The 56,839-nt window shown below is 72.8% G+C and carries 55 protein-coding genes (2 of these 55 cut by a window edge); 19 read left to right on the top strand and 36 right to left on the bottom strand.

The window, feature by feature from the left end:
• On the top strand, positions 1-437 hold the final stretch of the coding sequence (locus tag ACTWO6_RS05235) for a GNAT family N-acetyltransferase (protein WP_446218511.1). Its footprint begins 679 nt before the window's first position; 437 of the gene's 1,116 nt are visible here — the last part of the coding sequence; its start codon lies off the left edge, out of view; it ends in the stop codon at positions 435-437.
• A gap of 73 nt (positions 438-510) precedes the next feature.
• On the opposite strand, the gene hpf is transcribed toward ACTWO6_RS05235, so the two are convergent.
• The 5 genes from hpf to mtrA all read right to left on the bottom strand — a co-directional run bounded on the left by hpf (position 511) and on the right by mtrA (position 6,381).
• Positions 511-1,158 (bottom strand): ribosome hibernation-promoting factor, HPF/YfiA family, encoded by a 648-nt coding sequence (gene hpf / locus ACTWO6_RS05230; protein ID WP_446218510.1) that lies wholly within the window; start codon positions 1,156-1,158, stop codon positions 511-513.
• A 249-nt stretch (positions 1,159-1,407) separates the two neighbouring features.
• Complete coding sequence (locus ACTWO6_RS05225) at positions 1,408-2,118, bottom strand: ComF family protein (RefSeq protein ID WP_446218509.1); 711 nt, start codon at positions 2,116-2,118, stop codon at positions 1,408-1,410.
• 7 nt (positions 2,119-2,125) lie between these two features.
• Positions 2,126-3,928, bottom strand: a complete 1,803-nt coding sequence (locus tag ACTWO6_RS05220) for an LpqB family beta-propeller domain-containing protein (RefSeq protein ID WP_446218508.1) — start codon at positions 3,926-3,928, stop codon at positions 2,126-2,128.
• Positions 3,925-5,679 (bottom strand): MtrAB system histidine kinase MtrB, encoded by a 1,755-nt coding sequence (gene mtrB, locus ACTWO6_RS05215; RefSeq protein ID WP_446218507.1) that lies wholly within the window; start codon positions 5,677-5,679, stop codon positions 3,925-3,927. The genes ACTWO6_RS05220 and mtrB overlap by 4 nt, the downstream gene beginning before the upstream one ends.
• Before the next feature lie 12 nt (positions 5,680-5,691).
• Positions 5,692-6,381 carry an MtrAB system response regulator MtrA gene (gene mtrA / locus ACTWO6_RS05210; protein WP_109800655.1) on the bottom strand — a complete coding sequence of 230 codons (690 nt, stop codon included), beginning with the start codon at positions 6,379-6,381 and terminating at the stop codon, positions 5,692-5,694.
• Positions 6,382-6,596: 215 nt separating this feature from the next.
• Here mtrA and ACTWO6_RS05205 point away from each other — a divergent pair, with 215 nt between their 5' ends.
• From ACTWO6_RS05205 to ACTWO6_RS05185, 5 genes are read left to right on the top strand one after another with little or no spacing between them, the layout of a single operon-like run.
• Entirely contained in the window at positions 6,597-7,448 is an 852-nt protein-coding gene (locus ACTWO6_RS05205; RefSeq protein WP_446218506.1) for a hypothetical protein, read from the top strand.
• A complete protein-coding gene (locus ACTWO6_RS05200) occupies positions 7,445-8,092 on the top strand; it encodes a DUF4129 domain-containing protein (protein WP_446218505.1) in 648 nt (215 codons plus the stop codon). Before ACTWO6_RS05205 ends, ACTWO6_RS05200 begins: the two co-directional genes overlap by 4 nt.
• Entirely contained in the window at positions 8,089-9,468 is a 1,380-nt protein-coding gene (locus tag ACTWO6_RS05195) for a DUF4350 domain-containing protein (protein ID WP_446218504.1), read from the top strand. Before ACTWO6_RS05200 ends, ACTWO6_RS05195 begins: the two co-directional genes overlap by 4 nt.
• Positions 9,465-10,454, top strand: a complete 990-nt coding sequence (locus tag ACTWO6_RS05190) for an AAA family ATPase (RefSeq protein WP_446218503.1) — start codon at positions 9,465-9,467, stop codon at positions 10,452-10,454. The genes ACTWO6_RS05195 and ACTWO6_RS05190 overlap by 4 nt, the downstream gene beginning before the upstream one ends.
• Positions 10,451-11,761, top strand: a complete 1,311-nt coding sequence (locus ACTWO6_RS05185) for a DUF58 domain-containing protein (protein WP_446218501.1) — start codon at positions 10,451-10,453, stop codon at positions 11,759-11,761. The genes ACTWO6_RS05190 and ACTWO6_RS05185 overlap by 4 nt, the downstream gene beginning before the upstream one ends.
• Here the strand turns inward: ACTWO6_RS05185 and ACTWO6_RS05180 are convergent.
• Positions 11,728-12,729 carry a stage II sporulation protein M gene (locus ACTWO6_RS05180; RefSeq protein WP_446218500.1) on the bottom strand — a complete coding sequence of 334 codons (1,002 nt, stop codon included), beginning with the start codon at positions 12,727-12,729 and terminating at the stop codon, positions 11,728-11,730. The two genes, ACTWO6_RS05185 and ACTWO6_RS05180, sit on opposite strands and share 34 nt — an antisense overlap.
• A 41-nt stretch (positions 12,730-12,770) precedes the next feature.
• Between ACTWO6_RS05180 and ACTWO6_RS05175 the strand changes: the two genes are divergently transcribed.
• Positions 12,771-13,793, top strand: a complete 1,023-nt coding sequence (locus ACTWO6_RS05175; protein WP_446218499.1) for an RDD family protein — start codon at positions 12,771-12,773, stop codon at positions 13,791-13,793.
• A gap of 18 nt (positions 13,794-13,811) precedes the next feature.
• Here ACTWO6_RS05175 and efeB read toward each other — a convergent pair whose 3' ends face one another.
• From efeB to efeU, 3 genes are read right to left on the bottom strand one after another with little or no spacing between them, the layout of a single operon-like run.
• Positions 13,812-15,134 carry an iron uptake transporter deferrochelatase/peroxidase subunit gene (gene efeB, locus ACTWO6_RS05170; RefSeq protein WP_446218498.1) on the bottom strand — a complete coding sequence of 441 codons (1,323 nt, stop codon included), beginning with the start codon at positions 15,132-15,134 and terminating at the stop codon, positions 13,812-13,814.
• A 23-nt stretch (positions 15,135-15,157) separates the two neighbouring features.
• Entirely contained in the window at positions 15,158-16,294 is a 1,137-nt protein-coding gene (gene efeO, locus ACTWO6_RS05165; RefSeq protein ID WP_446218497.1) for an iron uptake system protein EfeO, read from the bottom strand.
• Between the two features lie 28 nt (positions 16,295-16,322).
• Complete coding sequence (gene efeU / locus ACTWO6_RS05160; RefSeq protein ID WP_446218496.1) at positions 16,323-17,285, bottom strand: iron uptake transporter permease EfeU; 963 nt, start codon at positions 17,283-17,285, stop codon at positions 16,323-16,325.
• A 170-nt stretch (positions 17,286-17,455) separates the two neighbouring features.
• Here efeU and ACTWO6_RS05155 point away from each other — a divergent pair, with 170 nt between their 5' ends.
• From ACTWO6_RS05155 to ACTWO6_RS05145, 3 genes are read left to right on the top strand one after another with little or no spacing between them, the layout of a single operon-like run.
• Entirely contained in the window at positions 17,456-17,905 is a 450-nt protein-coding gene (locus ACTWO6_RS05155) for a hypothetical protein (RefSeq protein ID WP_446218495.1), read from the top strand.
• Complete coding sequence (locus ACTWO6_RS05150) at positions 17,902-18,771, top strand: tetratricopeptide repeat protein (protein WP_446218494.1); 870 nt, start codon at positions 17,902-17,904, stop codon at positions 18,769-18,771. The genes ACTWO6_RS05155 and ACTWO6_RS05150 overlap by 4 nt, the downstream gene beginning before the upstream one ends.
• A 46-nt stretch (positions 18,772-18,817) precedes the next feature.
• Positions 18,818-18,970 (top strand): hypothetical protein, encoded by a 153-nt coding sequence (locus tag ACTWO6_RS05145; RefSeq protein ID WP_165439892.1) that lies wholly within the window; start codon positions 18,818-18,820, stop codon positions 18,968-18,970.
• A 246-nt stretch (positions 18,971-19,216) separates the two neighbouring features.
• Here the strand turns inward: ACTWO6_RS05145 and ahcY are convergent, their stop codons facing one another.
• From ahcY to ACTWO6_RS05080, 13 genes are all read right to left on the bottom strand, one after another.
• Positions 19,217-20,716, bottom strand: a complete 1,500-nt coding sequence (ahcY, locus tag ACTWO6_RS05140; RefSeq protein ID WP_446218493.1) for an adenosylhomocysteinase — start codon at positions 20,714-20,716, stop codon at positions 19,217-19,219.
• 280 nt (positions 20,717-20,996) lie between these two features.
• Complete coding sequence (manA, locus tag ACTWO6_RS05135; RefSeq protein WP_446218492.1) at positions 20,997-22,148, bottom strand: mannose-6-phosphate isomerase, class I; 1,152 nt, start codon at positions 22,146-22,148, stop codon at positions 20,997-20,999.
• A 2-nt stretch (positions 22,149-22,150) separates the two neighbouring features.
• Positions 22,151-23,152, bottom strand: coding sequence for a cation diffusion facilitator family transporter (locus ACTWO6_RS05130; protein ID WP_446218491.1), 1,002 nt, complete (start codon positions 23,150-23,152; stop codon positions 22,151-22,153).
• Entirely contained in the window at positions 23,149-24,345 is a 1,197-nt protein-coding gene (locus ACTWO6_RS05125) for an SIS domain-containing protein (RefSeq protein ID WP_446218490.1), read from the bottom strand. Before ACTWO6_RS05125 ends, ACTWO6_RS05130 begins: the two co-directional genes overlap by 4 nt.
• Complete coding sequence (locus tag ACTWO6_RS05120; protein ID WP_446218489.1) at positions 24,342-24,554, bottom strand: Trm112 family protein; 213 nt, start codon at positions 24,552-24,554, stop codon at positions 24,342-24,344. Before ACTWO6_RS05120 ends, ACTWO6_RS05125 begins: the two co-directional genes overlap by 4 nt.
• A gap of 186 nt (positions 24,555-24,740) precedes the next feature.
• Positions 24,741-25,733: a hypothetical protein gene (locus ACTWO6_RS05115; protein ID WP_446220563.1), complete on the bottom strand. Its 993-nt coding sequence runs from the start codon at positions 25,731-25,733 to the stop codon at positions 24,741-24,743.
• A gap of 126 nt (positions 25,734-25,859) precedes the next feature.
• Positions 25,860-26,546, bottom strand: a complete 687-nt coding sequence (nfi, locus tag ACTWO6_RS05110; protein WP_446218488.1) for a deoxyribonuclease V — start codon at positions 26,544-26,546, stop codon at positions 25,860-25,862.
• Between the two features lie 48 nt (positions 26,547-26,594).
• Positions 26,595-27,245, bottom strand: a complete 651-nt coding sequence (locus tag ACTWO6_RS05105; RefSeq protein WP_446218487.1) for a tetratricopeptide repeat protein — start codon at positions 27,243-27,245, stop codon at positions 26,595-26,597.
• A gap of 22 nt (positions 27,246-27,267) precedes the next feature.
• Positions 27,268-27,855: a DinB family protein gene (locus ACTWO6_RS05100; protein ID WP_446218486.1), complete on the bottom strand. Its 588-nt coding sequence runs from the start codon at positions 27,853-27,855 to the stop codon at positions 27,268-27,270.
• A gap of 48 nt (positions 27,856-27,903) precedes the next feature.
• Positions 27,904-28,347 carry a hypothetical protein gene (locus ACTWO6_RS05095; protein WP_446218485.1) on the bottom strand — a complete coding sequence of 148 codons (444 nt, stop codon included), beginning with the start codon at positions 28,345-28,347 and terminating at the stop codon, positions 27,904-27,906.
• Entirely contained in the window at positions 28,344-32,726 is a 4,383-nt protein-coding gene (locus tag ACTWO6_RS05090) for a toxin glutamine deamidase domain-containing protein (protein ID WP_446218484.1), read from the bottom strand. Before ACTWO6_RS05090 ends, ACTWO6_RS05095 begins: the two co-directional genes overlap by 4 nt.
• Positions 32,727-32,744: 18 nt before the next feature.
• Positions 32,745-33,101, bottom strand: a complete 357-nt coding sequence (locus ACTWO6_RS05085) for a hypothetical protein (protein WP_446218483.1) — start codon at positions 33,099-33,101, stop codon at positions 32,745-32,747.
• A 5-nt stretch (positions 33,102-33,106) separates the two neighbouring features.
• Positions 33,107-33,508, bottom strand: a complete 402-nt coding sequence (locus ACTWO6_RS05080) for a YbaB/EbfC family nucleoid-associated protein (protein ID WP_446218482.1) — start codon at positions 33,506-33,508, stop codon at positions 33,107-33,109.
• Positions 33,509-33,600: 92 nt separating this feature from the next.
• Between ACTWO6_RS05080 and ACTWO6_RS05075 the strand changes: the two genes are divergently transcribed.
• Positions 33,601-34,833: an SUKH-3 domain-containing protein gene (locus tag ACTWO6_RS05075; protein ID WP_446218481.1), complete on the top strand. Its 1,233-nt coding sequence runs from the start codon at positions 33,601-33,603 to the stop codon at positions 34,831-34,833.
• A gap of 167 nt (positions 34,834-35,000) precedes the next feature.
• Here ACTWO6_RS05075 and ACTWO6_RS05070 read toward each other — a convergent pair whose 3' ends face one another.
• From ACTWO6_RS05070 to ACTWO6_RS05060, 3 genes are all read right to left on the bottom strand, one after another.
• Entirely contained in the window at positions 35,001-35,273 is a 273-nt protein-coding gene (locus tag ACTWO6_RS05070; protein ID WP_446218480.1) for a helix-turn-helix domain-containing protein, read from the bottom strand.
• Positions 35,274-35,305: 32 nt separating this feature from the next.
• Positions 35,306-35,452: a hypothetical protein gene (locus tag ACTWO6_RS05065; protein WP_446218479.1), complete on the bottom strand. Its 147-nt coding sequence runs from the start codon at positions 35,450-35,452 to the stop codon at positions 35,306-35,308.
• Between the two features lie 301 nt (positions 35,453-35,753).
• Positions 35,754-37,196 (bottom strand): aldehyde dehydrogenase family protein, encoded by a 1,443-nt coding sequence (locus ACTWO6_RS05060; RefSeq protein ID WP_446218478.1) that lies wholly within the window; start codon positions 37,194-37,196, stop codon positions 35,754-35,756.
• Positions 37,197-37,338: 142 nt separating this feature from the next.
• Here ACTWO6_RS05060 and ACTWO6_RS05055 point away from each other — a divergent pair, with 142 nt between their 5' ends.
• The 5 genes from ACTWO6_RS05055 to ACTWO6_RS05035 all read left to right on the top strand — a co-directional run bounded on the left by ACTWO6_RS05055 (position 37,339) and on the right by ACTWO6_RS05035 (position 42,601).
• On the top strand, positions 37,339-38,775 hold the full coding sequence (locus ACTWO6_RS05055) for a gamma-aminobutyraldehyde dehydrogenase (protein ID WP_446218477.1): 1,437 nt from the start codon (positions 37,339-37,341) through the stop codon (positions 38,773-38,775).
• 69 nt (positions 38,776-38,844) lie between these two features.
• The gene (gene gabT, locus ACTWO6_RS05050; RefSeq protein ID WP_446218476.1) at positions 38,845-40,116 is read left to right on the top strand and encodes a 4-aminobutyrate--2-oxoglutarate transaminase; all 1,272 of its coding nucleotides are present in this window, start codon (positions 38,845-38,847) and stop codon (positions 40,114-40,116) included.
• Positions 40,117-40,296: 180 nt separating this feature from the next.
• Entirely contained in the window at positions 40,297-40,704 is a 408-nt protein-coding gene (locus tag ACTWO6_RS05045) for a GntR family transcriptional regulator (RefSeq protein ID WP_446218475.1), read from the top strand.
• A gap of 20 nt (positions 40,705-40,724) precedes the next feature.
• Positions 40,725-41,615, top strand: a complete 891-nt coding sequence (locus ACTWO6_RS05040) for an ABC transporter ATP-binding protein (protein WP_446218474.1) — start codon at positions 40,725-40,727, stop codon at positions 41,613-41,615.
• Positions 41,612-42,601, top strand: a complete 990-nt coding sequence (locus ACTWO6_RS05035) for a transporter (RefSeq protein WP_446218473.1) — start codon at positions 41,612-41,614, stop codon at positions 42,599-42,601. Before ACTWO6_RS05040 ends, ACTWO6_RS05035 begins: the two co-directional genes overlap by 4 nt.
• A 143-nt stretch (positions 42,602-42,744) precedes the next feature.
• Here ACTWO6_RS05035 and ACTWO6_RS05030 read toward each other — a convergent pair whose 3' ends face one another.
• The 3 genes from ACTWO6_RS05030 to ACTWO6_RS05020 all read right to left on the bottom strand — a co-directional run bounded on the left by ACTWO6_RS05030 (position 42,745) and on the right by ACTWO6_RS05020 (position 44,815).
• A complete protein-coding gene (locus ACTWO6_RS05030) occupies positions 42,745-43,467 on the bottom strand; it encodes a hypothetical protein (RefSeq protein ID WP_446218472.1) in 723 nt (240 codons plus the stop codon).
• 148 nt (positions 43,468-43,615) lie between these two features.
• Positions 43,616-44,476, bottom strand: a complete 861-nt coding sequence (locus ACTWO6_RS05025) for an SCO6745 family protein (RefSeq protein ID WP_446218471.1) — start codon at positions 44,474-44,476, stop codon at positions 43,616-43,618.
• A gap of 123 nt (positions 44,477-44,599) precedes the next feature.
• Positions 44,600-44,815, bottom strand: coding sequence for a hypothetical protein (locus ACTWO6_RS05020; RefSeq protein WP_446218470.1), 216 nt, complete (start codon positions 44,813-44,815; stop codon positions 44,600-44,602).
• Positions 44,816-44,952: 137 nt separating this feature from the next.
• Between ACTWO6_RS05020 and ACTWO6_RS05015 the strand changes: the two genes are divergently transcribed.
• From ACTWO6_RS05015 to ACTWO6_RS05005, 3 genes are read left to right on the top strand one after another with little or no spacing between them, the layout of a single operon-like run.
• Entirely contained in the window at positions 44,953-46,236 is a 1,284-nt protein-coding gene (locus tag ACTWO6_RS05015) for a GAF domain-containing protein (protein ID WP_446218469.1), read from the top strand.
• Positions 46,237-46,275: 39 nt separating this feature from the next.
• Positions 46,276-47,781 carry an aldehyde dehydrogenase gene (gene adh / locus ACTWO6_RS05010; protein ID WP_446218468.1) on the top strand — a complete coding sequence of 502 codons (1,506 nt, stop codon included), beginning with the start codon at positions 46,276-46,278 and terminating at the stop codon, positions 47,779-47,781.
• Positions 47,781-48,176 (top strand): DUF779 domain-containing protein, encoded by a 396-nt coding sequence (locus tag ACTWO6_RS05005; protein WP_446218467.1) that lies wholly within the window; start codon positions 47,781-47,783, stop codon positions 48,174-48,176. Before adh ends, ACTWO6_RS05005 begins: the two co-directional genes overlap by 1 nt.
• 127 nt (positions 48,177-48,303) lie before the next feature.
• On the opposite strand, the gene ACTWO6_RS05000 is transcribed toward ACTWO6_RS05005, so the two are convergent.
• The 8 genes from ACTWO6_RS05000 to ACTWO6_RS04965 form a co-directional block, all read right to left on the bottom strand.
• Positions 48,304-49,149: an endonuclease domain-containing protein gene (locus ACTWO6_RS05000; RefSeq protein WP_446218466.1), complete on the bottom strand. Its 846-nt coding sequence runs from the start codon at positions 49,147-49,149 to the stop codon at positions 48,304-48,306.
• Between the two features lie 215 nt (positions 49,150-49,364).
• Positions 49,365-50,378 carry an agmatinase gene (gene speB, locus ACTWO6_RS04995; RefSeq protein ID WP_446218465.1) on the bottom strand — a complete coding sequence of 338 codons (1,014 nt, stop codon included), beginning with the start codon at positions 50,376-50,378 and terminating at the stop codon, positions 49,365-49,367.
• Positions 50,375-51,577, bottom strand: a complete 1,203-nt coding sequence (locus ACTWO6_RS04990) for a saccharopine dehydrogenase family protein (protein ID WP_446218464.1) — start codon at positions 51,575-51,577, stop codon at positions 50,375-50,377. The genes speB and ACTWO6_RS04990 overlap by 4 nt, the downstream gene beginning before the upstream one ends.
• Entirely contained in the window at positions 51,577-52,995 is a 1,419-nt protein-coding gene (locus tag ACTWO6_RS04985) for an NAD(P)/FAD-dependent oxidoreductase (RefSeq protein WP_446218463.1), read from the bottom strand. Before ACTWO6_RS04985 ends, ACTWO6_RS04990 begins: the two co-directional genes overlap by 1 nt.
• On the bottom strand, positions 52,992-53,819 hold the full coding sequence (locus tag ACTWO6_RS04980; protein ID WP_165439891.1) for an ABC transporter permease: 828 nt from the start codon (positions 53,817-53,819) through the stop codon (positions 52,992-52,994). Before ACTWO6_RS04980 ends, ACTWO6_RS04985 begins: the two co-directional genes overlap by 4 nt.
• Positions 53,819-54,730 (bottom strand): ABC transporter permease, encoded by a 912-nt coding sequence (locus ACTWO6_RS04975; protein WP_446218462.1) that lies wholly within the window; start codon positions 54,728-54,730, stop codon positions 53,819-53,821. Before ACTWO6_RS04975 ends, ACTWO6_RS04980 begins: the two co-directional genes overlap by 1 nt.
• On the bottom strand, positions 54,727-55,878 hold the full coding sequence (locus ACTWO6_RS04970) for an ABC transporter ATP-binding protein (RefSeq protein ID WP_446218461.1): 1,152 nt from the start codon (positions 55,876-55,878) through the stop codon (positions 54,727-54,729). Before ACTWO6_RS04970 ends, ACTWO6_RS04975 begins: the two co-directional genes overlap by 4 nt.
• A 5-nt stretch (positions 55,879-55,883) precedes the next feature.
• A protein-coding gene (locus tag ACTWO6_RS04965) for a polyamine ABC transporter substrate-binding protein (RefSeq protein ID WP_446218460.1) crosses the window boundary here: on the bottom strand, positions 55,884-56,839 show its 3' portion. It continues 229 nt past the right edge of the window; the window shows 956 of its 1,185 coding nt (coding positions 230-1,185); the start codon falls outside the window, past its right edge; its stop codon occupies positions 55,884-55,886.

The following is a 56,839-nucleotide window of genomic DNA, read 5'->3' as shown; positions in this document are numbered from 1 at the left end:
TACCGCCGGCGCCGCCCACCCGGGCGGCGATCGAGCGGCGCTGTCTAAAGGCGGAGAGCCACTGGCTGGCCGGCGGCTCGGCCGACTTCGCCGTACTGGACGCGGCGACCGGGGCGGTGGCCGGCGGCTGCGCGTTGGTCTACGACGAACCGTCGACCGGCCAGGCCATGCTCGGCTACAGCCTGCTGCCGGAGGCCCGCGGGCGAGGGCTGGCCACCCGGACGGTGCGGCTCCTCGCCGGTTGGGCGTTCGGCGTCGGGCTGGCCCGGCTCTGGGCCGGCACCCGGCCGGAGAACGTCGCCTCCCAGCGGGTGCTGGAGAAGGTCGGCTTCCGCCGGGAGGGGCTGGCCCGCGGCCGGCTCCCCGGCCCGGACGGCACCCGGGTCGACTCGGTCCTCTACGGCCTGCTCGCCACCGACCTGCCGTCGGCGCGCTGAGGCCGGAGACGACGCGGAGCCGTGGTGGTGCCCACCACGGCTCCGCGGCCCGGTGTCTCAGGGTGGTCAGGGGTCAGGCGTCGAGCGAGATGATCCCGTAGTCGTAGGCGCGGCGACGGTACACGACACTCGGCCGACCGGACTCCTTGTCCTGGAACAGGTAGAAGTCGTGGCCGACCAGCTCCATCTGGAACAGGGCGTCGTCGATGGTCATCGGATCGGCGGGGTGCACCTTCTCCCGCGCGATGTGCCACGGCTGGTCGTCGTCGTACTCCTCGTAGCTGTCCTCGGGTCGTTCGGCGACCGCGGTGGCCGCCCGGCCGCCGTCGGCGAGCGCGGCGGACACGGGGTCGCCGAGGCCGGCGACCGGCAGGTCCGCGGTGGCGGCGGCGACGGAGAGCGGCGCGTGCCGCCCCCGGTGGACCCGGCGCCGGTCGGCCGCCCGGCGGAACCGGGTGTCCAGCTTGGCGATGGCCGCGTCCAGCGCGCTGTAGAAGTCATTCGTGCAGGCCTCGGCCCGGATCACCGGGCCGCGCGAGACGCAGGTGATTTCCACCCGCTGGCAATGATCGGCCTGGCGCGGATTGCGCTCGTGGAACAACTCCACGTCGACCCGAATGAGCTTGTGGTCGTAGCGTTCGATCTTCGCGAGTTTCTCGGCTACGTGTACCCGGTAATGGTCCGGCACTTCGACGTTACGGCCCTTGACCACGATGTCCACGTGACCTCCCTTGTTCGGACGGTCGTTCGGTCCGGCACCCGGTCGGCACGCCTGGGAGATCTCCCGTTCGGCGTCGACCGGTTCAGTACGGCTACGCCTCCTCTCACCGTCGGGAGCGGGTGGAAAGACCTCCTACCCCCGACAGGAAAACGCTAACGCCTGTTCCTGTGACAGTCACCCCTGGTTGTCGAGACCGCCCAGGAATTTTCACAGCTCGTACACCATGGGGTGAAACGGAAACACGAAGCGTCACCAATGGCGTCGTTTTTGCGTTGCGGCGAGCACCGCCGCGACGTTTGGCGTCATTCCCGCCGCGCGCAAGACCCGACTCACCGCCGCCAGGGTCACCCCGGTGGTGACGATGTCGTCGAGCACCACCACCGAAGTCCCCTCACCGACCGGCGGCGGGCTGCCGGGCCGGCGCAGCCGGAACGCCGACTCCGCCGCCACGGCCCGGCCCGCGCTGCCCAGGGCGACCGAGTCCGGCCGGGGCAGCGCCCGCAGCGGCCGGAGCACCCGCACCGGCCAGCCGGCCCCGCGCAGCCGGGCCGCCACGTGGCCGGCCAACCGGTCCAGGTGGTCGCCGTACCGGGCCCGGGCCGCCGGCGCGGAGTCCGGCACCGGCACCAGGACCACCGGCCCGGACCGGTCCACCGCCGCGGCCACCACCTCGGCGAGCAGCGCGCCCAGCGGCCGGGCCAACCCGTGCCGGCCCCGCTCCTTGTACGCGAGCAGCCCCTCCCGCAGCGCACCGGCGTACGGGCCGAGGGCCACGCAGGGCGGCAGGTCGGGCGGGGCGGGGGTGGGACGCGCCGGGGCGGGGCGCAACGATTCCAGCTCCTGGACGCAGCCGGGGCAGAAGCCCTGCCGCGTGCCCGGCGCCCGCGCGCCGCAGCCGGCGCACCCGGCCGGCAGCACCAGGTCGGTCAGGTCCGACCAGAGCCCGCCCAGGTCCCGCACCGGCGGCTCAGTAGAGGAAGAAGGGGACGGTCGGGTTGGACGCCTTGACCCCTGCCGCGGGCGGCGTCACGTCCAGCACCTGGTCCCGTTTGATGGTGTCGAAACCGTTGTTCCGGTAGGCCACCCGGTTGGCCTCGTACATGTACGAGCCGGTGGGCAGCCCCCCGACCGCGCCGCCCGGATAGGCGGAGAGGTGGGTGACCGGGGCGCCGATGTCCCGCTTGAGCGCGGTGTCGCGCGCGCCGTCGACGGTGGTCTGGTAGATCGACCTCTCGGGCCGCCCCTCCGAGCGCAGCTCCGAGCCCGCGAAGACCAGCTGGTTCTCGGCGTACCAGTCGACGGCGGTGACGTCGGTGAGCCGGGTGACCAGTCGACGGGGCTGGCCGACGGACATGCCGCCGTCGAGGCTGACCGCGGCGACATAGAGGGCGCCGTCCACGATCAGCGCGATCCGGTGCCCGTCGAGCGAGGCGGCCACCGCGCTCACCGGCCCCTGCACGGGGAGCAAGATCTGTTTCAGGCCGGCCAGGTCGTCGAAGCGGTAGAGCCGGTTGTCGGCCACCACCAGGCCGTACTGATGCTGCGGGTCGAGCGAGCGGAGCCAGGTCGGGCGGCCGACCGAGGCGTACCAGCCGGTGCCGTTGGACGGCGTCACCGGGTCCGGCCCGGAGCCGACCATGAGCCGCTGCTTCCGGTCCGCCCGGGTGACCACCAGCGCGGCGAGGATGTCGTCGCCCGAGCGACTGAGCGCGGCCGAGACGACCCCCTTGTTCGCGGCGGCGGCCACCGGGACGGTGCCGCTCGGCTCGCCGACGAAGGAGAGCGGGTGGATCGCGCCGTCGTAGACGCAGTACCGCTCCGGGCTCCCGCTCGTCGGGTACGCCGGATTGTCAAGGCGTTCCTGCTTGAGGTCGACCGTCAGCCGGTTCTGGTTCTGGATCTTCAGATCGAGCTGACCGGTCAGCTCCGGCAGCGACCAGGCGAGCTGGGTGGCGAGCAGAGCCAACTGGTCGTCGTTGGCGCCCGGCATTTCCAGGTTGATCTCCCAGCGCCCGTCCGAGCCGGTGGCGTTGTTGATCGGGGCCGTGCGGTCCGGCAGCTGGGTGACCCCCGGGGCGAGCCAGTCCGACGGGCCGCGGGCGAGCCACTTGACGACCTCGGTGACCCGCCGTTCGGCGGGCACCGCGGAGGGCAGGTAGCGCTGGTCGGGCACCAGCCGGGTGTGGTCCGAGTTCCAGAAGTAGATGGTGTGCTCGACGTAGTAGCTGCCCAGCGCCTCGTCGCTGAGCAGCAGCACGTTCGGCAGCTCGGTGAGGACCAGCCCCGGCTGACCGTCGCCGGCCGGCCGCAGCTTGAACCGGTAGTCGGTCTCACTGGCCGTCGGCGGCGCGAGGGTGCCGTCGGCCCGGAGCACGCCGACCTGCTGCACTCTGACGGTGACGTCGTAGGTGCCGTCGCTGTTCGACCTGGCCTCGGGATTCTCCCGGAGCCGGACCACGGTCAGCGCGATCTCGCTGCTCTGCCTCTTGGACGGCCGGCCCTTCGCATCCTGCGCGATGAACTGCATGACCCGGCTGTACGCCTGCTCCCGCTCCCCCGCCGCCGCGGCGAGGTAGTTGCGGACGAACTCCTTCGGGTCGTTGGTGTCCGTCCGGGTGGCCGGCCGCGATCCGCCACCGTTGGTCGAGCCGCCCTCCACCGCCGGCCCGGAGCCGTCCACCTGGACGTCGGAGTCGGCCGGGATGCCGCAGCCGGTCAGTCCGGCGGTGAAGAGCGCGCCACCGAGCACGGCGGCCAGCAGGCGCCTCACGAGGTCACCTCCGCCCGGTCGCCGCCGGCCGGGGCGGGGCCGACGGCCAGCGCGCCGGCGCTGCCCGGGCCGATGGCCAGCAGGCCGCCGTCGCGGGGACCGCCGAACGGCAGCGCCGCGTCGGCCGGTACCAGCCGCAGCGGCGAGGTGGTCAGCCGGTCCCCGGCCCGGGCCGGCAGGGTCAAACGGAACTGGGCGCCCTGCCCCGGCGCGCCCCACGCCTCCAGCCAGCCGCCGTGCAGCCGGGCGTCCTCCAGGCTGATCGACAGCCCGAGCCCGGTCCCGCCGGTCTGCCGGGCCCGGGACGGATCGGCCCGCCAGAACCGGTTGAAGACCAGCTTCTCCTCGCCCGGCTTGAGCCCGACGCCGTGGTCCCGGACGGTGATCGCCACCGCGTTCTCGTCCATGCCGAGGGTGATCAGCACCGGCTTGGCCTCGCCGTGCTCGACCGCGTTGCCGACCAGGTTGCGCAGCACCCGTTCGACCCGGCGCGGGTCCACCTCGGCGATCACCGGGGTGGCCGGCACGTCCAGCTCGATGGTCACCCCCACCCGCTCGGCCAGGCCGGCGAGCCGGTCGGCCACCCGGTGCACCACCGGCACCAGGTCGGTCGGCTCGGAGTCCAGCACGGCGAAGCCGGCGTCGAACCGGCTGATCTCCAACAGGTCGGTGAGCAGCTCCTCGAACCGGTCCAGCTCGGCCTGGAGCAGCTCGGCGCTGCGGGCCACCGCCGGATCGAAGTCGTCCCGCTCGGCGAAGATCAGGTCGGCGGCCATCCGGACCGTGGTCAACGGCGTGCGCAGCTCGTGCGAGACGTCGGAGGTGAACCGGCGCTGCAACCGGGACATCTCCTCCAGCCGGAGGATCTGCCGTTGCAGGTTGGTCGCCATCTGGTTGAACGAGGCGGCGAGCAGGGCCAGGTCGTCCTCCCCGTTGACCGCCATCCGCTGGTCGAGCAGGCCGGCGGAGAGCCGTTGGGCCGTCCGGGCGGCCACCCGCACCGGGGTCACCACCAGCCGGGTGACCAGGGCGGCGAGCAGGCCCAGCAGGAGCACCAGGGCGACGCCGGTGGCGACCACGGTGGCCCGGGCGTCGGCGGCGGTGGCATCCTGGCGGGCCAGCGGCACGAGGTAGTAGAGCTCCAGCTGGCCGAACCGGGTCGGCACCGGGGAGCCGTACACGAGGTACTTGGTGCGCTCGCCGGCCAGCTCGCCGGTGCGGATCTGGTGGGCGATGTGGCCGGCGGCGACGGAGGCCCGCAGCTCCCGGCTGATCAGCGGGCGGACCTGGACGTTCGGCGAGGTGCGCGGCTCGATGATCCCGGTGTACCTGTCCGCGGTGATGGCGACCACCACCCCGCTGGTCTGCGCCGGATCACCGCCGGCCAGGTAGTTGACCGTGCCGTCGATGGTGTCCTGGAGCTGGGCCTCCTGCGGCTGGCTGTAGAGGCCGAACTGCTTCGAGGCGTAGTCGCTGCCGTTGCGCAGCCGCAGCAGGACGTCGGTCTCCGCGTTCTCCAGCAGGATGCTGGTGATCTTGTCGGCGATCAGGTACGCGAACCCGCCGACCAGCAGGCTGGAGGCGACCAGGGTGATGGTCACCACCCGGACCTGCAACGACCGCCGCCAGGTCTGGTGCAGGCCGGCGACCAGCCCGGCCGACCAGGCGGCGAGGGCGCGCCAGAGCGTCCGCGCGGCCTGGAGCCGGCGGGACGCGGTGGTCGGCGAGTCGGGGCGCGGGGAGGTCACCACAGTGCGACCAGGCTATCCGGTACCCGCCTTGTAGCCCACGCCCCGAACGGTGAGAATGATTTCCGGCCGCTCCGGATCCGGCTCGATCTTGGCGCGCAGGCGCTGCACGTGCACGTTGACCAGGCGGGTGTCCGCGGCGTGCCGGTAGCCCCAGACTTGCTCCAGCAGCACCTCACGGGTGAAGACCTGACGCGGCTTGCGGGCCAGCGCGACCAGCAGATCGAACTCCAGCGGGGTCAGCTTCACCTCCTCGCCGTCCCGGCTGACCGTGTGCGCCGGCACGTCGATGGAGATCTGGTTGCCGGGCGGCCCGATGGTCAGCAGCTCCGGCGCGACGTCCTCACCCCGGCGCAGCCGGGCCCGCATCCGGGCTACCAGCTCCTTGGGCTTGAACGGCTTGACCACGTAGTCGTCGGCCCCGGACTCCAGCCCGAGCACCACGTCCACCGTGTCGCTCTTGGCGGTCAGCATCACGATCGGCACGCCGGATTCGGTCCGGATCGCCCGCGCCACGTCGATACCGCTCATCCCGGGCAGCATCAGGTCGAGCAGGACGATATCGGGCCGATTGTCACGGAACGCGGCCAGTGCCCGTTCCCCGTCCGCGACGAAGGAGGGCACGAAGCCCTCGCTACGCAGGACGATGCCGAGCATCTCGGCGAGCGCGGGGTCGTCGTCGACCACCAGTACCCGGGCTCTCATGGGGTTTATCGTTCCATCCCCGTTCGTTTCGGAGGGTTGGGCGTCACCACGGCACCGTACTGCGGCGGGGCACCCGGCACCACAGATGACGGCTCACCGGACGCGCGTGGCGCGCCACCCGGCGTGCGGGTCCACCGGCACAGGACCGGCCATGCAACCATGATCCCCCGGGCGCGCCGCCGCCCGCCACCACCGCCCGTCCGCCAGGAGTACGCGTGCCCGACGTCGGCCCGACCGCCGTGCTGCCGCGCCGCCCGCTGACGGTGGGCGAGCTGCTGGACTCGGCGGTGCTGCTGCTGCGCGGCCAGGCCCGGCTGCTGGTCCCACTGGCCGTCCCGCTGGCGCTCGGCGAGCAGCTGCTGCTGCAGCCGCTGCGGGTGCTGGCCGACGCGCGACCGCCGGAGTACTGGCTCGACGCCGGCCGGTTGGGCTGGTTCTGGCTGCTGCTCGCGGTGGGCGCGGCCATCGAGGCGACGATCATCGCGCTGCTCGGCAACCCGGCCGCCCGGGGTGCCGGGGCGGCGCTGCTGGGCCGCCGGGCCAGGCCCCGCGAGCTGCTGCGGCCCGCCGGCGCCCGGTGGGGGGCCACCATCGGGCTCGCGCTGGCGGTCGGGCTGGGCGTGCTGGTCGCGGCGCTGCTCGGGCCGGTCTGGTTCGTCGCGTACGGGCTGCTCGGCGCGGTCGTCCCCGCGCTGGTGGTGGACCGGCTCCCCGCGTACGGGGCACCGCTGCGCGCGCTGGCGCTGGCGGTCCGCTCCGGCGGTCGGGCGGCCGGCATCCGGCTGCTCGGCTACCTGGGCTGGTGGCTCATCCGGCTCGGCATCGGGCTCGGCGTCTTCTACGGCCTCCTGCTGCTGGCGCTGGTGGACCTGACCGACCCGGCGTGGGCCCTGCCGGTGGCCACCGCGGCGTGGGTCGGCGTGAACGCCGTCGCCTACCCGGCGCTGGCCTGCCTCGACGCGGTGCTGCACCTGGAGACCCGGATGCGCACCGAGGGCCTGGACATCCGGCTCTCCCGCGCCCCGGCCGGCACGCCGGAGCCGGTCCTGCTGGCGGTGCGGCGATGAGCCGGTGGTGGACCGAGGCCGTCGCCGCGCTCGGCGACCTCGTCCCGCTGCCGCTCGCCGCCCTGCTGCTGGTGCTCGCCGCCCTGCTCGCCGCGCTGGCCTGGTACTTCTTCCCGGCCTGGGTACCCCGCCGGCTCCCCCGAGTGCGCATCCCCCGGCTCCGGCTGCCCCGACCGCGGCTCCCCCGCTGGCGGCCGCCCCGGCTGCGACTGCCCCGGCTCCGGCTGCCCCGCCGCCGGCGTCCCCCCGCGCGGACCGCCGCGGCGGCCGCCGCCGTGCCCGCTCCCCGGGCCGCCGAGCCGGAACGGGTGGCCGCCGGGGCCGCCTCGCTCGCCGACCGCCTCGCCGCCGAGGGCCGGTACGCCGAGTCGGTCCGGGAGCGGCTGCGCGACATGGTCCGCGAACTCGTCGCCCGGCGGGTGGTCGAGCACCGCCCCGGGATGACCGTCACCGAGCTGACCGCGGCGGCGGCCCGGGGCCGACCCCGGCTGCACCCCGTCCTGGTCGCCGCCGGGGCGATCTTCTCCGACCTCTGGTACGCCCAGCGCCCGGCCACCCCCGAGCACGACCGCCGGATGCGCGAACTCGCCGCCGACCTGCACCGGGAGCTGACCGCCGACCTGGGGGGCGGTGACCGGCCGTGACCGACACCCTCGCGGCGCCACCCGCCGTCCAGCGACCGCCCCGCCGCGCCCGCCGCCGACACCGGGTGCTGATCCCGCTCGGGCTGGCCCTGCTGCTGATCGTGGCCACCCTGGTGGCCCACGCCGTCGACCAGCCCGACCCCGCCGACCACGGGTTCCTCTCCCCGGTCGCCACCGGGGACGACGGGGGCAGCCGGCTCGCCGAGGCGCTGCGCGGGCAGGGGGTGACCGTACGCCGGGAGACCGACACCCTGCGCGCGCTGCTGGCCGCCCGGCCGGGTCCCGCCACCCTCTTCGTGCCGGCGCCCGAGCTGGTGCACCCGGACACCGTCGCCGCCCTGGACGACCTTCCCGCCGGCAGCCGCCTGGTCCTGGTCGACCCGTCCCGCCGGGTGCTGGACGGGCTCGGCCTGCCGCTGACGCCCGGCGACCGCCGCTGGGCCACCCGGGCCACCCCGCCGGACGCCGACGGTCACCCCTGCGCCCTGCCCGAGGTGACCCGCGCCGGCACCGCCGCCGCCGACCGGCAGCGGTACCCGACCCCGGCCAACCGGTCGGCCACCCGCTGCTACGCGGGCGGGCTGGTCCGGGTGCCCTGGCGTACCGAGATCGTGGTGATCGGGGCCAGCGACCCGTTCCGCAACGACCGGATCGACGAGTACGGCAACCGGTCCCTCGCCACCGGCCTGCTCGGCGGGCCCCGCCCGCTGGTCTGGCTCGACCTGGACGGCCCGGCGCCCGCACCGACCATCGGGGACGGCACCGCCGGCGAACCCGCCTGGTCGCCGTCGCCGGGCGGCTCCGCCGGGCCGGAGGGTGACGGCCGGCCGGGGAGCGACGGCCGGCCGGCCCGGGACCCCGACCAGCAGGGCGGCGGCCCACCGGACGACGACCGGGCCGACGGCGGGCAGCAGCGGAAGAACCCGCTCTGGTCCGCCTTCCCGGTCTGGTTCTGGGCGCTGCTCGTCCAGCTCGCGCTCGCCGGCCTGCTGCTGGTGCTCTGGCGGGCCCGGCGCCTCGGCCCACCCGTGCCGGAGCCGCTGCCGGTGACCGTCCGCTCCGCCGAGACCGTGCTCGGGCGGGCCCGGCTCTACCGGCGCGCGGGCGCCCGCGGCCCGGCCGCCGAGACGCTGCGCGCCGCCGCGCGGGACCGCCTGCTGCCCCGGCTCAACCTGCCGCCCGACACGCCGGCCGCCGAGGTGGCCGCCCGGGTCGCCGCGCACACCGGCCTCGACCCCGACCGGGCGGCGGAGCTGCTCCACGGCGACGAACCGGCCACCGACCAGGAGCTGGCGGAGCTGGCCCGCGCGCTGGACCGGCTGACCCGTACGGTCGCCCCCCGACCCGACCATCCGACCGAAGGAGACCCCCGGTGACCGGACCCGTTACCGCCGCCGCGCCGGCCGGCGAACAGCACGACGCCCGCGCGGCCCTGCACCGGCTGCGGGCCGAGGTGGCCAAGGCAGTCGTCGGGCAGGACGCGGTGGTCACCGGCCTGGTGATCGCCCTGCTCTGCCGCGGACACGTGCTGCTGGAGGGGGTGCCCGGGGTGGCCAAGACCCTGCTCATCCGGACCCTGGCCACCGCCCTGGACCTGGACTCCAAGCGGGTCCAGTTCACCCCGGACCTGATGCCCGGCGACGTGACCGGATCGCTGATCTTCGACCCCCACACCGCCGCGTTCACCTTCCGGGAGGGGCCGGTCTTCACCAACCTGCTGCTCGCCGACGAGATCAACCGGACCCCGCCGAAGACCCAGTCGGCGCTGCTGGAGGTGATGGAGGAGCGGCAGGTCTCCGTCGAGGGCGAGCGGCGGGCGCTGCCCGACCCGTTCATCGTCGCGGCCACCCAGAACCCGATCGAGTACGAGGGCACCTATCCGCTGCCCGAGGCGCAGCTCGACCGGTTCCTGCTCAAGCTCACCGTGCCGCTGCCCAGCCGGGACGAGGAGCTGGGCGTGCTCCGCGCGCACCACGCCGGCTTCGACCCCCGCGACCTGCGCGCCGCCGGCGTACGCCCGGTGGCCACCGCGGCCGACCTGGCCGCCGCCCGGGAGGCGGTCCGCCGGGTGCACGTCGCCGAGCCGCTCTTCGGCTACCTCGTGGACCTCTGCCGGGCCACCCGGAACACCCCGGCGCTGGAGCTGGGCGCCTCGCCGCGCGGCGCCACCGCCCTGCTCAACACGGCGAAGGCGTGGTCCTGGCTGGCCGGCCGCGACCACGTCGTCCCCGACGACGTCAAGGCGGTCGCCCGGCCCACCCTGCGCCACCGGCTCCGGCTGCGCCCGGAGGTCGAGCTGGAGGGCGTCAGCGCCGACGCGGTGCTGGACACGGTGCTGGCCACCGTGCCGACGCCGCGATGACCTGGCGGGCGGCGCTGCTGCTCGGTGCGGGCGCGCTGACCCTGCCGGCCTGGCCGGCGCCGTTCCTGGGCGTGGCGGCGATGACCGGCCTGGTGCTGCTGCTCGTCGCCGTCGACTGGGCGCTGGCCGCGCCGCTGCACGCGGTCGGCGCCACCCGCTCCGGGGACCGCACGGTCCGGCTGGGCGGCACCGCCACCGTCACGCTGCACCTGGCGAACACGTCCGGCCGTACGCTGCGCGCCCAGGTGCGCGACGCCTGGGTGCCATCGGCGGGCGCCCGGCCGGACGTACCGCCGCAGCGGGTGCTCCTTGTCGCGGCGGGCGACACCGCCGCGCTCCCCGTCCGGCTCACCCCGGCCCGGCGCGGCGATCGGCCGGCGGCGGCGCTGACCGTCCGCTCCTTCGGGCCGCTGCGGCTGGCCTTCCGGCAGCGCGCCGATCGCCCCGGCACGCCACCGTGGACGCTGCGCGTGCTGCCCCGCTTCGACTCCCGGCGGCACCTGCCCGAGAAGCTGGCCCGGCTGCGGATCATCGACGGCATCCAGGTCACCCGGGGCCGCGGCCAGGGCACCGAGTTCGACACCCTGCGCGAGTACGTGGTCGGCGACGACGTGCGCTCGATCGACTGGCGGGCCAGCGCGCGTCGCGCCGACGTGCTGGTCCGCACCTGGCGGCCGGAGCGGGACCGGCGCCTGGTCTGCGTCCTGGACACCGGCCGGACCTCCGCCGTACGGGTCGGCGACGAGCCGCGGCTGGACACGGCGATCGACGCGGCGCTGCTGCTCACCGCGCTCGCCGCCCGCGCCGGTGACCGGGTCGACCTGATCGCGGCGGACGCGGCGGTGCGGGCGACGGTGACCGGCAGCGGTCGCCCCGCCCTGCTCTCCCGGCTGGTCGACGCGGTCGCCCCGCTCCAGCCCGCGCTGGTGGAGACGGACTTCGAGCTGATCGCCGGTGAGGTGCTGCGCCGGGAACGGCAGCGCAGCCTGGTGGTGCTCTTCACCGCACTGGAGGCCGGCGCGCTCGGCGAGGGCCTGCTGCCCGTGCTGCCCCGGCTCGCCGCCCGTCACCGGGTGGTGATCGCCGCGACCCACGACCCGGTGCTGACCGGGCTCACCACCGACCCGCCGAGCGGGCCGGACGGCGCGTACGCCGCCGCCGCGGCCTGGCGGGCGCTGGCCGAACGGGACCGGGTCCGCGCCGCCCTGACCCGGCACGGCGTGACCGTCGTGGACGCCCCCGCCGACCGGCTGGCCCCCACGATCGCCGACACCTACCTGCGGCTCAAGGCGCTCGGCCAGCTCTGACCGGCCGCCCCGGCCGGCCCCACCGCGGGGCGGGTGGCCGCGTACCGGCCGAGCAGCAGCGCGTACGCCAGGAAGGCCAGCCACACGGCGGCGCCGATCCCGACGCGGACGGCGACCGGCACGGGCGCCGGGGTGACGAACGCCTCCAGCAGCGCCGACACGGCGAAGAGCCCGACCAGGCCGACGGCGACCACGATGGCGGAGCGGCCGGCGGCGGCGACCGCCCGGCCGCGGCTGAGGTGGGCCGGTGGCGCGATCCACGCCCACCCGGTCCGCAGGCCGACCCCGGCGGCGACGAAGATCCCGGTCAGCTCCAGCAGCCCGTGCGGGGTGATCAGGCCGAAGAAGACGTCCGCCCGGTCGTAGGAGACCATCACCCCGCCGACCACGCCGAGGTTCAGCGCGTTCTGCCAGAGCAGGTAGAACACCGGCACCACCAGCACCCCGGCGGCGAGGCACTGGGCGGCGATCCAGGCGTTGTGCGTCCAGAGGTGGAAGGCGAAGGTGGGCGCGGCGAACTCCGTGTAGTAACCGGCGAAGCCGGAGTCCACCAGGTCGGCGGCGGCGTCCTCGCCGATGAACGCGGCGGCGGTCTCCGGGTGCCCGGCGACGAACCAGATGAGGAACCCGCTGAGCGCGCTGAACGCGGTGGCCACCCCGCACCACCAGGGCCAGGCCCGGTAGAGGGCGGCCGGCAGGTCGGCGACGAGGAACCGGCGCACCGCCGCCCAGGAGGGCCGGGGCCGGCCGGTGATCCGGGCCCGGGCCGCCAGCACCAGGTGGGAGAGGCGGTTGACCAGCGCCGGGTCGGGTGAGCGGCTGCGCAGCACGGAGAGGTGGGTGGCCGCCCGCTGGTACAGCGCGACCAGCTCGTCGACCTCGGCGGCGTCGAGCCGGCGCCGGCCGGAGAGCTGCTCCAGCCGCCGCCACTCGGCGCCGTGCTCCGCCACGTACGCGTCGAGATCCACTCGTCCTCCCCGGTCCGGCGCCCATAGTGTTCACTGTCCGGGTGAGAGCGCAACCTCCCGCACCGGCACGGGCGGCGGACCGGTGGGCCGACGCGGGCCTGGTCAGTGGCGAGGCGGTGGAGCTGGACGTCCGGGCGGCCCGGCTCGGCTCCCGGGTGCTCGCCCTGCTGATCGACCTGCTGGCCCAGGCGGTCCTGGCGGCGACGCTCTCCGTCGGGCTGTCCATGCTGCTGCTCGCCCTGCCCACCGCGGTGCTGGACGCCGCCCTGAGCGGCGCGTTGCAGACGGTGCTGCTGGTCCTGGTGCTGGTCGGCTATCCGGTGCTGATGGAACGTTTCGTCGGCGGCCGGACGATCGGCAAGCTGGCGGTGGGCCTGCGGGTGGTCCGCGCCGACGGCGGTCCGGTCGGGGTGGGGCAGTCGCTGACCCGGGCCCTGGTGGGCGTCGCGGTGGAGTGGCCGGGGCTGGTGCTGCCGCTGCTGAGCTGGGTGGCGAGCGTGACGGTGATGGTGACCGACCCGCGCGGGCGGCGGCTCGGCGACCTGGTGGCCGGCACGATGGTGGTGCACACCCGGGGCGCCGCGGTGTGGCGGCCGGTCCCGCTGGCCGTCCCGGCGCTGCTCGGCTGGGCGCACACGCTGGACCTGACCCGGTTGGACGACGGGCTGGCCCTGGCCGCCCGGCAGTACCTGGGCCGGGTGCACCAGCTGGTGGAGCCGGAGCGGGCCCGGCTGGGGCGCGAGCTCTGGGCCGAGGTGGCCGCCGTGATCACCCCGCCGCCGCCGTGGGCCGCGCCGGAATCCGTCTACCTGGCCGCAGTGCTGGCCGAGCGGCACCGTCGGGCCGTGGGCCGGCTGCGTCGTACCCGCGGGGTCACCGCGTCGCTCTGGCCCGAGCTGACCGCCTCGCCGGTCGCGGTGGCGGCGTCGCCGGGGCCGGCCGCGCCGGAGGCGACGGCCCCGACCGTGTTGCGGCCCGCCGCGCCGGCGCTCGCCGTCCCCACCCAGCCCGATCCGGTACGCGGACAGCCCGCCCCGGTCGACGCCGAGCACCCGGTCGGCTGACCCGGCCGGCGACCGACGTCAGGCGAAGAGCGCGCGTCCCCAGTGGTCGGCGGCGTCGCGGACGCCCGGCGGGCAGGCGAAGACGCCGCTGGAGACGTGGCGCAGGTACTCGTTCATCGCGTCGTGCCGGGACAGCCGGGTCTGGATCGGCACGAACTGCTTGCGCGGGTCCCGCTGGTAGGCGATGAAGAAGAGACCGGCGTCGAGCCGGCCCAGCCCGTCGGAGCCGTCCACGAAGTTGTAGCCGCGGCGCAGCAGGCGGGCGCCGTCGTTCTGGGTCGGGTGGGCGAGCCGCACGTGCGCGGTCTCGGCGATCACCGGCTCCCCGTCGTCGCCCTTCACGGCGAAGTCCGGCTCGTCGAACTCCTTGCCCTTGCCAATCGGCGCGCCGCTGCCCTTGGTCCGGCCGACGATCTGCTCCTGCTCGACCAGCGAGGTTCGGTCCCAGGTCTCGATCTGCATCCGGATCTTGCGGGTGACCAGGTACGACCCGCCGGTCATCCAGTCCGGCCCGTCGCCGGGCTGGGCCCAGAGGTGGTCGCGGATCAGTGCGGCGTCCTCGGCCTTGAGGTTGGCGGTGCCGTCCTTGAAGCCGAAGAGGTTGCGCGGGGTGGCCTGGTCCCGCGAGGTCGACGAGGTACGCCCGAAGCCGAGCTGCGACCAGCGGACGCTGACCACGCCCATGCCGATCCGGGCCAGGTTACGGATGGCGTGCACCGCCACCTGCGGGTCGTTGGAGCAGGCCTGGACACAGATGTCCCCGCCGGAGATCTCGGGGCGCAGCGCGTCCCCGGCGAAGTGCGGCAGGTCGGCCAGCGCGGGCGGCCGCCGGTCGGCGATGCCGAACCGGTCTCTGCCCTGGGCGTCGCGGAAGAGCGTCGGGCCGAAGCCGACGGTGAGGGTGAGCTGCGACGGGGGCAGCCCGAGCGCCTCGCCGGTGTCGTCCGGCGGCGCCTCCGGCATGCCACCGACCGCGCCGATCAGCCCGGCGTCCTTTCCGGCGGTCATCCGGGCGGCGGCGGCCGTCCACTCCTGCAGCAGCGAGACCAGCCGAGCCCGATCCTTGGTGATCACGTCGAACGCGACGAAGTGCAGCCGGTCCTGGGCCGGGGTGGTGATGCCGGCCTGGTGCGCGCCGAGGAACGGCACGGCACCGGCGGCGACGCCCTCGTTCGCCTCCGCGTGGTCCGAGCCCCGGACCAGCGCGCCCGCGCCGGCCGCGACGCCGGCCACTCCGGCGACCCCGACGCCGGCCAGGGTGATGGCCCGGCGCCGGGACAGCGTCGTCCCGCGCGGCGCGTCGGCGGACGGCGCCTCACCAGTGGTGTTCTGCTCGCTCATCGCTGCACCTCCGGGGTTGGTCGTCACCGGGCGACGACCGCGGCTACCTTGCTGATCGGCTCGGCAAGGGCGTTGATGCTGTCCGACAGTTCCTTCAGCTCGGTCTTGCTGAGCGCGGTGTGCAGCTTCCAGCCGTCGCCCGCGCGGTGCTTGCCGAGCGTCGCCTCGACGTTGGCGAACTCGGTGTCGAGCTGCTTGACCAGCTCGGGAGAGCGCTGCTCCAGGGCGGGGCGGAGCGCGGCGATGGCGGCCTTCGAGCCCTCCAGGTTGGCGCTGAAGTCCCAGAGGTCGGTGTGCGAGTAGCGGTCCTCCTCGCCAGTGATCTTGCCGCTGGCCACCTCGTCGAGGAGTTCCTTGGCGCCGTTGGCGAGCTGGAGCGGGTTGAGCTTCTCGGCGTTGGCCTTGGCCACGATCTCCTTGATGTCGGCCAGCAGCTGGTCGGCGATCGGGCCGTCCTTGCTGATGTCGCCGGTAGTCCAGAGGTCCTTCTCGATCCGGTGGAAGCCGGTGAACGCCATGCCCTCCTCGATGACCTCCTCCCGGCCGTCGATCTTCGGGTCCAGGTCGCCGAAGATCTCCGCCACCGGCTCGATCCGCTCCCAGTAGGTGCGGGCCACCGGGTACAGGGCCTTCGCCTTCGCCACGTCGCCGGCCTTGACAGCGGCCACGAACTCCTCGGTCTTCGTCAGCAGCGCGGCGGTCTGGCTGGTCACGTACCGCTGGTAGCTGGCGGTGGCCTGGCCCAGCGCGGCGTCCGGGGCGACGCTCGCGGCGGTGCCGCTGACCTTCAGCGCGGCACGGATGCCGCGGCCGCTCATCCCGGGCTTGCAGGCCGTCTCGTACGTCCCGGCGGGCAGCTCGACGCGCAGCTCACGGCTCAGCCCGGGGGCGATGTTCTCCACCTCGCCCATCACCCGGTCGCCGGCCGCGTAGACGTAGAACTCGTTGACCTTGCTGCCGGAGTTGGTCACCGAGAAGGTGGCCTGACCGGCGGTCAGCTCGGTGACGTCCACCTCGCAGGCGGTATCGGTGGCCTTGACCTTCACCGCGTTGCCGGCCTTCGCGGCCGACTTCCCCTCGGTGTCGTTGCTGCAGGCGGTGACGCCGGTGACGGCCAGCACACCGGCGGCGGCGAGCACGACGAAGCGGGTGGTACGCATCAGAGCTGTCTCTCCTTGAGAAGGCGGATCAGGCGCGCGGGCGCGCGGAGGCCGGGGCGTCGTCGACGGGCTCGGCCGGGACGGCGGCCGTCGGCTCGCCGGTCGTCGCCGGGGCTCCGTCCGTCGGGGTGGCGGCGGGCTTGGCCGGGTTGGCCGGGGCGGCGGTGGCCGGGGCGGCCGGGGCGGCTGGCTTGCGGAGGAAGAGCGCCAGCACCGGTACCGCGTAGGCGACCCAGGCGACCATCTCCAGCACGCTCGGGGTGGCGGTGATGTTGAACATGCCGGCGAGCAGCGCGGCGTACCAGGTGCTGGGGTCGAGCACCGAGGAGATGTCGAAGGCGTGGTTGTTCAGGCCCGGGAGGACACCGGCCTCCTGGAAGTCGTGCACGCCGTACTTGAGGATGCCGGCGGCGACCAGGATCAGCAGCGCACCGGTCCAGGTGAAGAACTTGCTCAGGTTGATCTTCAGGGCGCTGCGGTAGAGCAGGAAGCCGAGCACCACGGCGGTGGCGATGCCGCCGGTCAGCGCGAGCAGCGGGCCGCGGCCCGCGCCGCCAGCTGCGCTCTGGGCGGCGGAGTAGAAGATCAGCGCGGTTTCCAGGCCCTCCCGGATCACCGCGAGGAAGGACATGCCGGCCACCGCGAGGGAGCCGACCGCGAGGGCGTCGGTGAGCTTGCCGCGCAGCTCACCGGCAATCGTCCGGGCGGCCTTGCGCATCCAGAAGATCATCCAGGTCACGAAGACGACGGCGGCGACCGAGGTGACGGCCTCGAACAGCTCGCGGTCCTCCGAGCGGGCCAGCAGCGAGGTCGAGGTGTACTCGATCAGCCAGCCGAAGAAGACCGACAGCACCACGGCCAGGCCGACGCCGACCCAGACCTGCGGCAGTCTGTCCCGCCGCTGCGACTTCACGAGGAACGCGACCAGGATGCTGACCACGAGGGTCGCTTCCAGGCCTTCCCGCAGGCCGATCAGGTACGTGGCGAACATCGGTACTCCGTGATCAGTTAGGCACGCCTCAGTTAACTTAGGGCAGCCATACCTTCCTACTGATCCGACCCGCCGTCAAGTCGTTCAAGGCAACATCACCCTGTACACGGGGCATCCGGGGGGTGGCCGGCTGTGGCAGGATCCCGCCCAGCCCCCAGACAGGAACGACCGTGGCCGATGACCTCTTCACCCCCACCATCACCCCCGCCGCGTACGCCGAGCGCCGCCCGCCCTGGCGGCCCGGCTCGCTGGTCTACCCCGCGGTCTTCGGCGGGGCGCTCGCGGCCACCGTGCTGGCCCTGGTCAACGCCCGCCGGCTCCGCCTGCCCACCGGGGCCGCCCTGGCGATCGCCGGCACCGGAGCGGCCGCCCTGGTCGCCCGGCTGGTGATCACCGTGGTGCTGCTCGACGGCCGCACCTCGGGGTCGGCCCGGCTGGTCGGGGCCCTCTCCGGCGTACTGGTCTGGGCGGTGGCCAACCTCACGCAGAAGGGCCGGTTCCGCACGTACGAGATGCGCGGCGGCACGCCGGCCTCGCTGGTGAAGCCGGGGATCGCGGCGGCGCTGGGGCTCGGCATCATCGAGGCGGTCCTCATCGTGGTCGCGGCGGCGCTCCGGTGACGGCACCGGTGGACCAGCTCGCCCGGGTGGTCGGCCTGCTCGACATGAACCGGCCGGAGCAGGCGCTGGAGGAGCTGGGCCGGCTGCCCGGGTCGGTGGCCACCGACCGGCACGCGTACCGGCTGCGGGCGGTGGCGCTCAGCACGCTGGACCGCTGGGACGAGGTGGCCGAGGTGGCCCGGCAGGGGCTGGCGGAGGTCGGTCCGGACGCCGAGCTGCTCGGCCGGCTGGGCGTCGCGCTCCGGAGTCAGGGCGCCTTCGCCCCGGCCGAGCGGGCGCTGCTCGACGCGCTGGCGCTCGAACCGCAGGACCCGTGGCTGCTCTGCCAGTACGCCGACCTCTGCGTCACCGTCGGCCAGACCGACAAGGCGAGCCGTCTGCTCGCCCGCGCCGCCGAACTGGCACCGGAGAGCCCGGCGGTCTACGCCAGCCGCGTCCAGCTCGCGTACGCCCGCGGCGACGACCGGGCGGCCGAGCGGGTGGCCCGGGAGTTCCTCGGCCGGTATCCGGAGCACCCGGTGGCGCTGGCCCTGCACGGCGGCATCGCCGTGGAGCGCGGCCGCATCGTGGACGCGCACCGCTCCTTCGGCCGGGCGGTCGCGCACGACCCGAACGACCCGGACTACGCCGACGCGGCCTGGGAGACCCGCGTGTACACCCATCCGCTGCTGCTCCCGCTGCGCCCGCTCTACCGGCTGGGCATCCGCATGTGGCTCATCGCGGTGGGCAGCATCGCCGTGCTCAACCTGGCCAAGCTCTACATCCCCGCGCTCGTCGTGGCGCTCGGCTGGCTGCCCTACTGCCTGTGGTCCTGGATCGCCCCGCCACTGGTCCGCCGCCTGGTACGCGGCCGGTGGCGGTCATGAGCCACCCCGGGACGGCGGCCGTGCGGGCCGCCGCAGGAGGACGGCCGTGAAGGGGCTGCTGCCCTGGCTGGCTGTGCTGGCCCTGGTGCTGCTGCTCAGTGCCCTACGGCTGCGTCCGCTGGCCACCGCCGTCTCGCTGGCCTGGCTCGCCTGGTGCGTCTGGACCTGGATCCGCCCGACCCGCCGCGGCCCGGGCTGAGGCGGCCCAACCCGGCTCCCGGCTGCAAATGGCCGACGAGCGATATGCCTGAGAGGCATATTTATGCCTCTCAGGCATATCGCTGTCGAAGACACATGCCCTCGCCCTGGTCGCCGTCCGCACAGCGCCGGCCCGCACGCCGCGCGTCCGCACAGCGCCGGCCGGCGCACCGCGCGCCCGCCAGTCAGGCCGGAAAGACGGAACCGGGCCGGCCGCGCGTGCGGCCGACCCGGTTCCGGGTGTCGATCAGTAGCGGTAGTGCTCCGGCTTGAACGGGCCCTCCTGGGACACGCCCAGGTAGACGGCCTGCTCCTTGGTGAGGGTGCTCAGCTTGGCGCCCAGCGCCCCCAGGTGCAGCCGGGCGACCTTCTCGTCCAGGTGCTTGGGGAGCACGTAGACACCGATCGGGTACTCCTCGGTCTTGGTGAAGAGCTCGATCTGGGCGATCGTCTGGTTGGAGAACGAGTTCGACATGACGAAGCTCGGGTGGCCGGTGGCGTTGCCCAGGTTCAGCAGGCGACCTTCGGAGAGCACGATGATCGCGTGACCGTCGGCGAACTTCCAGAGGTCGACCTGCGGCTTGATGTTGATCCGCTCGACGTCGGAGCGCTTGGCCAGGCCGGCCATGTCGATCTCGTTGTCGAAGTGGCCGATGTTGCCGACGATGGCCTGGTGCTTCATCCGGGCCATGTGCTCGTTGGTGATGACGTCGAAGCAGCCGGTCGCGGTGATGAAGATGTCCGCCTGCTCCACCACGTCGTCCAGGGTGGCGACCTGGTAGCCGTCCATCGCCGCCTGGAGCGCGCAGATCGGGTCGACCTCGGTCACCACGACCCGGGCGCCCTGGCCACGCAGCGACTCGGCGCAGCCCTTGCCCACGTCGCCGTAGCCCATGACGACGGCCATCTTGCCGCCGATCAGCACGTCGGTGGCCCGGTTGATGCCGTCGATGAGCGAGTGGCGGCAGCCGTACTTGTTGTCGAACTTGCTCTTGGTCACCGAGTCGTTGACGTTGATGGCCGGGAAGAGCAGGGTGCCGGCGCGGTGCATCTCGTAGAGCCGGTGCACGCCGGTGGTGGTCTCCTCGGTGACGCCCTTGATGCCGGCGGCGATCCGGGTCCAGAGCTGACCGTCCTCGGCGAGCGAGCGGTGCAGCAGCCCGAGGATGACCGCGTACTCCTCGGAATCGGCGGACTCGACCGGCGGGACGACCCCGGCCTTCTCGAACTCGGCACCCTTGTGGACGAGCAGCGTGGCGTCGCCGCCGTCGTCGAGGATCATGTTGGGGCCGTGGCCGTCGGGCCAGGTGAGCACCCGCTCGGTGCACCACCAGTACTCCTCCAGGCTCTCGCCCTTCCAGGCGTACACCGGAACGCCGGCCGGCGCCTCCGGGGTGCCGTTCGGGCCGACCACGATCGCGGCGGCGGCGTGGTCCTGGGTGGAGAAGATGTTGCAGGACGCCCAGCGGACCTGCGCGCCGAGCGCGACCAGGGTCTCGATCAGGACGGCGGTCTGGATGGTCATGTGCAGCGAGCCCGTGATCCGGGCGCCGGCGAGCGGCTGCGCCTCGGCGAACTCACGCCGGATGGCCATCAGGCCGGGCATCTCGTGCTCGGCGAGCTGGATCTCCTTGCGCCCGAACTCGGCGAGCGACAGATCCGCCACCTTGTAGTCGCCCTCGGCGAGGGTGCTCGGCCGGGCCTCGGACGGCGTGCCGCTGGGGGCAGCCGGGAGGGTGCTGGTCATGGAAGCTCCTGTCGAACGATGTGCTGCGCAGCCTTCCACCTTACGCTCGCGGGCGGATGGAGCACGGCCCGGTCGGCGGACAGCGCACGGGGCGGTCGGTCGTGGACGGACTTTCCATCCACTAGCCGGCCGCCCCGTGCATCCCCCCGGTTTGGTTCCCCCGCGCGTTACCGGACCTTCGTCGCGACAACGCTGCGTACTCATAGAGTCACACTGAGCGAGAGTCGCGTCAAGCCATTTCGGGAAAGTCGGACTTGCGCCGAGCGCGGAGCGGGGCGGATCAGCTGAGACCGCAGGTGGCGACGTACGCCTCGCCCTCGCCTGCGATGACCAGCGGGCCGCCGGCCGCGGTCCCGATCGCCGCCTGCCCCGCCCCGAGGGTGACCGTGCCCACCCCGTCGTCCACGACGAGCTTGCCGGCCCGGCAGAGCACCACGCGCGGCCCGCGCACCGCCAGCCGCACCTCCGGGGTGCCCGCGTCCACCCGCACCCAGTGCAGCGCGAAGTCGTCCACCGGCACCGGCCAGGTCACCACCCCGGGCGTCACCTGGACCGGCGGGACGACCGGCTCGTCGAGCATCTCGAAGCGCAGCACCCGCAGCAACTCGTCCACGTCGACCCGCTTGGGCGTCAACCCGCCGCGCAGCACGTTGTCACTGGCCGCCATGATCTCCACGCCGGTGCCCCGCAGGTAGGCGTGCAGGTTGCCGGCCGGCATCCAGATCGCCTCGCCGGGGGCCAGCCGCACGTGGTGCAGCAGCAGCGCCACCAGCACGCCCGGGTCGGCCGGGTAGTCGACGGCCAGCGCACGGGCCAGCACCGCGTCCGGGCCGCCGGCCTCCGCCGTCAGCACGGCCGCGACCAGCCCGGCGCGCTCCGCCTCGGGCCAGCTCAACAGCAGGCGTACGGCCTCCCGCAGCCCCGCCGGCCCCTCGCGCAGCGCGGCCACCACCGGCTCCAGCTCCGGTACGCCGAACGCGGCGATCGCCGCGGCCGACTCCGCCGGGTCGCGGAACCCGCACAGCGCCTCGAACGGCGAGAGCGCGACCAGCAGCTCCGGCTTGTGGAACGGGTCGACGTAGTTGACCCGTTCCACGTCGGCGGCGTGCCCCGCCCGGGCCTGCTCGGCGTCCGGGTGGGCCTGCAGGCTCAGCGGGGCGTCCGCGGCGAGCACCTTGAGCAGGAACGGCAGCCGGATGCCGAACCGGGCGACCAGCCGCTCGCCCAGCCAGTTCTCCGGCTCGGCGACCAGCAGGTCGGTCAGGTCGACCGGGGCACCGTCCCGGTCGACGGTGGCCGGGGCGCCCGGGTGGGCGCCCAGCCACAGCTCGGCCTCCGGGCCCTCGCTCGGCACCGGGCGGCCCTGCAGCTCGGCGATGGCGGTGCGGGAGCCCCAGGCGTAGTCCCGGATCCGACCCTGCAGCAGTTCCACGCTCAACTCCCGGGGTGGTCGGCCTGTTCGCCGGTCTCCGACTGGGGCACCGCGGTGTGCGACGCGGCGCCGGTGCCGGCCTGGTCGGCGGCGGCGCTGTAGATGTCGGGCTCCAGGTAGATGACCCGGGCGATCGGCACCTCGCTGCGGATGCGCGCCTCGACGGCGTTGATGCCCCGGGCCAGCTCCTCGGCGGTGTCACAGGGCGGCACCGCGACCTTCGCGGCCACCATCAGCTCCTCCGGGCCCAGGTAGAGCGTCTTCATGTGGATGATCCGCTCGACCTCCGGACCGCTGGTGACGGCCTGCTCGATCTTCGCGAGGTCGTGCTGCTCGGCGCCCTCACCGAGCAGCAGGCTCTTGGTCTCGATGGCGAGCACGATCGCGATGGTGACCAGCAGGACACCGATCGCCGCCGTGCCGGCCGCGTCCCACCTGCCGTTACCGGTGATCAGCGTCATCCCGACGCCGAAGAGCGCCAGCACCAGACCGACCAGGGCGCCGAAGTCCTCCAGCAGCACCACCGGCAGCTCCGGGGCCTTGGCCCGGCGGATGAAGCGCACCCAGGACTGGTTGCCCCGGATCTGGTTCGACTCCTTGATGGCGGTGCGGAAGGAGAAGGTCTCCATCCCGATGGCGATCACCAGGACGGTGATCGGCACCCACTGCCACGAGGTGATGCCCTCCTTGTGCGACCACTTGTGGTACGCCTCGTAGAGAGCGAAGAGACCACCGACGCTGAACAGCACGATCGAGACGATGAACGCGTAGATGTAGCGCTCCCGGCCGTACCCGAACGGGTGCTGCGGGGTCGCCTCCCGCTTGGCCCGGCGGCCGCCGAACAGCAGCAGGCCCTGGTTGCCCGAGTCGGCGACCGAGTGGATCGACTCGGCCAGCATCGACGAGGAGCCGGTCAGGATCCAGGCGATGAACTTGGTGATGGCGATGCCGATGTTGGCCAGCAGGGCGGCGACGATCGCCCTCGTCCCGCCATTTGCGCTCACTGGTTCGACAGCTCCTTCATTTCGGTGATGGCCGGGACCGCCATCGGGTCCAGGCCGTGGGCCAGGGCGAGGTAGACCGAGGCGAAGTCCGGCACCGCCATCAGCGAGGCGAGCCGTTCCAGCGCGGAGCCGCCCTCGGCGGTGATCACGTCGCAGCGCACGCCGCGCCGCTCGGCGAGGGCCTGCACCGCGTCGGCCCGACGCTCCTCGACCGCGAGCGGCTCGTCGCTGTCGTCGTCGGCGTTGAGCCCGCCGTCGCGCAGCAGCACCAGCCGCAGCCGGGTGGCGTCGGGGTCGGTCTCCTCCGGGTCGGCGAAGATGTCCCGCTCCCCCTCGACCAGCCCGCCGAAGACGCCGTCGAGCAGGCCGACGCGGCCGCGACCGGCCTCGCCGAGCGCGCCGGTGACCACCGGGTAGCGGGCATTGGCCGACAACGTGTCGCCGAACCGGCGGGCGGCCACGGTGGCCAGCGGGGACGAGCCCCAGACGATCGGGATCGAGCCGGCCAGGCCCAGGGCCAGGGACTTCGCCGGGTTGACGAAGGACTCGGCGGTGGGGCGGCACCGGTCGGCGTCCGCGTCGAGCCGGGCCGCGGTCTCGGCCAGGTCCGCCTCGTTGACCTTCACCAGACCGAGCGTACGGGCAGCGAGCAGGACCGGCACGGTGAGCGCCCAGAGACTGGCCCGGGCCGGGGCACGCCGGGGCACCGGGATGAACGGCGCCCGGGCCCGCTCGGCCACCGACTGGAGCTGGGAGTCCGGCGCGCCGACGGCGACCAGCCGGGCACCCCGCCGGTGCGCGGCCTCGGCGGCGCCGAGCGCCTCGGGGCTGCGACCGGAGGCGCTGACCGCGATGACCACGTCCGCCGCGCCGACCCAGCCGGGCACCCCGGCGCTGCGGTGCGGGATGACCGGCACCGGGCAGCGCGGGCCCGCGACCGTGGCCAGCACGTCCCCGGTACGCCCGGCGGTGCCGATGCCGGCGATGACGACCGCCCGCGGCCGTCCCTCGTCGGCGAGCAGGCTCAGGTTGGCCTCGGCGGCGAGCGCGGCCGACTCCCGCACCTGGGCACCGGCCGAGGCGGTGAACCGGAGCATGCCGCCCGGGTCGTGCTCGGCGAGCGCGTCCGGATTGTCCAGCAGCGCCTCGTCGGCGTGCCGGCGCCCGCTGACCCCGGCCGTACCCTCCATCACCGCTGCGGCGCGGAGCCGCCGCGCGCGTCGTCCGCCGCGGGCCCGCCGCGCGCCTCGTCCAGCAGCAGCACCGGCACGTCGTCGCGGACCTCGAAGATCCGACCGCACTCGGTGCAGGTCAGGGTCTGAGCCTGCGCGTCGTATTCGAGCGGGGCGTGATGCGTGTCCGGGCAGGCGAGAATCTCGAGCAACTGCGGGTCCAGGGCCACGGCGCGGCTCCTTCCACGTATGCGGTCTCACCGGTCGGCGGTGCCGAGCGGCGCACGCGATCTTATCGGCGAACCGGGCCGGACACCGCGCCACGGAACCAGATCATCCGCCGCCCGGCGCTCCGCTCCGCACCACACGCGGTCATCACGACTGAGCGTAACGGAGCGCGGCGGCCCCGTCCCGGCTCAGCTGGGCAGGCGGGGCATGACGGTCGTGGCGTCGCCGCCGGCCGGCGCCGGCGGCTCGCCGCCGGGCTGCTGCCCGCCGGCCGGACCGCCGTAGACGTTGCCGGTGGGGCGGGGCGCCGGCGTGCCGCCGTAGCCGCCGGGGGTGGCGGGCTGCTGCCCGTGCACCTGGCCGCTCGGGGTGCCGTAGGTGGTGCCGAAACTGCGCGGCAGCGGGACCTCCGGGTAGCCGGCGGGCTGGTCGACCTTCTCCGCCCGGTTGCGGCGGACCAGCAGCACGATGAGGGCGATGCCGACGAGCACCAGCGCGATGCCGAAGAACATGATCGGGGAACCTCCGGAGGAGTCGTCGGCGGCGGCGCCCTGCCCGGCGGCCGGATCGAGCCCGGCGGCCGCGGTGTCGGCCGCGCTCACCGGCTCGTTAGCCACGGCGCTCTGCGTCGGGCTGGGGCTCGGCGAGGGCTTCCGCGACGGCGTCGGGGAGGGCGCGGCCGCTGCCGCACCCACCACCCGGGACGAGTCCGAGCCGCGGCCGAGCAGCCGGCCGACCGCGTTCGTCGCCTCGCCCACGACGGTCAACCGACCGCCGGGCGCGCCGGCCAGGAAGGCGACCCGGTAACGGACCGTGATGCTCTTGCCCTTGCAGAGGGTCGGGTTGGCCGGCGAGGTACGGGCCGTGGCCACCGTGCCGTCACCACCCCCGACACCCACCGCCTGCCACTGCCCGCCGATGTTCGCCTGCACCTGGACCTGGTCGGCCTGGATGCCGTCGAGCCGCAGCCCCAGCCCGGTCCGCAGCAGGACGCACCCGTCCGTGCGCTTGCGCACCTCGACCGCCACCGTGCTGGGCGATCCACCGACGGTGAAGCGGTCCGCCGAACGCACCTCCACCCGGTCGCCCTCGGCGAACGCCGGGGACGCCCCGACGGTCACCAGGCCACCCAGCAGCGCGCCCACCGTGGCCAGCCGCACCGCGTGCCGCCGAACCGACATGTCCACCTCACCGTTCCTCGCCCCGGCGGGGCCCCGCGGGTCAGGTTACTACCGGGCCAGGGTGGCCCCTGCTCATTGAGCGCCCCGGATGTGTGCGGCGCCACCCCGGCCCTCGGCCCGGTCCGATCAGGTCGAGGCGGCGGCGAGGGCGTCGCGGCAGAGCCGATCGGCCGTCCGGGTGGTCTCCGGCAGCCGGTAGCGCGGGGTCAGCGCCAGCACCCGGTCGACGGCGTTCGCCAGGCTCATCCGGTGGCCGACGCTGACGAAGACCGGCTTCACCCCGTCCCGGGTACGCAGCACCCGGCCGACCACCTCGCCGCCGTCCCGCAGCGGCGTCCAGGCGCCCCGACGTGGACCCGGCTCGTCCCATTCGCCGACCAGCGGCGTCTTGCCCACCCCGATCGCGGGCAGGCCGGTGACCACGCCGAGATGACAGGCCAGCCCGAACCGGCGCGGGTGGGCCAGCCCGTGCCCGTCGCAGACCAGCAGGTCGGGCCGGACGGTGAGCCGGTCCAGGGCGTCGAGCAGCGCGGGCAGCTCGCGGAAGGCGAAGAGCCCGGGCACGTACCCGAAGGCGGGCCGACCGACGCTGACCGCCGAATCCACCACGGCCAACGTCCGGGCGTCCAGCACCGTGACGGCCGCCGCGAGCCGGTCGCCGCTCTCCGCGTACGCGACGTCGAGGCCGGCCACCGTCGCGGGCGCGGTCGGTCCCGGCCCGGCCAGGTCGGCGAGCGGCCGCAGCTCCTCCTGTACGCGCAGCGCCTCCGCGACGCTGCCCGGCGGCACGTACGGCACCCGGCCGGTCGTCACGGCCGCTCGGTGTCCCGGCGTCCGGCGGCCGGGAGCGGTGTCCGGCACTCAGGCGGGGAGGAGGTCACCGCGTGCCTCGTCGACCCAGCGCAGGACGCGGTGCGCGCCGGCGGCCTCGGCGACCGCGGCGGCCTCGTCGATGAGGGCGAGCGACTGCTCGGGTTGGTCGGCCTCGGCGGCGAGGTAGCCGAGCCCGACCAGGTTCGCGGCGACCCCGGCCTGGAAGCCGATCTCCCGACGCAGCCGGGTGGACTCCTCCATCAGCTGCCGGGCCCCGTCGAGTCGACCGGCGGCCTGCTCGGTGAAGGCCAGATGCCGCAGCACGTACGACAGGGTCATCTTGTCGCCGGCCTCGGTGGCCAGCTCACGGGCGCGCGTGAAGGCCGGGGTCGCCGTGTCGTTGTCGCCGCGGATGACGTGGTGGAGGCAGCCCACCCAGAACAGCGCCTCGCCCTCGCCGCGCACGTCGCCGAGCGCCCGGTACAGCTCGGCGGCCCGCTCGAAGAGCCCCAGCTCGCGCGGGTCCTCGACCTCTTCCTCCAGGAACCGCGCGTGCAGCACCCGCCCACGGGCGAGCGCGAGATCCGCCTCCACCGCGTCGAGCGTCCGCTCGGCGACGGCCAGCGCGGCACCGTCGCCGGCGAACACCGCCTTCTCGTAGAGCTCCCTGGCCCGCTCGATCCGGTCCTCGACGCTCATACCCGCTCCCTGTCCTCGTCGGTTACTGACCCACTCGCCCGTCGATACGCTCGCGCAGCAGATCGGCGTGACCGCAGTGCCGGGCGTACTCCTCGATCATGTGCAGCAGCAGCTCACGCAGCGAGATCTCCTGCCCGTCGGACATCCGCGCCCGGACGCCCAGATCCGGCGTCCCGGCGACCAGCTCGTCGGCGAACGCGATCTCGGCCCGCCAGGCCCGCCACGCCTCCTCGACCACCGCCGGGTCCCCCACCGCGCCGTCGAACGCGCCGTCCCGCTCACCCTCCGGCGAGTAGAGCTTGGGCACGTCCTGACCGGCCATCACCCGCCGGAACCAGCTCCGTTCGACCTCGGCCAGGTGCCGCACCAGGCCGAGCAGCGACATCTTCGATGGCGGTACGGACCGCCGGGCGAGCTGCTCGGCGTCGAGGTCGGCACACTTCAGTTCGAGGGTCAGCCGATAATCGCGGAGGTACCCGACGAGCATCGACCGCTCGTCGTGGTAGCCGCCCTCGGAGCGCGGATCGTCCTCGGGGCGGACGAACATGTTCGACCAGGCGAACTGGGGCGCGGGCTGGTCGGTCTCGGTGGTGGTACGCGCGTCAGACATGCCCGGACCCTCACCCACGGTCCGCCCTCCCGCAACGCATATACGTCCTCACGCCTGGCTGGCGGCGATGGTGGGATCGGCGCCGGGGTCCCCGGCCCGCTGAAGCTCCTCCTCGAACATGACGAACGTCTTCCGCCGGATGCCACTGATCAGCGCTCGCTCCTGAGTCGTCAGGCGGCGACGCTCCGTGTCCGCGGCTTCCTCGATGGCCTTCACGGTCTCGTAGAGCGCGAAGACAGGGGCGTCTCCGCTCAGGTAGCGAGCTCGCTCGAACTCAGTCCATTGCACGAACTGGTCCGCCGTCAGCACGCTGATCTCACCGCCGACCGCAAAGAGGATCTCATCGACAAGATCGTTCGCTGGCCTCCAACCGCCCGAACCACGGTCCAACCGCCAGGCAGCAAGACCGCCGTCTGGGGTTGGCACCATTTTCACCGGCGCCTCGTAGTAGGTGAAGTACGCAGGCAATGTCAGGCCGGGCGTGGCACTCATCTGCCGGATCCTCCGCTCAGCGTCGACTCAAGTGCCGCCCAGAAGTGCTCGCGCTCCCGCCGCAGTATGCCCGTCCGGATGGCTGCTTCCATCCTGGACAAGCTACGGCCCTGTCTGGTGGCCACCGCCTCAAGGTCTCGCCTCACCTCGAAGAGGGCATGCTCCCAACGGGCAACGTCGTCGAGCGCAGTGAGCTGAAGGCGAAATTCCGCTATGTGGCCAGCGGAGGTGCGGACCATCAACTGGACGTCCCGGTAACCGCTGGCCTGTGGGTGCAGAAATCGATCCTCGAACTGCGCTATCTCAAGCTCGGATTCGTCTTTGAGGAGCATAAGACCTTCATAGAGGTCGTCGAGGCGACGGTAGGACACCCTTCCAGCCGCCAGATCCTTCAAACGGGATGCGTCACCGTCGTACTTCGCCACCTTGTCCTCGGCCCGCTGTCGGTCCTTCGGCCGCGGCCGCGGCCGAAACTCCGCTCCGCCTTGCGACGCTTCAACCAACCTTCGCCCCAGCTCGTTGACCTCGCCTTGCGCGACGGCCGCGTCCAAGTACAACTGATCCAGATACTGCTGGCGGTACGTCGCGTCGTCACACCGTTCTCCGTCGAAGCCAGGCTGAAAGGCTCGGCTTTGACCAAGGTCGAAGTAATTGCTGGCCTCCCGCTGGGCTTCTGTGAGCGGAGTGGGAAGGGCCGAAGGTAATGGCCCCGCGGCGACCGCGTCCGCACCCCGTTCGGCGATCTCATCCAGGACGTCGCCCAAGACGTCGATGGCCTGTTGGTGGCTGGCGAGGTGGTGCAGGGTCATCGGCCTGGCCGTCAGGGAGTTCGCCAGCTCCGGCGTCGTCAGGATCATCCGGACCAGGTCGGGGCGCTGCGTCACCTCCCGGACGAGCGCCTCGGCCAGCATCGGCTCGCCGCGCGGCGGCGCCTCCCATGTCTGATCCAGCATCTGCTGGAACTGGGGATCGCCGAAGAGCCGTGTCACGTCCCGGGCAGCCGCGTCGTTCAGCCCCGGCACCAGCCGGCGGAGCGCCGGCGCATCGAGGTGGTTCGCGAACTCGACGGGGGTCACCCCGGCGGCGAAGACCTCGTCGAGAGTGGTGCTGGTGGCGACGGCATCCCGAACGAACACCCCAGCCGAGATCCGGTCGGCGTGAGCACCCAGCCGATCGCGCCGCAGGCCGTCCGGATCCGGCCCGGGTGAAGTTCCGGCGGGTGCGGTGGCGCCGGGCGGGTCTGCGGTACCGGATTCCCAGAGCAGGTGGACGTGGTTGAAGTCCGGCACGTCGTCGACCGCGTCGCGCGGGGTCGGTGGTGGCGCCGGCGGTCGCGGTGGATCGGGTCGCGGCGGCGGGTCGGGCAGGACGTTGAAGTCGCCAGGTGGCCGGCCGGCCAGCGGCATCGGACGACCGTCCCGGCCCAGGACCAGCGCGTCGATCCCGACCACGTTCGCCTGACCCAGCACGCCGCTGTACGTGTAGAGCGGACGGTCCCAGACGTGCCCGCTCTGCGGGTCGAGGTAGAGCACCGTGCCGTTCTGGTTCAGCGCCACCCACGCGTGTGAGCCGCCGCCTTCCCAACTGGTGATGAGGAACGCGTAACTGCCGTGCCCACCCAGGAGCAACTGCTCGCGCAGGTCCCGGTATCCACGCTCGACCGCCTGTCCTGGCCCGAAGCCGGTCGCCGCGCCGGTTTCGGGGCACAGCTTCTGGAACCGTCCTCCGGTGATCTCCTCGACCCGTCGGGGACCGTCCACCTCACCGCCGACCGGACGACGGACGTCCCCCTGCAGGTAGCCGTCGAAGGTACGTGGTGCGGAAACCCTGGGCCGGCCGTGCAGCCACGTGTCATAGAGCGACAGGGTGCAGTCGAGGCAGTTGAGTCCCCGGGTGGCATCTGCCTGCGGGCCGCCGTCGTTCGCGAGCTGGAACCAGCCGTCGTACCGGGGGTCGGCGGTCCGCACGACGCTGCCGTCCGGGTTGCGCGGCATCTGTCGTTCGAGATCGGTCTGGTGCAGCGCGAGCGGTGGGCGCAGCCCACCCCGCACGCCGAATCTGCGGGAGCGGTCGATCGGCGGTGGATCGTCGTCTCCAGTCAATGCCGACCGGTCGGGCGTCTCGACCGAACCGGGTGCGAGGTCGGCGACGTCGTCGTTGATCCGGTAGAAGTGCGCGTCGTCCTCGACCATGACCTGCTTGGGCACGATCGACCCGGCGAGCACCTCCTGCGCCCGCTCACGCAGCTCGTAGCTCTCCTTGCTGGCCTCGAACGCCTCACGATGCCAACGCTGCGCAGCAAGATCATGGCCGGTCCGGCGCAGCTCCATCGCCTGGGCGGCCCAGTCGCTGGCCCGATGCTGGTGCTCGTCGGCCCGCTCACGGAGCCAGTCGGCCTCTTCCCAACGCCGCTTGTCCTCGTGCCACTCCCGCTGCGCCTCGAAGTAACGCTGGTAACGACGCCGGTCCAGCCCTTCGCGATCGGCGGCGCGACGGGCCGCGTGCGAGTCCGGCGTCTTCCGGCGGGGCAGCAACGGATCGGACGGCCCGGGAAGGACCGGCGAGGTGTCGTCGGTCGGCTGGGCCGGCCCGGGAGCCAACGCCTCCAGGAGCGGAAATCGCGGCGACGGCCTCGGGTTCGGGACCGGCGGACCGACGTCCCGACCGGGCGCGGTGGGCGCGGCAACGTGGGTGGGTGGTGACGCGGCGGTCGGCGCGGGCTGCTGGGTCAAGGTGCCGGCCGAGGGGCGGCCGACCGTGGTGTCGCTGCCACCGGTCCGGGGGGAATCGGTGACCACCGGCATCGATCCGTCCGCCATCGGCCGTGGCGTCGGTGCCCCGACGGACGAGAGGCCGGCGTTGACGGGGATCTGGCTGAGGCCTGCGAGCGGCTCCGCCGTCGTCGCAGATCGCAGCGGGGCATTGTCGACGTTGCCGGTCGAGTGCGCCGGACCGGCGTCGGCGAACGTCGAGACCGAGGACGCCAGGCGCGGATCGGCAGCGGTCGAGGAGGGGGTCGGCGTCACCCCCGCCTCCATCGCGACGGACGGGTTCGGGGACAGGTCGACGGTGACCGAGGCGGACGGGACCGACGCCGGAGTCGGGACAGGAGTGGACAGGGCGTCCTGGACGACAGGCCCGTCGATCGACGGCGCCCCGGCCGGCGGAGCAGCGACCACTCCGGGTCGAGGCCCGGACATCTCGGAGGAGGTCACGTCGCTGCCCGGACTGGCGCCGGCCGCCTGGGTGAAGGCGACCGATCGCGGCGAGCTCTCACCGAGGGTGTCCAGCCCGGGTGAGTCCGGGCCGGGCGCGAGGGCAGCCGTACCGTTGAGGTCCGTCGGCGGCAGAGGGGCGCCGGCGAGGCCGGCCATCCGCCCGTCGAGTCGGTGCTGCAGCGCGCTGTCCGCCTGGCTGGTGGTCGCGCCGCCGACGCCCGAGACGGCCGCCCGCGCCAGGTCCTCCAGCGAGGCTCCCTGCCCGGTGACCAGGCCGGCGGCACCCTCGGCGAGGGTCTCGCCGGTCATCTCCCGGCCGAAGTGCTCGCCGATCTCGGCGAACCGCCCGTTGGCGTGCCGGCCCAGGCCGGCGAGCGGCGCCACCGCGCCACCGGCGAAGCCACCGACCGCCGACATACCGACGTCGGCGGCGTCCAGGCCGTGTCGCCGACCGGTGGAGTTCTGGTATGCCTGGGCGGCGAGGCTGACCCCGGCCTCCTGTCCCGCCTCGACGAGCCCACCGAGCGCGGCCCGACGGGCGAAGCCGCGTACGCCGCTCTTGACGACCTCCTTCGCGGCCCGCTCGCTGGCCTCCTTGAGGCCCTCCTTCAGGGCCTTGCGGGCGAGCTGCGCCATGAGCCGCTTGAAGATCTGCTGAACCACCATCCTGCTGGTGGTGATCGCCACGCCGGCCGCGGGCGAGGCTGCGCCGGCGGTGAGCACCGTCGCTACCGCCAGCGAGAGCAGCTCGACGACCAGGATGCCCAGCTCTATCCAGACTTCGAGCTTGGCGCCCTCGATGTCGCAGCCGCACGACTCGACCAGCTGCCCGAGCTCGCCGGTGACCGCGAGCAGGACGGGCAGCGGCGCCTCGTCCCCCTCGGCCACTCGCCGCCACGCGGTGTCGAAGGCCTCGGCCACCGCGCCGATGCCGCCGTAGCCGCTGCGCACCTCGGACGCCGCCGAGGTCGCGTCGTCGCGCGGCCCGGCCAGGACGGCGGCAACCCCGTACCACTGATCGGCGAGGTCCCAGACAGCGCGCTCGTTCCCGTCAGGCCATTCCACCCCGACGACCCAGTCCAGGGCCTCGTAGATCCAGCCGGGCAGGTCCCAGGGGCAATAGCCAAGCGGGTGCGGGATCGGGCTGGGCAGCAGGCTCACGCGCGGATCCTCCGGAGGTCAGCGCCGGTGCCGCTGCGGGAACTGGTGCTGATCGGGGATGCGGCCGAGCTGGCGAGCGATCGCCTCGTCGTTCTCCACGGTCGCGGCGACGGATCGGGCCACGTCGGCGCCGAGCCCCGCCAGGGAGCGACCGACCATCTCCCAGGCGCGCAGCAGCGTCTCCTCGTAACGGCGATACTGCTTCTCGAACGCCGCGCCGATGTCGTCCCGACCCCAGGGCCGCTCGGCGCTCGCCTCCGCGATCGCACCACCCACCTGTCGCCGAGAGGCGCTGACCGCCTCACCCACGAGCGTCAGATCGGCTCCGCCGCGCCGGGCGCGGTCAGGGTCCAGCCAGAGCTGTCCGTCGGTCACGGCGATCACTCTGCCGGCCGGAGGACGCCGTCGGCGCGGCTCAGGAGGGCAGTGAAGTCGTTGGTACGGAGGAACTCCACCGACGGCGAGCCGGTTGGCAGATAGCCGGCGACCAGTTCCTGGGTCGCGGTCACGGCTGCGGCGGAGGCCCGGTGGATCGTCATGGTGATCTTCCGACTCAACGCCCTCGCATCGCGGTCGTGGAAGACCGAGGGCTCGACCTCCACACTGACCAGTTCACCCCGCGCGCCGACGGTCGCGATCACCTGCCCGTCGTCGGAGCGCTCGGTCACCCGCAGCTCAGCGAGTTTGACCTGAAGTTCGTCCAATCCGGACCGAATTCGCTGGTATTGGCCGTACACCTCGTCGAACCGCGCCCGCAGCGCGCGGTTGGCGTTCCGGTCCACGCTCTCGGTCAACGCCGCCCCTCTCCGTCACGGTCGGTAGGGCAGACCATACCGGGTGCCACGGAATCCGTGGGGTCCGGTAATTTCAGGCCGTGATCGAGCGTCAGCAAGCCGAGCAACTGGCCGCCGTATGGGCGCAACGGGACTCCGAACGGCTGGGGTTCCCGTGCACGCCGGTGGTCGAGGAGTTCGATCTGGGGTACCTCATCACCTCGCAGGTCGCCGTTCAGGCGCGCGCGCTCCCCGGCGACCTACCGACGACCATCGTCGACAAGCAGACCGGGGATGTGTCCACCTGGCCGCGCCTGCCGTTCCCCGCCGTCGAGCAGATGTACCGGCAACGTCGACCGCCCGAGCCCCGCGCTCCCCGAACGGTGGACCCGACCAGCCAACTGCTCCGCGAGATCACCCGGCTGCCCACGCCGGGTGCCGCCGCCCACCTCACCCTCGACGGTCGCATCCACCGGGCCTTCGGCGCCAAGGGCGAGATCGAGCTGCACCACCATCCGCTGGTCCGGGCGTACCTCGACGAGCTGCCGCCCGGGCAACTGGTGCGCGGCGGCGATCGGCACGCCGAGATGATCGTCGTCTCCGACGTCCTGCACGAGTACGACCACAACCGCGCCCTCGACGGTCTTCCCCCGCTGACCATGGAGGAGGCGGAGACTCTGCTCGGCCGCGCCGGGATCGAGTTCTTCCGAATCCGCGAGCCTGGCGATCCGGCCGGCGGACGAGCTGAGTTGCCCTGCGACTCGTGCATCAACTTCCTGGTGCGGTTCAACGTGCTGCCCTGGTCGGATCTCGGCTACACCCAGGTGAGGCTTTCGGACCCGCGGGTCGACCCGGACCCGGGACGCTTTCCGCCGGAGGTCACGAATTCCTTGGTCATCGCCGGCTGGCGTCCCCACTTCGGTGACGAGGTGCTTGCTGCCGCGTCTGTCCGGGAGGTGACCGCGGTATCCGGCAGGCGGCACTCCCACCAGGTGTTTCCGGTTGTCATGCCGACCATCACGGCGTTCCCCGGTCTGGTCACCGGTCGCAAGGGCCCTGGAGAACAGGTCTGGATCTCGCGATTCAACATCCGCCCCCGCCAGACCAGCCACACCGCCGATACGCTGGCCGACTTCGGGGCCGTGCTCGGCGTACGGCTCTTTCCGCTGGGCACCGAGCGCGGTGACAGCATCATCGCCGTCGACGAGCACGGCCGGATCTTCGCGCTCGACCAGGCCGGCGAGTGGTTCCTCGGCCCGGACATCGACGCCGCCCTGACCACCCTGCTGCTCGGCCGGGCCCCCGCCTGGGTACGCGACGACGGGACCTGGTGAGGCCCCGGCCGCGAAGGCGACCGGGGCCGGGCCGGGCCGGGCCGGGAACGATCGGATCAGTTGGCCCGCGGAGGCCCGCCCCACCCACCGGTGGGAAGTCGCTCGCCTGCCACGGCGAGGATCCACAACACCCACCGCAAACCCGGTGAACGTTAGTGGACACCGCACTAGCTGAGGACGACCTGCTCGTCTCCGAAGTCCGCGACGATCTGCAGCTTGCCACCGAGGCCAGCCACGTATCGCGCGATCGTTCCGAACTCAGTGGTCGACAGCTCACCCTTCTCGATGGCCGAGACCCGAGCCTGGGAGACCTCCATCCGGCCGGCCAGCTCGGTCTGGCTCACGCCATGACGTTCGCGCACCTCCTTGAGGCGCTCGGCGCGTACCTCTCCGAGCATCCGCTCGGTGTGCTCGGCGACCTTGTCCTCATCCAGGTTCATGCGGGAGCGAGTGTCCCGCCAACTGGGTGCCATCAGCGTTCCCCCTTCAACTCCCGCAGGTGTTCGGCGAACAGCTTGTCGGCCACAAGGATGTTGGTCTCGTACCAGCCCTTCCAGTTGCCAGCCTTGTTCCCAGCGACCAACAGGATGGCCGCCCGGTTCGGATCGAAAGCAAACAAGATACGTATCTCGGTACTTCCCGACGAGCCGGTCGGAGTTCCTTCATGTCCTTGTAGTCCGAACCCTTGACGCGGTCCACCAACGACCGCTCCAAGATCGGGCCCTCACGGGCAAGGATGTCAATGGCAGCCGCCACCTGGTTGGCGGTCTCAGGGTCTTCCTTACTCAGCCGGACGAGCCACTCGTCGACCTCGTCGGTCAGGTCGATCTGCCACTCACCCACACCCGAACTATAGCGCCTCTACAACGCCTGGGTTGTAGAACTTTCGAACCGACTCTGCGCTGGGGGGGGCAGGAGGATCACGACAACTCCACCCCCGTCAGGACCATGACGCGCGGCTCGGTGTAGTCGTCCATCGCGCTGCGCAGCCCTTCCCGCCCGACCCCGCTCCCCTTCACCCCGCCGTACGGCATCTGGTCGGCCCGGTACGACGGCACGTCCCCCACGATCACCCCGCCGACCTCCAGGCTGCGCGCGGCGGCGAACGCGGTCTGGAGGTTGTGCGTGAACACCCCCGCCTGCAACCCGTACGCGGAGTCGTTGACGGCGGCGAACGCGGCCTGGTCGCTCTCGACCGGCCCGACCACCAGCACCGGCCCGAACACCTCCTCGGTGCACACCTTCGCGTCCGCCGGCACCCCCGAGAGCACCGTCGGCGGATAGGTCGCGCCCTCCCGCCGGCCACCCACCTCGATGGTGGCCCCGGCGGCGACGGCCTCGTCGACCCACGCCTCGACCCGCTCAGCAGCCTCGAGTGACACCAGCGGCCCGACGTCCGTCAGCGGATTCGACGGGTCTCCCGTCCGCAGTTCCTCGATCGAGGCGATCAGTCGGGGCAGGAAGCCGTCGTAGAGCCATTCGTGCACGTACACCCGCTGCACGGCGATGCAGGACTGGCCGGCCTGGTAGTTGGAGAAGGTCGCGATCCGGTGCGCGGCGAAGGTCAGGTCCTCGTCGGAGTTCCAGTCCTCGCAGATCACCGCCGCCGCGTTCCCGCCCAGCTCCAGGGTCACGTGCTTCTCCGGCGCCTGCCGGCGGATGGCCGCGCCGACCGGCCCGGAGCCGGTGAACGACACCACCGGCAGCCGCGGGTCGGCGACCAGCTCGGCGGCGCGCTCGTTGGGCAGCGGCAGCACCGAGAACATCCCCTCGGGCAGGTCGGTCTCGGCCAGGATCTCGCCGAGCAGCAGCGCCGAGAGCGGGGTGGCCGGGGCGGGCTTGACGATGATCGGGGCGCCGACCGCGATGGCCGGGGCGACCTTGTGCGCCACCAGGTTGAGCGGGAAGTTGAACGGTGCGATGCCCAGCACCGGCCCCTTCGGCACCCGCCGGACCAGCGCGATCCGCCCGGTGGCCGCCGGGTCGGTGTCGAGGCGTTGCAGCTCGCCGGAGAAGCGCCGGGCTTCCTCGGCCGCCCACCGGAACGTGGACACCGCCCGCCCGACCTCGGCCTTCGCCCACTTGACCGGCTTGCCGTTCTCGGCGGTGATCAGCGCCGCGACCTCGTCGGCCCGCTCGGCGAGCCGCCGGGAGACGTGGTCCAGGGCCGCCGCGCGGGCGTGCGCGGGCAGGGCCGCGGCCTGCGCCGCCACCCCGGCCGCCGCCGCGACGGCGGCTTCGACCTGGTCGGCCGTGGCGAGGGTGGTACGCCCCACCGTCCGGCCGTCGTAGGGGTGGGTGACGGTCAGCTCGCCCTCGCCGTGAGCGGGGCGGCCGGCGACGAAGAAGGCTCTCGGCTCCACACCTCGGCAGCGTAGACGACGCAGGCCCGCGCGGAAACAGTTGCTCAAGGCCTTGTGGGCCGCGAATTCAGTAGCGAAGATGGCAGACAGATTGCGATTACCTCCGCTGATCTCACCCCCGGCCATCCCTCGGAGACTTCTGATGAGCGACCAGCAGCAGCTGCGCAACTTCGTCAACGGCGAGTACGTCGACGCGGTGGACGGCGGCTACGCCGACCTGATCGACCCCTGTACCGGCGAGGTCTTCGCCCAGGCGCCGGTCTCCGGTGCGGCGGACGTCGACGCGGCCATGAAGGCCGCCGCCACCGCCTTCGAGAGCTGGCGGGACACCACCCCCGGCGAGCGGCAGAAGGCCATGCTCAAGCTCGCCGACGCGGTGGAGGCCCGGGCCGCCGAGCTGGTCGACGCCGAGGTGCGCAACACCGGCAAGCCCCGCCAGCTCACCGCCGACGAGGAGCTGCCCCCGGCGGTGGACCAGTTCCGCTTCTTCGCCGGCGCCGCCCGCCTGCTCGAAGGCCGTTCGGCCGGCGAGTACATGGCCGGTCACACCTCCTACGTCCGGCGCGAGCCGATCGGCGTCTGCGCCCAGGTCACGCCCTGGAACTACCCGCTGATGATGGCGGTCTGGAAGATCGCCCCGGCCCTGGCGGCCGGCAACACGGTGGTGCTCAAGCCGTCGGACACCACGCCGGTGTCGACGCTGCTGCTGGCCGAGATCGCGTCGGAGTTCTTCCCGCCGGGCGTCTTCAACGTCGTCTGCGGTAACCGGGACACCGGTCGTGCCCTCGTGGCGCACCCGACCCCGCAGCTGGTGTCGATCACCGGCTCGACCCGCGCCGGCATGGAGGTCGCCTCCGCCGCCGCGCCGGACCTCAAGCGGACCCACCTGGAGCTGGGCGGCAAGGCCCCGGTGGTGATCTTCGACGACGCGGACATCGCGGCGGCGGCCGAGGCGATCGCGGTCGGCGGCTACTTCAACGCCGGCCAGGACTGCACCGCCGCCACCCGGGTGCTCGCCGGCCCCGGGATCTACGACGACTTCGTCGCCGCCCTCGCCGAGCAGGCCCGCAACACGAAGACCGGCGCGCCGGACGACGAGGACGTGCTCTACGGCCCGCTGAACAACGCCAACCAGCTCGCCCGGGTGCGCGGCTTCGTGGACCGGCTGCCGGACCACGCGAAGGTCGACACTGGCGGTTCGCAGGTCGGCGAGCGCGGCTACTTCTACGCTCCGACGGTGGTCTCGGGCGTGCGGCAGGCCGACGAGATCATCCGGGACGAGGTGTTCGGCCCGGTCATCACCGTGCAGCGCTTCTCCGACGAGGACGAGGCGGTGCGCTGGGCCAACGGCGTCGACTACGGGCTGTCCGCCTCGGTCTGGACGAAGGACCACGGCCGGGCGATGCGGATGACCCGCCGGCTCGACTTCGGCTGCGTCTGGGTGAACACCCACATCCCGTTCGTCTCGGAGATGCCGCACGGCGGCTTCAAGCACTCCGGGCACGGCAAGGACCTCTCGGTCTACAGCCTGGAGGACTACACCCGGATCAAGCACGTCATGCACAACATCGAGGGCTGACCACCTGTGAGCGCGAGGAGCGAGCCGGGGTTGCGAGCCCCGCAGTCGCGAACGAAAGAGGGCTGAGCCTTGACTTCTTCTGACGAGCTGCACAAGCGGCGCGGGGCTGCGGTCGCGCGCGGCGTCGGCAGCACAATCTCGTCGTACGTGGACCGGGCGGGCGGCGGCACCATCACCGACGTCGACGGCCGGGAGTGGATCGACTTCGCCGCCGGCATCGCGGTCACCAACGTTGGCAACGCCGCCCCGAAGGTGGTCGAGGCGGTCCGGGCCCAGGTCGAGCGCTTCACCCACACCTGCTTCATGGTCGCGCCGTACGAGTCGTACGTGGCGGTCTGTGAGCAGCTCAACGCGCTGACCCCGGGGAGCTTCGAGAAGCGCTCGGCGCTGTTCAACTCCGGCGCCGAGGCGGTGGAGAACGCCGTCAAGATCGCCCGGCACGCCACCGGGCGGCCGGCGGTGGTGGTCTTCGACCACGCGTACCACGGCCGGACCAACCTGACCATGGCGCTGACCGCGAAGAACATGCCGTACAAGCACCGGTTCGGGCCGTTCGCCGGGGAGATCTACCGGGTGCCGATGTCGTACCCGCTGCGCGACGGGGGCCTGGACGGCGCCACGGCGGCCGCGCGGGCGATCGAGATGGTGGAGAAGCAGGTCGGCGCGGAGAACGTCGCCGCGCTGCTGATCGAGCCGATCCAGGGCGAGGGCGGTTTCGTCGTACCGGCGGAGGGGTTCCTGCCGGCGCTGCGCGAGTGGGCGACGGCGGCCGGGGTGGTCTTCATCGCCGACGAGATCCAGACCGGGTTCTGCCGGACCGGCGAGTGGTTCGCCTGCCAGCACGAGGGCGTCGAGCCGGACCTGATCACCCTGGCCAAGGGCATCGCCGGCGGCCTGCCCCTCGCCGCGGTGACCGGGCGGGCGGAGCTGATGGACGCGGTGCACGTCGGCGGCCTCGGCGGCACCTACGGCGGCAACCCGATCGCCTGCGCCGCCGCGCTCGCCGCCATCGAGACCATGCACGAGCTGGACCTGGCCGCTGCGGCCCGGCGGATCGAGTCGGTGATGGGCGACCGGCTGCGCGCCATCGCCGAGCGCGACCCACGGGTCGCCGAGGTGCGCGGCCGGGGCGCGATGCTCGCCGTGGAGTTGGTGCAGCCCGGCACCCTGACCCCCGACCCGGCCGCCACGGCGGCGGTCTCGGCGGCCTGCCACGCCGCCGGCCTGCTCACCCTCACCTGCGGCACGTACGGCAACGTGCTCCGCTTCCTGCCCCCGCTGGTCATCTCCGACGACGAGCTGGCCCGGGGACTGGACATCCTGGACGCTGCCTTCGACTGACGCCCATCACGGCCCGCCGCCTGAACCCGTCCCTCACTTGAGGGGCGGGTTCAGTGCGTTGTCCGCTCAAGAGCGATCCGCCTCGTTCTGATGCGCCCGAAGCCGTTGACAGCGCGGCTCCCGTCCCGCCACCCTGTCTTATAGTCTTACTGTCGTAGGACAATAGAAGGGTTGCCACGGGTGATCGAGTTCGTGCTGGACGGCCGGTCCAAGGTGAACACCTATGTGCAGCTGATCCAGCAGGTCAAACAGGCCCTGCGGGTCGGCCTGCTGTCGCCGGGCGACCAACTGCCGAAGGTCCGGGACGTCGCACAGTCGCTGGCGATCAACCCGAACACGGTGCTGAAGGCGTACCGGGAGCTGGAGATCGAGGGTCTGGTCGGTGGCCGACCGGGGGTGGGCACGTTCGTCCGGCGCACCCTGGCCGGCGCGTCCCTGCCGAACCAGGCCGAGCTGCGCGAAGACCTGGTCGCGTGGCTGCACCGGGCGCAGGCCGCCGGCCTCACGGCCGAGGACGTCGTCGCCCTGGTGGAGACCACGCTACGAGCCACCCTCGACGACGACGCCCCGCAGAAGGAGCCCGCGTGAGCGGAACGAGAGGACAGAGGATGGACATGGTCTTGGAGGCCGACCGGCTGGGCAAGCGGTACGGCAGCGCCTGGGCGTTGCGGGACTGTTCGCTGCAACTGCCGGCCGGTCGGATCGCCGCGCTGGTCGGGCCGAACGGTGCGGGCAAGAGCACGCTGCTGCACCTGGCCGTCGGCCTGCTCAAGCCCGACGCGGGCGCGGTGCGGGTGTTCGGCAGGTCGCCGTATCGTGACACGGAGGGCCTGGCCGACATCGGGTTCGTCGCCCAGGACACCCCGCTGTACCGGGACTTCACCGCCGCCGAGCTGGTCACCGCCGGCGGCAAGCTCAACCGGCGGTGGGACGCGGGGCTGGCCCGTACCCGGCTGGCTCAGCTCGGCATACCGCCGGACCGGCCGGTCGGCAAACTCTCCGGCGGGCAACGAGCCCAGGTGGCACTCGCCCTGGCGCTGGCCAAAAGGCCCCGGCTGCTGCTGCTCGACGAACCGGTCGCCAGCCTCGACCCGCTGGCCCGCAGGGAGTTCCTCCAGTCACTGATGGGCAGCGTCGCGGACGCCGGCACCACCGTCCTGCTCTCCTCGCACCTCCTGGCCGACCTGGAACGGGTCTGCGACTACCTGATCGTGCTCAACGCCGCCCAGGTGCAGCTCGCCGGCGCGGTCGACGACCTGGTCGCCTCGCACCGGCAGCTGGTCGGCCCGCGGCACGACGGCGGCCCGATCGGCGGCGTCGCCGAGGTGGTCCGGGCCAGCCACACCGACCGGCAGTCCACGCTGCTGGTCCGCACCGACGGCCCGGTCACCGATCCCGCCTGGACGGTGCGCGACGTCGGCCTGGAGGACGTCGTCCTGGCCTACCTGGCCGACGGCGCAACGCAGACCAGTCACAGCGAGTGGGGGGTGCCGGCATGATCTGGCTGACCTGGCGGCAACACCGCAAGCAGGCGTTCTTCACTCTGCTGGGGTTCGCGGCGCTCGCCGCCCTGATGGTGCCGATCGGCCTGTCGATGCGGCACACCTTCGCCGACCTCGGGCTGGCGGAGTGCGTACGCCAACTGAACGACCCGAACGTGGCGGCGGCGACCCGGGACGGCTGCGACGCGGGCTTCCACCGCTTCACCAACCAGTACGGCAGCCTCAACCTGGTGGCCGTACTGCTGCTCACCCTGCCGGTGCTGGTCGGCCTGTTCTGGGGCGCCCCGCTGGTCGCCCGGGAGGTGGAGCACGGCACCCACCGCTTCGTCTGGACCCAGGGCGTCGGCCGGACCCGCTGGGCGCTGGTGAAGTTCGGGCTGGTCGGTGCCGCCGTGGTGGCCCTCGCGGTCGGCTACGGGCTGGGCATGTCGTGGTGGGTCGACCCGCTCACCCAGGCCGCCCGGGAGGGCCGGCTCGGCCTGATCGTCTTCGACCTGCAGGGCGTCGTCCCGATCGGGTACACCCTCTTCGCCGTGGCGCTCGGCATCTTCGCCGGCACGGTGTGGAAGCGGATGCTCCCCGCCATGGGCATCACCCTGGCCGGGTTCATCGGCGTACGGGCGGCGGTGGAGATCCTGGCCCGACCGCACTACCAGCCCGCCCGGACCCTCACCGTCCCGATCGAGGGGACCGCGGAGCCGTTGACGGAGCGCGGCGACTGGATCCTCTCCATGGGCATCCGCAACGCCGACGGGACGATGGTGGCGGCAGACACCCGGATCATGTGCCCGCCGGGTGGGAAGGGACCGGACGGCCGGGCCTGCGGTGCCGAGCTGGGCCTCGGGCCGGGTGCCTACAACTGGCAGCTGTACCAGCCAGCGGGCCGGTTCTGGCTGTTCCAGGGCATCGAGGCCGGCATCTTCGTCGCCCTCGCGGCGCTCCTGCTCTACCTCGCTGTCCGCCGCATCCGCCGCATCGCCTGACGACCGCCAGCGCTCCTCGGTGGAACACCATGGGTGCCCCGGCGCCCCGGAGACACCCATGGTGTTCCACCGACCGCCCGGGCCGACGCGCCGTCACGATGGCGGGCGCCTCGGCACCGAACGGCAACCGCGCGGCGGCGCGGTCAGCGGAGCAGCTCCACCACGTTACGACGGACCAGGTTCTTGCCCGGCCCGCGGATCAGCTCCATCGCGGCGGCGTTGAGCAGCACGCAACTACCCGACGGGCCGGTCACCGACACGGTCACCACCTTGCCGTTGTCCAGGTTGGTCACCCGCAGCCGGGTGCCGACCGGGAACTGTCCGCTGGTCGCGGCGGGCGCGCCGCCCTCCGCGGAGAACGTGATCGCCCCGGTGCAGACGCTCTGCCCGGCCGGTGCGCCCACCCCGCCGCCGGGCCCGGCGGCACCGGGCTGTGCATTGCCCGGCCGGGTCTGGCCGCCGGCCTGCGCGCCGCCGCCCGGCCGCGCCGGCCCGCCGGACGGGGCCCCGCCACCACCGTCCAGGCGCTCCACCAGGTTGCGCCGGATGACGTTCCTGCCCGGCTCCCGGACCAGGTCCATCGCCGCCACGTTGAGCAGCACGCAGCTGCCCGACGGGCCGGTCACCGACACCGTCGCCGCCTTGCCGTTGTCCAGGTTGGTGACCCGCAACCGGGTCCCCACCGGGAACCGGTCGCTGGTCGCCGCCGGCGCCCCACCCTCGGCCGAGAACGTCACCGACCCCTGGCAGGCGCTCGCCCGGGCGGGCGTGGTGTCGGCGAAGCCGAACCCGGTCCCGACCGCCACCACCGCCGAGGCGACCACCGCCACCCCCGCCGCCAGAACATGCTTCCGCTGCACCTTCACCGTGTCTCCCGTCGTCCGGTGATCTCCGTACGCCGCCTGGTACGGCGTGGGAGCGCTGACCGGTTCAGCGGTTCTGGCAGGAAGGCTTTCCGAAGGGGCGATCGGCGACTGAGAGCGACATCCAGCGGTACGCGTCGTCACCAGCCCGTCACTGGGCCCGCCCGATACCCAGGGTGCTCTGCCTCGGCAGCATCCCGGAGGCGACCACCGCCTGGGTGACCGGGGCGACGAGCTGGGCGAGCCGGCCGACCGCCGGGCCGAGCGCCCGCCAGGGTGCCGCGGCCAGCTCGTCCGTACGCCGCTCCACCTCGTCGCGGAGCCGGCGCCCGGCGTCGGTGGCCACGCCCGCGGCGTCCACCAGGCCCCGGCCGGCGAGCCGGTCCCGGGCGGCGGCCCACTCCTCGTCGGTCCAGCGCCGGCTGGCGAAGACCTCGACCGGTGCGGCGCCCACGGCGGCGAAGGAGACCAGCGCCTCGGTCGGGTCGAGGCCGGCGGTGAGCAGCGCCGCCACGTGCCCGTCGCCGCGGTGCTCGCGGAGAATGGTGGCGGCCTGCCAGAGCGCCAGGTGCGGGGCGTCCGGCCAGGGCAGGTCGGCGTTGGCGGCGGCCAGCGGACGCCCGGCCAGGTCGGCGGCCTCGACGGCGCGGCGGGCCAGCGCGGCGGCCTCGGCCAGCTCCGGCGAGTCGACCCGGTCGCCGAGCAGGGCACGCAGCGCCCGGTCCACGCCGGACAGTCGGGCGTCGAGCACCTTCGCCGGGTCGGCGACGGACCAGATCGCCGGGACGTACTCGGCGGCCATGCGGGGGCTGAAGCTGTAGTAGGTGGCCGTGACCAGTTCGGGCCCCGCCGCGCCCAGCGGGGCGGAGCGCAGGGCGAAGTAGCCCGGCCAGCGCTCGTCGGTGGCCAGGCCGAGGTTCGCGGCCTCCTCGGTGAGCTCCGGCGCGTAGTAGACCAGCGCGTGCACCGGCTCGATCAGCTGCCACATCCTGCGGACCATCGTCGCGTCCATGTCACCCTCCCCCGGGTCGGCAATCTTGTCAGCGTCAAGTTTGCCCGGAGGGGTGGGAACTTGTCAATGTAAAGTTTCGGGGAAAGGCGTGGGCCCGGCACGGACCGGGCCCACCTGGAGAAGTCAGATGTCGTTGTGCCAGCCGCGGTTGATCTCACCGGCGGGTCGCGGCTCCCCCTTGGCCACCACCCGCCAGAAGCGGTCCGGCTCGGCGTGGTCGCGCAGCGAGACCTCGGCGCCGACCCGTACCCGGCGGTCGTCGCGCACCCAGGCCACCAGGTGGCGGTCGTCGCTGACCAGCTGGAGCTGCACCATCATCCGTTCCCGCGTCCCGACCATCACGACCGCCCTTCCCGTGCCACCACGCCACCGCGCCCGCGGGGCGGGACACAGCATGAAGGGGTGTCGATCGATCGGGCAACCGGTATTGGCGATCAGGGGTGAGGTGGGTCACCATGGGCGCGAGGAGGTCGCCAATGGCTGACCCGTGGCTCGCCCTGGAATTCGGCGCCGATCCGGCTGAGCGGATCGCGCAGGTCGGCGCCGCCCATGAAGCCTTCCTCACCGGCGGCACCGAACCGCAACTGGTGCGGGAGGTCGTCCGGCACTCGTGGCGCCGCTCGGCGCAGGCGCTCCTCGACCCGGAGGCCACCGCCCCGGTCGACCTCGCCGACGACGCGCTGGAGAGCTACCGCGCCGCCCACCCCCTCGCCCGGGTGCTGCCGCTCTTCCGGGACCTGCTCGGCGGCATCGCCCAGGACGGCGCCCACCTGATGGCGGTCTGCGACGCGTACGGGCGACTGCTCTGGGTGGAGGGACATCCGGGGGTGCTCCGGCACGCCGAGCGGATGAACTTCGTCCCCGGCGCCCGCTGGGACGAGGCGCACGCCGGCACCAACGCCCCCGGCACCGCCCTCGCCGTCGACCACAGCGTGCAGATCTTCGCCACCGAGCACTTCGTCCGGCCCGTGCAGCGCTGGACCTGCGCCGCCGCCCCCATCCACGACCCGGCCACCGGGCGGCTGCTCGGCGCCGTCGACATCACCGGCGGCGACCACCTGGCCAACCCGCAGAGCCTCGCCCTGGTCCGGGCCACCGCCCGGGCCGCCGAGGCGGCTCTCGCCCAACCCCTCGACCCGGACGTGGTCACCGTCAGCGCGCTCGGCCGGGACGAGGCGGAGCTGCGCGTCGGCGGTCGCCGGATCCGGCTCGGCCGCCGGCACAGCGAACTGCTGGTGCTGCTCCTCGACCACCCGGAGGGGCGCACCGGCGAACAGCTCGGCCTCGACCTGTACGGCGACGACCGGCTGCACCCGGTCACCCTGCGCGCCGAACTGTCCCGGCTGCGCCGGGCGCTCGGCCCGGAGCTGCTCGACTCCCGGCCGTACCGGCTGCGCGGGACCGTGCGCGCCGACTTCCGTACCGTCACCGAGCTGCTCGACCGGGGCGACCCGGCGGGAGCGCTCCAGGCGTACGGCGGGCCGTTGCTGCCCGGGTCGGACGCGCCGGGAGTGACGCGACTGCGCCGGCTCATCGACGGGCAGCTCCGCGCGGCCGTGCTGGCGACCGCGGACCCGGCGCTGCTCGCGGCCTGGACCGCGACGCCCGCCGGGACCGACGACCTCACCGCCTGGCAGGCCCTGGCGCGGGCGTTGCCGCCGGGCGCGCCCCGCCGGCCCCTCGCGGTGGCACGCGCCAACCAGCTCTCCCTGGAGTACGACCTGCCGCGCGCAACGTTGCTGCAACGTCCCCGAAACTAACGTCCCCGCCGTCACCCGAGACGGACGGCGGAGGTACCCATGGCGCGCTACGACGCCCCCACCCACTGGCAGTCCCGCTACGACCACTTCATCGGCGGCGAGTACGTCAAGCCGCACGGCGGCCAGTACTTCGAGAACCCGACCCCGGTCACCGGCCAGACCTTCTGCGAGGTGGCCCGCGGCACCGCCGAGGACGTCGAGAAGGCCCTCGACGCCGCGCACGGCGCCGCCGACGCCTGGGGACGCACCTCGGTCGCCGAGCGGGCGCTCATCCTCAACAAGATCGCCGACCGGATGCAGGACAATCTGGAATCCCTCGCCGTCGCAGAGACCTGGGAGAACGGCAAGCCGGTACGCGAGACCCTGGCCGCCGACATCCCCCTGGCGATCGACCACTTCCGCTACTTCGCGGGGGCGATCCGGGCCCAGGAGGGCTCGCTCGGCGAGATCGACGACGACACCGTGGCGTACCACTTCCACGAGCCGCTCGGCGTCGTCGGGCAGATCATCCCGTGGAACTTCCCGATCCTGATGGCGACCTGGAAGCTCGCCCCGGCGCTCGCCGCCGGCAACGCGGTGGTGCTCAAGCCGGCCGAGCAGACCCCGGCCTCCATCCACTACCTGCTGTCGCTGATCGCCGACCTGCTTCCGCCGGGCGTGGTCAACGTGGTCAACGGCTTCGGCGTCGAGGCGGGCAAGCCGCTCGCGTCCTCGCCCCGGGTGGCGAAGGTGGCGTTCACCGGCGAGACCACCACCGGGCGGCTGATCATGCAGTACGCCAGCGAGAACATCAAACCCGTCACGCTGGAGCTGGGCGGCAAGAGCCCGAACATCTTCTTCGACGACGTCAGCGCCCGCTCCGACGACTTCCTCGACAAGGCCCTCGAGGGCTTCACCATGTTCGCCCTCAACCAGGGTGAGGTCTGCACCTGCCCGTCCCGGGCCCTCATCCAGCAGGGGCACTACTCGGACTTCCTGGCCGCGGCGGTCTCCCGCACCGGCGCGATCAAGCAGGGCCACCCGCTGGACACCGACACGATGATCGGCGCGCAGGCCTCCAACGACCAGCTGGAGAAGATCCTCTCCTACCTGGACATCGGGCGGCAGGAGGGCGCCCGCGTGCTGACCGGTGGTGAGCGGGCCGACCTGGGCGGGGAGCTCTCCGGCGGGTACTACGTGCAGCCGACCGTCTTCGAGGGCGACAACTCGATGCGGATCTTCCAGGAGGAGATCTTCGGCCCGGTCGTCTCGGTGACCTCCTTCGCCGACCTCGACGACGCCGTGAAAATCGCCAACGACACGCTGTACGGCCTCGGCGCGGGCGTCTGGACCCGGGACATGAACACCGCGTACCGGGCCGGACGGTCGATCCAGGCCGGGCGGGTCTGGACGAACTGCTACCACGCGTACCCGGCGCACGCCGCGTTCGGCGGGTACAAGCAGTCCGGCATCGGCCGGGAGAACCACAAGATGATGCTGGAGCACTACCAGCAGACCAAGAACCTGCTGGTCAGCTACTCCACCAAGAAGCTCGGCTTCTTCTGATGGGTGCCGTCTCCGACGGTGCCGCGGCGCCCGGTTCGCCGGGCGCCGCGGCGCCGCCGCCCGTGACGGTCACGCCCGCCGCGGCAGACCTGATCCGGTCGCTGCGCGGGCGGCACGGGCCGCTGATGTTCCACCAGTCCGGCGGCTGCTGCGACGGCAGCGCCCCGATGTGCTACCCGGCCGGCGAGTTCCGCACCGGCGGCTCCGACGTCCTCCTGGCGGCGCTCGCCGTGGACGGCGTCCCCGAGCCCGTCGAGTTCTGGATGTCGAAGTCCCAGTGGGACCTCTGGAAGCACACGAGGCTCACCGTCGACGTCGTCCCCGGCCGAGGCAGCGGCTTCTCCCTGGAGGCCCCCGAGGGAGTCCGTTTCCTGATCCGCTCCCACCTCGCCTGACCCCGCCTCCCCCCGCGCGATCTTGCACTTAGGGTCCGCGAAATATCCTTCTTGCCCTTGTTGTCGGGGCAGTAAGTGCAAGATCGCGAGGGCGGACTGGGGAGGGAGGGGGGAGGGAGGAGGGGGGTCAGGTGAGGGCGGCGCGGACGGTGGCGATGATTTGGGCGGGGCGGCGGTAGAGGTCACGGTCGGTGAAGTAGCGCATTCGCCACCCGCTGGCGTCCAGCCAGTTGACTCTGTCGCGGTCGTGCCGCAGCCGCTCCCGGTCCAGGTGGGAGAGTCCGTCGTACTCGATGCCGACGCGGCGTTCGCGATACCCGAGGTCGATGCGGAAACGCGGAACACCGCACTCGTCCTGCACCCAGACCTGCGGTTCGGGTGCAGGCAGGCCTCCGTCGATGAGGACCAGCCGGAGCTGACTCTCCTGCCGACACTCTGCGCGTCCGTCCGCCAGTGCCACCAGGTCTCGCGCCTGACGAACGCCGCGCAGCCCCCGATGCATCGTCAATTCGTGAAAGAGATCGTCCCGGGCGACCGCCCTCGTTCGGAGAGCGGCGTCGAGCACGGGCATCGCATCCCAGCGGCGGACGGTGCGAGCCAGGTCAACCGCGCACTGCGCGGCTGGGACGCACGGCAGCCCGCGGATCATCACCGGACGTACCGGAAGAACCGAGTGGTGGACGACCAAGCCGGGCAGCCGCGGCCTGGACACCTCGGGCGGCACCTGCACGTGCACTGCCCCCTCGGGCAGCACGCCGAAACCGTGACGGCGGGCGGCGCTCTGCATGGTCAGCATGGCCTCCTCGGGAAGACACAGCATGAGGGCGCGCAGTTCGTTCTCGTCGTCGCACACCTGACGGGCATAGACACCCCGCCGCACCCTCAGCAGTGCCTCTCTGCTGACCTGGGTCCTGATTCGCTTCTTGGTGAGGGTCCGCATCAGCACCCTGGTACGCCACAGCTCGGTCGACATACCCGCACCATCTGCGGCCCACCTTCGCCCAGCCACCCCTCCCCACCCACCCTGTGGACAGCCCCCTCCCCTGTGGACAACCCACCCCACCTCTGACCCCCGTGCTAGCCCCCACCTCCCCCTTCCGCGATCTTGCACTTAGTGCCCGCGATTTGCGCAATTTGCCGGTAAAGCGAGGGCGCAAAATGCAAGATCGCGCGCGGGAGGGGTGGGGGTTAGCGGGCGTCGAGGAGGGGTTGGTGGGGGTTCCAGGGTGGGCCGCCGGCGGCGTCGCGGCGGCGGCGGGCGATCGCGGACAGGGCCTCCAGGACCACGCGGTTGCCGAGGTAGGCGGTGATGTCGGCGTGGTCGTAGGGCGGGGCGACCTCGACCACGTCGACGCCCACCACCGGCAGCTCGTAGCAGACCCGGCGGACCGCGTCGAGGAGCTGCCGAGAGGTGAGGCCGCCCGGCTCGGGGGTGCCGGTGCCGGGGGCCATGCCGGGGTCGACCACGTCCACGTCGACGGAGAGGAAGACCCCCTCGCACTCGTCGGTGGCGATCGCGAAGGCCTCCGACAGGCACTCGTCGAGCCCTCGGGCGACCACCTCGGTCATCTCGTACGACCGCATCCGCTGGTCCGCCATCCAGGACAGCGTCTCCGGCCCCGGCCAGTAGCCGCGCAGGCCGATCTGGAGGAAGCGGTCGCCGCGTACCGCGCCGGACTCGATGAGCCGGCGCATCGGCTGGCCGTGCCCGTGCAGCGAGCCGAACTCGATGTCCCCGGTGTCGGCGTGCGCGTCGAAGTGCACCAGCGACACCCGGCCGAGCCCGTGCTGCCGGGCCACCCCGGTGGCGTCGGGCAGGGCGATGGAGTGGTCGCCGCCGAGCACGATCGGGATCGCCCCCGCGGCGGCGACGGCGTGCACGGCCGTCTCCAGGGACGACAGCGACCGCTCGATGTCGCCGGAGAACATCTCGACGTCACCGGCGTCATACACCCGGAGGTCCCGCAGGGCGTCCACGCGGAACGCGAGGGACGGGCGGGAGCCGTCGTGCGGCAGGTAGCAGGCCTGCCGGATGGCGGACGGGCCGAACCGGGTGCCCGGCCGGTGCGAGGTGCCCCCGTCGAAGGGCGCGCCGACGATGACGACGTCCGCGTCCGCGTACGTCACCGGCTCCTCGAGGGTACAGGGCGGCACGCCGAGGAAGGTGATGTCGGGGCCGAACATCGGGCCGTAGCGGGTCACCGCTCCTCCATCCCCCACGGCGAGCCGTAGCCGGTCAGCAGGTCCAGGAAGGGTACCGGCGGCAGCGCCTCCGGGCCGAGCACCCCGGCGCCGGACCAGGCGCCGGTGGCGAGCAGTTCGAGGGCGACCACCGGGTTGACGGCCGTCTGCCAGACCACCGCCTGGTGGCCGTACTCCTTCATCGACCACCCGTTGTCGACGACGTGGTAGAGGTAGACCTTCCGGGGCCGGCCGTCGACCCCGGTGCCGGTGACGTACGTGCCGGCGCAGGTCTTGCCGCGCATCCGGTCGCCGAGGGTGGCGGGGTCGGGCAGGCAGGCGGCCACCACGTCCCGCGGGGAGACCTGGGCGCCCCGCACCGACACCGGGCGGGTCGAGTCCAGCCCGAGCTTGTGCAGGGTCTTCAGCACCTCGATGAACTCGTCGCCGAGGCCGTACTTGAAGGTGACCCGCTTCGCCTTCACCCAGCGCGGGATGAGCAGCACCTCCTCGTGCTCCACGTTGACGCACTCCACGGGGCCGATCCCCTCCGGGAAGTCGAAGACCTCCGGCTCGCTGAACGGCGGGGTGGTGTACCAGCCCCGGTCGGCCTCCCAGATCACCGGCGGGTTGAGGCATTCCTCGATGGTGGTCCAGATGGAGAACGACGGCGCGAAGTCGTACCCGTCGACGGTGAGGTTCGCGCCGTCGCGGATCCCGATCTCGTCGATCTCGCTGAACAGCTCGTCGGCGGCGTAGCGGGCGAAAATGTCCGACAGGCCGGGCTCGATGCCGATGCCGCAGAGCGCCAGCCGTCCCGCCGCCGACCACTCGTCGGAGCGGGCGAACTGGTCGTCGCCGAGCTTCACGCCGGTCTCGTCATAGGGCCGGGACGGGTGCGGGTGGGACAGGGACATCGCCATGTCCAGGTAGTCGGCCCCGGCGGCGAACGCGCCGTCGAAGATCGGCATGACGAAGCGCGGGTCGACCGCGTTGAGCACGTGGGTGATCCGGTGCTCCCGGCAGAGCGCGGCCACCGCGTCCGCCGAGGCGGCGTCGACCTGGGCGGCGACGAAGCGGTCGTCGTGCTCGGCGATCGCCCGGGAGGCACGGCCCAGGTCGTAGTCGGCGACCACCATGGTCTCGAAGAAGGAGCGGCGGGCGGCGATGGCGACGGCGGCGGAGCCGACGCCACCGGCGCCGACGAGCAGGATGCGCATCAGGAATCAAACCCCAAACCAAGACGATCGAGCGTACGGAGCCAGAGATTGCGCCGGCCCTCGTGCGCGTCGGCGCGGGCGAGCGACCAGCGGGTGAGATTGATGCCGGCGGCGCGGAGCGGCTCCGGCGGGAACGGCAGCGGTTTGCTGCGCACCAGGTCGAGCCGGGTCAGCGGGGTCTCCTCGCCGCCGAGCAGGTCGAGCATCACCCGGGCGCCGAACCGGGTCGCCCCGACGCCGAGCCCGGTGAAGCCGGCCGTGTACGCCAGCCGACCTTCGTAGGCGGTGCCGAAGAACGGGCAGAACCGGGTGCAGGTGTCGATGACCCCGCCCCAGCGGTGGCTGAAGCGGAGCCCTTCCAACTGCGGGAAGGTGGCATGGAAGTGCTCGGCGAGGGCGGTGAAGGTGGCCGTCCGCTGTTCCAGCTCGGGCGCGATCCGGTTGCCGTAGTGGTAGACCGCGTCGTACCCGCCGAAGAGGATCCGGCCGTCGGCGGTGATCCGGTAGTAGTGGAACTGGTTGCCGGTGTCGGCGAGCCCCTGCCGGTTCTCCCAGCCGATGGCCTTCCGCTGCTCGGGCGTCAGCGGCTCGGTCATCAGCGCGTAGTCGTACACCGGGACCAGCCAGGCCCGCAGCCGGCGCAGCAGCGGCGGGAACGCGTTGGTGGCGAGCGCGACCTGCCGGGCGCGGACGCTCCCCGGGGCGGCGTCGGCGCCGCCGGCCGTGGCGAGCAACGCCCCGCCGTCGCGGCGCAGGCCGGTGACCCGGGTGTGCTCGTGGATCCGCACGCCGAGGTCGAGGCAGGCCCGGCGCAGCCCCCAGGCCAGCTTCGCCGGGTCGAGCATGGCCACCCGGTCCCGGTCCCACATCCCGCCGAGGTACGTCGGCGAGTCCACCTCGGCCCGGACCTCGTCCCGGTCGAGCAGGCGGACGTCGTGGCCGTACCGGCGGGCCAGCTCGGCATCCTCGGCGAGCCCGGCGAGCTGGTGCGGCTTGACGGCCACCGCCAGCTCGCCGGTGCGTTCGAAGTCGCAGTCGATGCCGTGCTCGGCGACCGTGGCGGCGATGCCGTCCAGGTTCTCCCGGCCGAGCCGTTCCAACTCGTCGATCTCGCCGGGGAAGCGGTCGACGCCATTGGCCAGCCCGTGGGTGAGCGAGGCGGCGCAGAAGCCGCCGTTTCGGCCGGACGCCGCCCAGCCGCAGGTGCCGGCGTCAACCAGGAGCACGTCGCGGGCCGGGTCGGCCTGCTTGGCGAGCAGGGCGGTCCAGAGCCCGGCGTACCCGCCGCCGACGACCAGCAGGTCGGCGGTGTGCGTACCGGTGAGCGGCGGCAGCGGGTCGGGGCGTTCCGGGCGGTCGAGCCAGTACGGCACGGGCGCCGCGTCGGCCAGCGCCCGGCCGGTATGCGGGAGTTTCATGACAGGCGCTTCGCCCGTCGGCCGCGCAGCGAGCTGACGCCGACCAGCAGCAGCGCGATCACGAACATCGCCGTGCCGATGACGTTCACCTGCGGCGGGATGCCGCGCTGCGCGGCGCCCCAGACGTACATCGGGAAGGTGACGGTGGTGCCGGCGTTGAAGTTCGTGATGATGAAGTCGTCGAAGCTGAGCGAGAAGGCGAGCAGCGCGGCGGCCACGATGCCGGGCAGCACCAGCGGCAGGGTGATCCGTCGGAAGGTCTGCCACTCGCTGGCGTAGAGGTCCATCGCGGCCTCCTCCAGCCGCCGGTCCATGCCGGCCAGCCGCGCCTTCACGGTGACCACCACGAACGACACGCAGAACATCACGTGCGCGATGACGATGGTCCAGAAGCCCTGCGGGATGCCGAAGCCGAAGGTGGCCCGGAGTTGGCCGTCCGACCAGACGAAGAGGGCGAGCAGCGAGGTACCCATCACCAGTTCCGGGGTGGCCATCGGCAGGAAGATCAGCACGTTGATCCCGGAGCGGCCGGTGAACCGGTGCCGGACCAGGGCGAACGCCATCAGCGTGCCGAGCACCGTGGAGACCACGGTGGCGATGAAGCCGATCTGCACGCTGCGCACCACGGCGTCGCACATGTCCGACGTGGCGCAGGGGTGCGTCCAGTTGTCGAGGGTGAACTCGTGGAAGTCGTAGGAGAGCCGGCTGGAGGGGCGGTTGAAGGAGAGGCCGGCCACCACGAGGATCGGCAGCGACAGGTAGCCAAGGACCAGCAGGGCGACGCCCATCACCCACCGGTCGGCCAACCAACGCGAGATTCTCATCAGAGCACCTCCTCCGTGCCGGCCTTGAGCAGGTAGAGGAAGACCACCGCGAGAATCGCCGCCATCAGCAGGAACGACAGGGCCGCGCCCTGCGGGTAGTCCAGCCGGACCAGGAACGCCGAGTCGATGACGTTGCCGATCATGTATTCGTTCGGGGTGCCGAGCAGCTCGGCGTTGATGTAGTCACCGGTGGCCGGGATGAAGAAGAGCAGCGTGCCGGCGATCAGGCCGGGCATCGACAGCGGCAGGGTGACCTTCTGGAACGCGCGCAGCGGGCTGGCGTAGAGGTCGCTCGCCGCCTCCAGCAGCCGGTAGTCCAGCCGCTCCAGGCTCGCGTACAGCGGCAGCACCAGGAAGGGGAGGAAGTTGTACGTCAGGCCGAGCACCACCGCGGTCGGGGTGGCCAGCAGCCGGCCGTCCGGCCCGAGCAGGTGCACGTCGCGCAGCAGCCCGACCACCCAGCCGTTGTCCGACAGGATGGTCTTCCAGGCCAGCGTACGGACCAGGAAGCTGGTGAACATCGGCGCGACCACGGCGACCAGCAGCAGGTTCTTCCACCGGCCGGCCTTCTGCGCGATCGCGTACGCCAGCGGGTAGCCCATCAGCAGGGCCAGCACCAGCGCGATCGCCGAGTAGATGAACGACCTGGCGAACTGCGGCCAGTACGCCTGCAGGGCGTCCCAGTAGTTGCCGATCTCCAGGGCCGGCGCGTACCCGGTGGCGAGCGAGTCGTTCCGGTCGTAGAGGCTGGCCGCGGCGAGCTGGAGCAGCGGCAGGGCGAAGAAGATCAGCAGCCAGGCCGCGCCCGGCAGCAACAGCAGGTACGGCAGCAGCCGGTACCGCCCGCGCCGGGGCGCCGGCGGTGGCGCCGGCTGTCCCGACCCGGTCGGTACGTGCGCGAGGGCGGTCATGGCAGGACACCCACCGGCTCGTCGAGCAGCGGGGTGGTGCGGTCGTCCTCGCCCGGCTCCCGGGGGAGCAGGAAGGCGTGCCGCGGATCCCAGTACGCCACCACCGGAGTGCCGACCGGGAGCTGCCCGCCGAGGCCGCTGTTGGCGGAGAACGCCGACAGCTCGCTGCCCCAGGCGGTCTTCACCAGGTACTGGGTGCTCACCCCGACGTAGGAGGCGTCGGTCACCACGCCGCCGACGTGCTGGTGGCCGGCCGGCACCTGGGCGACGGTCCCGACCAGGTGCAGCTTCTCGGGGCGTACCCCGAGGAAGACCGGCCCCCGGTCGAGGCGGGCCCGCACGGCGGGCACCGAGAAGCGCCCGCCGTGCGCGGAGACCAGGACGTCGCCGCCGTTCGTCCCGCCGGCCTCGCCGGCGAGCAGGTTGGACTGGCCGAGGAAGTTCGCCACGAACGCGGTGGCCGGGAACTCGTAGATGTCGGCGGGGGCGCCGAGCTGCTCGATCTTCCCGGCGTTCATCACCGCGACGGTGTCGGCCATGGTCATGGCCTCCTCCTGGTCGTGGGTGACGTGCACGAAGGTGATGCCGACCTCGGTCTGGATCCGCTTCAGTTCGATCTGCATCTGCCGGCGCAGCTTGAGGTCGAGCGCGCCGAGCGGCTCGTCCAGCAGCAGCACCTGCGGGTGGTTGATCAGGGCGCGGGCCAACGCGACCCGCTGCTGCTGCCCGCCGGAGAGCTGGGCGGGCCGGCGACCGCCGTACCCTTCGAGCTGCACCAGCGCGAGCATCCGCCGAACCTGGTCGGAGACCTGACGGATGCCGCGCCGGCGCAGCCCGAAGGCCACGTTGTCGGCGACGTTCAGGTGCGGGAAGAGCGCGTAGCTCTGGAACACGGTGTTCACCGGCCGCTTGTACGGCCGCAGCCGGGCGATGTCCCGGTCACCGAGCAGCACCTGCCCACTGGTCGGCTCCTCGAGCCCGGCGATCATCCGCAGGGTCGTGGTCTTGCCGCAGCCGGAGGCGCCGAGCAGGGCGAAGAACGAGCCCTGCGGGATGGTCAGGCTGAGGTCGTCGACCGCGGTGAAGACGCCGAACCGCTTGGTCAGGTTGGCCAGCCGCAGATCGCCGGCCGGTGTCTCGTGTCCCATCGTTCTCACGCTCCGATGACCTGCTGGAACTTGGCCTCGTAGTCCTTCTCCTGCTTCTCGTCCAGGGCCATGAAGACCTTGGACTTCGACAGCATCGCCTCGTCGGGGAAGATCAGCGGGTTGGCGGCCAGCTCCGGGTCGATCTTCTCCATCTCGGCCTGCGCGCCCTTGACCGGGCAGATGTAGTTCACGTACGCGGCGAGCTGCGCGGCCACCGCCGGGTCGTAGTAGTAGTTCATCAGCTCTTCGGCGTTGGCCCTGTGGGTCGCCTTGTTCGGCACGAGCATGTTGTCCGACCAGAGCATCACGCCGGAGTCGGGCACCACGAACTTGATCTTCTCGTCCTCGAAGCCGAGCTGGATCACGTCGCCGGACCAGCCGATGCAGGCGGCGATGTCGCCCTTGGCCAGGTCCGGGGCGTAGTCGTTGCCGGTGAACTTGCGGATCTGCTTGGAGTCCACGGCCCTCTTGAGCTTGTTCAGCGCGTCGTCGAACTGCGCGGCGGTGAAGTTCGCCGGGTCGTGACCGTTGGACTGGAGCAGCAGACCCATGGTGTCCCGCATCTCGGAGAGCGCGGTCACCTTGCCCTTGAGCTCGGGGCGGGTGAGCAGCTCGTCGACCGTGCGGATCTCCTTGGCCACCTTGGCGTTGTAGGCGAGGCCGGCGAGGCCGGACTGCCACGGGATGGCCTGCTGGCTGTCCGGGTCGAAGGAGCGGTTGCGCAGCGAGGGCAGCAGGTTGGCCTCGACGTTGGGCATCTTGGCCTTGTCCAGCTTCTGGATCCAGCCGAGCCGGATCATCCGGGCCGCCATCCAGTCGGTGAGGACCATGATGTCCCGCCCGGTGGTCTGGCAGCCGGCAAGCTGGTTCTGCACCTTGCCGAAGAACTCGTTGTTGTCGTTGACGTCCTCGGTGTAGGTCACCTGGATGCCGGACTTGGCGATGAAGGCGTCGAGCGAGG

The sequence above is a fragment of the Micromonospora sp. IBHARD004 genome (assembly GCF_052814115.1).
The sequence above is the reverse complement of the archived record's forward strand: the minus strand, read 5'-3'. Positions and strand labels throughout refer to the sequence as shown.

Bases quoted from the DNA above. Each gene is read 5' to 3' on its own strand.
- ACTWO6_RS05015 (WP_446218469.1), top strand. From the start codon at position 44,953: ATGGCTGACCCGTGGCTCGCCCTGGAATTCGGCGCCGATCCGGCTGAG.
- ACTWO6_RS04970 (WP_446218461.1), bottom strand. From the start codon at position 55,878: ATGGGACACGAGACACCGGCCGGCGATCTGCGGCTGGCCAACCTGACC.
- ACTWO6_RS05200 (WP_446218505.1), top strand. From the start codon at position 7,445: ATGAGCCGGTGGTGGACCGAGGCCGTCGCCGCGCTCGGCGACCTCGTC.
- adh (WP_446218468.1), top strand. From the start codon at position 46,276: ATGGCGCGCTACGACGCCCCCACCCACTGGCAGTCCCGCTACGACCAC.
- ACTWO6_RS05035 (WP_446218473.1), top strand. From the start codon at position 41,612: ATGATCTGGCTGACCTGGCGGCAACACCGCAAGCAGGCGTTCTTCACT.
- ACTWO6_RS05115 (WP_446220563.1), bottom strand. From the start codon at position 25,733: ATGTCGGTTCGGCGGCACGCGGTGCGGCTGGCCACGGTGGGCGCGCTG.
- efeO (WP_446218497.1), bottom strand. From the start codon at position 16,294: ATGCGTACCACCCGCTTCGTCGTGCTCGCCGCCGCCGGTGTGCTGGCC.
- ahcY (WP_446218493.1), bottom strand. From the start codon at position 20,716: ATGACCAGCACCCTCCCGGCTGCCCCCAGCGGCACGCCGTCCGAGGCC.
- ACTWO6_RS05185 (WP_446218501.1), top strand. From the start codon at position 10,451: ATGACCTGGCGGGCGGCGCTGCTGCTCGGTGCGGGCGCGCTGACCCTG.
- ACTWO6_RS05095 (WP_446218485.1), bottom strand. From the start codon at position 28,347: ATGAGTGCCACGCCCGGCCTGACATTGCCTGCGTACTTCACCTACTAC.
- ACTWO6_RS05105 (WP_446218487.1), bottom strand. From the start codon at position 27,245: ATGAGCGTCGAGGACCGGATCGAGCGGGCCAGGGAGCTCTACGAGAAG.
- ACTWO6_RS05025 (WP_446218471.1), bottom strand. From the start codon at position 44,476: ATGGACGCGACGATGGTCCGCAGGATGTGGCAGCTGATCGAGCCGGTG.
- ACTWO6_RS04975 (WP_446218462.1), bottom strand. From the start codon at position 54,730: ATGACCGCCCTCGCGCACGTACCGACCGGGTCGGGACAGCCGGCGCCA.
- ACTWO6_RS05000 (WP_446218466.1), bottom strand. From the start codon at position 49,149: ATGTCGACCGAGCTGTGGCGTACCAGGGTGCTGATGCGGACCCTCACC.
- ACTWO6_RS04980 (WP_165439891.1), bottom strand. From the start codon at position 53,819: ATGAGAATCTCGCGTTGGTTGGCCGACCGGTGGGTGATGGGCGTCGCC.
- mtrA (WP_109800655.1), bottom strand. From the start codon at position 6,381: ATGAGAGCCCGGGTACTGGTGGTCGACGACGACCCCGCGCTCGCCGAG.
- ACTWO6_RS04985 (WP_446218463.1), bottom strand. From the start codon at position 52,995: ATGAAACTCCCGCATACCGGCCGGGCGCTGGCCGACGCGGCGCCCGTG.
- efeU (WP_446218496.1), bottom strand. From the start codon at position 17,285: ATGTTCGCCACGTACCTGATCGGCCTGCGGGAAGGCCTGGAAGCGACC.
- ACTWO6_RS05020 (WP_446218470.1), bottom strand. From the start codon at position 44,815: ATGGTCGGGACGCGGGAACGGATGATGGTGCAGCTCCAGCTGGTCAGC.
- efeB (WP_446218498.1), bottom strand. From the start codon at position 15,134: ATGAGCGAGCAGAACACCACTGGTGAGGCGCCGTCCGCCGACGCGCCG.
- ACTWO6_RS04990 (WP_446218464.1), bottom strand. From the start codon at position 51,577: ATGCGCATCCTGCTCGTCGGCGCCGGTGGCGTCGGCTCCGCCGCCGTC.
- ACTWO6_RS05100 (WP_446218486.1), bottom strand. From the start codon at position 27,855: ATGTCTGACGCGCGTACCACCACCGAGACCGACCAGCCCGCGCCCCAG.
- ACTWO6_RS05070 (WP_446218480.1), bottom strand. From the start codon at position 35,273: ATGAACCTGGATGAGGACAAGGTCGCCGAGCACACCGAGCGGATGCTC.
- ACTWO6_RS05055 (WP_446218477.1), top strand. From the start codon at position 37,339: ATGAGCGACCAGCAGCAGCTGCGCAACTTCGTCAACGGCGAGTACGTC.
- ACTWO6_RS05005 (WP_446218467.1), top strand. From the start codon at position 47,781: ATGGGTGCCGTCTCCGACGGTGCCGCGGCGCCCGGTTCGCCGGGCGCC.
- ACTWO6_RS05040 (WP_446218474.1), top strand. From the start codon at position 40,725: ATGGACATGGTCTTGGAGGCCGACCGGCTGGGCAAGCGGTACGGCAGC.